General features: G+C 71.5%; 41 protein-coding genes and 2 pseudogenes. 24 read left to right on the forward strand and 19 right to left on the reverse strand.

Features of this window, described 5'->3' with window-relative positions; translation table 11 throughout:
* Positions 1-47 precede the first annotated feature (47 nt).
* Positions 48-467, reverse strand: a complete 420-nt coding sequence (locus tag KBX26_RS30380; RefSeq protein WP_030333582.1) for a hypothetical protein — start codon at positions 465-467, stop codon at positions 48-50.
* A 191-nt stretch (positions 468-658) separates the two neighbouring features.
* Between KBX26_RS30380 and KBX26_RS30385 the strand changes: the two genes are divergently transcribed.
* Together KBX26_RS30385 and KBX26_RS30390 are read left to right on the forward strand one after the other, a co-directional pair.
* A complete protein-coding gene (locus KBX26_RS30385; protein WP_210866979.1) occupies positions 659-2,701 on the forward strand; it encodes a glycerophosphodiester phosphodiesterase family protein in 2,043 nt (680 codons plus the stop codon).
* A gap of 179 nt (positions 2,702-2,880) precedes the next feature.
* Positions 2,881-3,252, forward strand: a complete 372-nt coding sequence (locus KBX26_RS30390) for a hypothetical protein (protein WP_030333580.1) — start codon at positions 2,881-2,883, stop codon at positions 3,250-3,252.
* A 68-nt stretch (positions 3,253-3,320) separates the two neighbouring features.
* On the opposite strand, the gene KBX26_RS30395 is transcribed toward KBX26_RS30390, so the two are convergent.
* The 3 genes from KBX26_RS30395 to KBX26_RS30405 form a co-directional block, all read right to left on the reverse strand.
* Positions 3,321-4,268, reverse strand: a complete 948-nt coding sequence (locus tag KBX26_RS30395) for a sporulation protein (RefSeq protein ID WP_030333579.1) — start codon at positions 4,266-4,268, stop codon at positions 3,321-3,323.
* Positions 4,269-4,478: 210 nt separating this feature from the next.
* Positions 4,479-4,691, reverse strand: a complete 213-nt coding sequence (locus KBX26_RS30400; RefSeq protein ID WP_210858247.1) for a DUF397 domain-containing protein — start codon at positions 4,689-4,691, stop codon at positions 4,479-4,481.
* Positions 4,688-5,557 (reverse strand): helix-turn-helix transcriptional regulator, encoded by an 870-nt coding sequence (locus KBX26_RS30405; protein ID WP_030333575.1) that lies wholly within the window; start codon positions 5,555-5,557, stop codon positions 4,688-4,690. The genes KBX26_RS30400 and KBX26_RS30405 overlap by 4 nt, the downstream gene beginning before the upstream one ends.
* A 336-nt stretch (positions 5,558-5,893) precedes the next feature.
* Between KBX26_RS30405 and KBX26_RS30410 the strand changes: the two genes are divergently transcribed.
* Entirely contained in the window at positions 5,894-6,166 is a 273-nt protein-coding gene (locus KBX26_RS30410; protein ID WP_030333573.1) for a DivIVA domain-containing protein, read from the forward strand.
* 86 nt (positions 6,167-6,252) lie between these two features.
* Positions 6,253-6,474 (forward strand): annotated as a pseudogene (locus KBX26_RS32595) (hypothetical protein); the annotation flags it as partial.
* A 143-nt stretch (positions 6,475-6,617) separates the two neighbouring features.
* Here KBX26_RS32595 and KBX26_RS30415 read toward each other — a convergent pair.
* Both KBX26_RS30415 and KBX26_RS30420 read right to left on the reverse strand, forming a co-directional pair.
* On the reverse strand, positions 6,618-7,394 hold the full coding sequence (locus KBX26_RS30415; protein WP_210866995.1) for a DeoR/GlpR family DNA-binding transcription regulator: 777 nt from the start codon (positions 7,392-7,394) through the stop codon (positions 6,618-6,620).
* A gap of 37 nt (positions 7,395-7,431) precedes the next feature.
* The gene (locus KBX26_RS30420) at positions 7,432-9,423 is read right to left on the reverse strand and encodes a beta-galactosidase (RefSeq protein ID WP_210866980.1); all 1,992 of its coding nucleotides are present in this window, start codon (positions 9,421-9,423) and stop codon (positions 7,432-7,434) included.
* Between the two features lie 283 nt (positions 9,424-9,706).
* On the opposite strand from KBX26_RS30420, the gene KBX26_RS30425 reads away from it, so the two are divergent.
* The 7 genes from KBX26_RS30425 to KBX26_RS30455 all read left to right on the forward strand — a co-directional run bounded on the left by KBX26_RS30425 (position 9,707) and on the right by KBX26_RS30455 (position 17,932).
* Positions 9,707-11,035: an ABC transporter substrate-binding protein gene (locus KBX26_RS30425; protein ID WP_210858245.1), complete on the forward strand. Its 1,329-nt coding sequence runs from the start codon at positions 9,707-9,709 to the stop codon at positions 11,033-11,035.
* Between the two features lie 21 nt (positions 11,036-11,056).
* On the forward strand, positions 11,057-12,013 hold the full coding sequence (locus tag KBX26_RS30430) for a carbohydrate ABC transporter permease (RefSeq protein WP_030333565.1): 957 nt from the start codon (positions 11,057-11,059) through the stop codon (positions 12,011-12,013).
* A complete protein-coding gene (locus tag KBX26_RS30435) occupies positions 12,010-12,924 on the forward strand; it encodes a carbohydrate ABC transporter permease (protein WP_210866981.1) in 915 nt (304 codons plus the stop codon). The genes KBX26_RS30430 and KBX26_RS30435 overlap by 4 nt, the downstream gene beginning before the upstream one ends.
* Positions 12,921-15,056 carry an alpha-galactosidase gene (locus tag KBX26_RS30440; RefSeq protein ID WP_210866982.1) on the forward strand — a complete coding sequence of 712 codons (2,136 nt, stop codon included), beginning with the start codon at positions 12,921-12,923 and terminating at the stop codon, positions 15,054-15,056. The genes KBX26_RS30435 and KBX26_RS30440 overlap by 4 nt, the downstream gene beginning before the upstream one ends.
* Before the next feature lie 107 nt (positions 15,057-15,163).
* Positions 15,164-15,565, forward strand: coding sequence for a YciI family protein (locus tag KBX26_RS30445; protein ID WP_210866983.1), 402 nt, complete (start codon positions 15,164-15,166; stop codon positions 15,563-15,565).
* A gap of 3 nt (positions 15,566-15,568) precedes the next feature.
* Entirely contained in the window at positions 15,569-16,855 is a 1,287-nt protein-coding gene (locus tag KBX26_RS30450; RefSeq protein WP_210866996.1) for an RNA polymerase sigma factor, read from the forward strand.
* Between the two features lie 756 nt (positions 16,856-17,611).
* Complete coding sequence (locus KBX26_RS30455; protein WP_210866984.1) at positions 17,612-17,932, forward strand: multidrug efflux SMR transporter; 321 nt, start codon at positions 17,612-17,614, stop codon at positions 17,930-17,932.
* Between the two features lie 54 nt (positions 17,933-17,986).
* Here KBX26_RS30455 and KBX26_RS30460 read toward each other — a convergent pair whose 3' ends face one another.
* Entirely contained in the window at positions 17,987-19,333 is a 1,347-nt protein-coding gene (locus KBX26_RS30460; protein ID WP_210866985.1) for a cellulase family glycosylhydrolase, read from the reverse strand.
* 373 nt (positions 19,334-19,706) lie between these two features.
* Here KBX26_RS30460 and KBX26_RS30465 point away from each other — a divergent pair, with 373 nt between their 5' ends.
* Genes KBX26_RS30465 through KBX26_RS32850 form a run of 3 tightly spaced genes read left to right on the forward strand, consistent with a single transcriptional unit; the run spans position 19,707 to position 21,666 of the window.
* Positions 19,707-20,669, forward strand: coding sequence for a TIGR03557 family F420-dependent LLM class oxidoreductase (locus KBX26_RS30465; RefSeq protein ID WP_030336047.1), 963 nt, complete (start codon positions 19,707-19,709; stop codon positions 20,667-20,669).
* On the forward strand, positions 20,666-21,541 hold the full coding sequence (locus tag KBX26_RS30470) for an alpha/beta fold hydrolase (protein ID WP_307857947.1): 876 nt from the start codon (positions 20,666-20,668) through the stop codon (positions 21,539-21,541). The genes KBX26_RS30465 and KBX26_RS30470 overlap by 4 nt, the downstream gene beginning before the upstream one ends.
* Positions 21,538-21,666: a hypothetical protein gene (locus KBX26_RS32850; protein ID WP_256443305.1), complete on the forward strand. Its 129-nt coding sequence runs from the start codon at positions 21,538-21,540 to the stop codon at positions 21,664-21,666. Before KBX26_RS30470 ends, KBX26_RS32850 begins: the two co-directional genes overlap by 4 nt.
* Before the next feature lie 11 nt (positions 21,667-21,677).
* Here KBX26_RS32850 and KBX26_RS30475 read toward each other — a convergent pair whose 3' ends face one another.
* The 8 genes from KBX26_RS30475 to soxR all read right to left on the reverse strand — a co-directional run bounded on the left by KBX26_RS30475 (position 21,678) and on the right by soxR (position 28,569).
* Positions 21,678-22,703 (reverse strand): hypothetical protein, encoded by a 1,026-nt coding sequence (locus KBX26_RS30475; RefSeq protein WP_210866986.1) that lies wholly within the window; start codon positions 22,701-22,703, stop codon positions 21,678-21,680.
* A gap of 65 nt (positions 22,704-22,768) precedes the next feature.
* The gene (locus tag KBX26_RS30480) at positions 22,769-23,578 is read right to left on the reverse strand and encodes an endonuclease/exonuclease/phosphatase family protein (RefSeq protein WP_030336054.1); all 810 of its coding nucleotides are present in this window, start codon (positions 23,576-23,578) and stop codon (positions 22,769-22,771) included.
* 11 nt (positions 23,579-23,589) lie between these two features.
* Positions 23,590-25,080, reverse strand: coding sequence for a phosphatase PAP2 family protein (locus tag KBX26_RS30485; RefSeq protein WP_210866987.1), 1,491 nt, complete (start codon positions 25,078-25,080; stop codon positions 23,590-23,592).
* A 70-nt stretch (positions 25,081-25,150) separates the two neighbouring features.
* On the reverse strand, positions 25,151-26,152 hold the full coding sequence (locus KBX26_RS30490) for a YihY/virulence factor BrkB family protein (protein ID WP_030336058.1): 1,002 nt from the start codon (positions 26,150-26,152) through the stop codon (positions 25,151-25,153).
* A complete protein-coding gene (locus KBX26_RS30495) occupies positions 26,145-27,149 on the reverse strand; it encodes a diacylglycerol kinase family protein (protein WP_307857948.1) in 1,005 nt (334 codons plus the stop codon). Before KBX26_RS30495 ends, KBX26_RS30490 begins: the two co-directional genes overlap by 8 nt.
* A 93-nt stretch (positions 27,150-27,242) precedes the next feature.
* Positions 27,243-27,821: a Clp protease N-terminal domain-containing protein gene (locus KBX26_RS32855; RefSeq protein ID WP_210866997.1), complete on the reverse strand. Its 579-nt coding sequence runs from the start codon at positions 27,819-27,821 to the stop codon at positions 27,243-27,245.
* Complete coding sequence (locus tag KBX26_RS30505; RefSeq protein ID WP_030336062.1) at positions 27,821-28,057, reverse strand: HTH domain-containing protein; 237 nt, start codon at positions 28,055-28,057, stop codon at positions 27,821-27,823. Before KBX26_RS30505 ends, KBX26_RS32855 begins: the two co-directional genes overlap by 1 nt.
* Positions 28,058-28,089: 32 nt before the next feature.
* The gene (gene soxR, locus KBX26_RS30510) at positions 28,090-28,569 is read right to left on the reverse strand and encodes a redox-sensitive transcriptional activator SoxR (RefSeq protein WP_210866988.1); all 480 of its coding nucleotides are present in this window, start codon (positions 28,567-28,569) and stop codon (positions 28,090-28,092) included.
* An 84-nt stretch (positions 28,570-28,653) separates the two neighbouring features.
* Between soxR and KBX26_RS30515 the strand changes: the two genes are divergently transcribed.
* The 6 genes from KBX26_RS30515 (at position 28,654) to KBX26_RS30540 (ending at position 36,718) form a co-directional block, all read left to right on the forward strand.
* Positions 28,654-29,541: an NmrA/HSCARG family protein gene (locus tag KBX26_RS30515; protein ID WP_210866989.1), complete on the forward strand. Its 888-nt coding sequence runs from the start codon at positions 28,654-28,656 to the stop codon at positions 29,539-29,541.
* Positions 29,542-29,632: 91 nt separating this feature from the next.
* The gene (locus KBX26_RS30520) at positions 29,633-30,493 is read left to right on the forward strand and encodes a universal stress protein (RefSeq protein ID WP_210866990.1); all 861 of its coding nucleotides are present in this window, start codon (positions 29,633-29,635) and stop codon (positions 30,491-30,493) included.
* Positions 30,494-30,559: 66 nt separating this feature from the next.
* Positions 30,560-32,953 (forward strand): phosphoketolase, encoded by a 2,394-nt coding sequence (locus tag KBX26_RS30525; protein WP_210866998.1) that lies wholly within the window; start codon positions 30,560-30,562, stop codon positions 32,951-32,953.
* An 11-nt stretch (positions 32,954-32,964) separates the two neighbouring features.
* Positions 32,965-33,822 carry a universal stress protein gene (locus KBX26_RS30530; protein ID WP_210866991.1) on the forward strand — a complete coding sequence of 286 codons (858 nt, stop codon included), beginning with the start codon at positions 32,965-32,967 and terminating at the stop codon, positions 33,820-33,822.
* Between the two features lie 140 nt (positions 33,823-33,962).
* The gene (locus tag KBX26_RS30535; RefSeq protein ID WP_247681251.1) at positions 33,963-34,946 is read left to right on the forward strand and encodes a nitroreductase; all 984 of its coding nucleotides are present in this window, start codon (positions 33,963-33,965) and stop codon (positions 34,944-34,946) included.
* Between the two features lie 41 nt (positions 34,947-34,987).
* Complete coding sequence (locus tag KBX26_RS30540; RefSeq protein ID WP_210866993.1) at positions 34,988-36,718, forward strand: GAF domain-containing sensor histidine kinase; 1,731 nt, start codon at positions 34,988-34,990, stop codon at positions 36,716-36,718.
* Between the two features lie 15 nt (positions 36,719-36,733).
* On the opposite strand, the gene KBX26_RS30545 is transcribed toward KBX26_RS30540, so the two are convergent.
* A complete protein-coding gene (locus tag KBX26_RS30545; protein ID WP_030336079.1) occupies positions 36,734-37,372 on the reverse strand; it encodes a response regulator transcription factor in 639 nt (212 codons plus the stop codon).
* Positions 37,373-37,563: 191 nt separating this feature from the next.
* On the opposite strand from KBX26_RS30545, the gene KBX26_RS30550 reads away from it, so the two are divergent.
* Positions 37,564-38,538: a nitroreductase gene (locus tag KBX26_RS30550; protein WP_030336081.1), complete on the forward strand. Its 975-nt coding sequence runs from the start codon at positions 37,564-37,566 to the stop codon at positions 38,536-38,538.
* Positions 38,539-38,553: 15 nt separating this feature from the next.
* Here the strand turns inward: KBX26_RS30550 and KBX26_RS30555 are convergent, their stop codons facing one another.
* The 3 genes from KBX26_RS30555 to KBX26_RS30565 all read right to left on the reverse strand — a co-directional run bounded on the left by KBX26_RS30555 (position 38,554) and on the right by KBX26_RS30565 (position 40,617).
* Positions 38,554-39,546 (reverse strand): NAD-dependent epimerase/dehydratase family protein, encoded by a 993-nt coding sequence (locus tag KBX26_RS30555; protein ID WP_030336082.1) that lies wholly within the window; start codon positions 39,544-39,546, stop codon positions 38,554-38,556.
* Between the two features lie 91 nt (positions 39,547-39,637).
* Positions 39,638-40,102, reverse strand: coding sequence for a hypothetical protein (locus KBX26_RS30560; protein WP_210861050.1), 465 nt, complete (start codon positions 40,100-40,102; stop codon positions 39,638-39,640).
* A complete protein-coding gene (locus tag KBX26_RS30565) occupies positions 40,099-40,617 on the reverse strand; it encodes an RNA polymerase sigma factor (RefSeq protein ID WP_030336086.1) in 519 nt (172 codons plus the stop codon). Before KBX26_RS30565 ends, KBX26_RS30560 begins: the two co-directional genes overlap by 4 nt.
* Positions 40,618-40,936: 319 nt before the next feature.
* Between KBX26_RS30565 and KBX26_RS30570 the strand changes: the two genes are divergently transcribed.
* From KBX26_RS30570 to KBX26_RS30580, 3 genes and pseudogenes are all read left to right on the forward strand, one after another.
* A complete protein-coding gene (locus tag KBX26_RS30570; RefSeq protein ID WP_210866994.1) occupies positions 40,937-41,869 on the forward strand; it encodes an ABC transporter ATP-binding protein in 933 nt (310 codons plus the stop codon).
* A complete protein-coding gene (locus KBX26_RS30575; RefSeq protein ID WP_030336090.1) occupies positions 41,866-42,588 on the forward strand; it encodes an ABC transporter ATP-binding protein in 723 nt (240 codons plus the stop codon). The genes KBX26_RS30570 and KBX26_RS30575 overlap by 4 nt, the downstream gene beginning before the upstream one ends.
* 7 nt (positions 42,589-42,595) lie before the next feature.
* Positions 42,596-43,824: pseudogene (locus tag KBX26_RS30580) on the forward strand (permease); the annotation flags it as partial.

The following is a 43,824-nucleotide window of genomic DNA, read 5'->3' on the forward strand; positions in this document are numbered from 1 at the left end:
CCACGTCAACCTCATGATCACGCCGCCAAGGGGGCGGGTGGGTGGGGTTAGTCGTTGGATTTGTCCCTGATGGACTTTGCCGGGCCCGTTGCGGACGTGGACTGGTCGCTGGTGCCACCGCCGCTCGGCGTGCTGAGGCCGCCGGTGGTGGCGTCGCCGGTCGTCGTCGGGGCGACAGTGCCCGGGTGTCGTTCCGGCTGTCGCGCCACCCGGCGTACGCTCGCCGGCCCGGCGGTGCCACCGGTGGTGGTCACCGCGCCCTGCCCGCCGACCGGGCCACCGTCGCGCAGCACCTGTGGGTCGATCCGTTCCTTCGCGGGGTCGAACGGGTCATCGCGTTGGATCTGACTCTCCACATCGGTGCGGGGCACCGTCACCTCGTCGAGGGCGCCCTTGCCGTACACGCCGCCGGCGATCCGGTCCTCGGCCTCGCGGGCGGCGTCCTGCCGCATGTCGTCCTCACGCACGTCCATCACCTCGCAGAAGCTGTGGAACTGACTGCGTGCCCGAGGGCCGGCCGACCAAACCCGGTGTGACCGGGAGGTCGTCCACGGCGGTTCACCGTCGCGCCGCCCGCTGGCCGCCTGCCCGCAGCCCGAGATGTCCATGCTGTCCCGCGACCGGTGGGAGGTGCCCGCCGGCAGGAGGGGATGACAGCGTGCGCACAGTACGCCGTACCGCCGTCGCGGCCCTGGTGGCCGCGACGGTGACGACCGGGCTCGCGGTGCCCGCCCAGGCGAAGCCGCGACCGGACCGGACATTCGACGTGCAGGCCCACCGGGGCGGCCTCGGGCTGCGGGTGGAGAACACCCTCGCCTCCTTCGGCAACGCCCTCCAACTCGGGGTGAGCACCCTCGAACTGGACGTGCAGATCACGGAGGACGGCCAGGCCGTCGTCACCCACGACCGGAAGATCAGTGGCGCCAAGTGCGTGGACACCAGCCCGGTGACGCCCGGCGACCCGGAGTTTCCGTACGTCGGGAAGTACATCAACACGCTCACCGTGGCCCAGGTACGCTCGCTCGACTGCGGCTCGAAGACGCTGTCGGACAAGCCCGGCCAGCTCGCCGTCCCGGGTGCCCGGATGCCGCTGCTGCGTGAGGTCTTCGCGCTGGTCAACCGGTACCGCGCGAAGGACGTGAAGCTCAACGTCGAAACCAAGGTCGAGGCGGGCGCGCCGACCGAGACCGCCCCCCGCGAGCAGTTCGTCCGGGTCACCGCTGCCGAGGTCCGCGCCGCCGGGCTGCTCAAGCAGGTGACCATCCAGAGCTTCGACTGGGGTGCGCTGATGCGCATGCGTCAGGTCGAGCCGAAGCTGCCGCTGGTCGCCCTGACCAACTACGACTTCCTGCAGACCGGCCAGCCGGGTGCCTCGCCCTGGCTGGGCGGGCTGGACATCGACGACTTCGGTGGCGACCCGATCACGGCGATCCGCAGCTTCGGCGCCAGCGCCTTCTCGCCGGTGCACGGCATGCCGCAGAACGGCACCGTCACCGACCCGGGCTACCAGCCGTACGTCACGAAGGAGATGGTCGACCGGGCGCACCGGTACGGGATCAAGGTGATCCCGTGGACGGTCGACGACGTGCCGACCATGACCAAGCTGATCGACGACGGCGTGGACGGCATCATCACGGACTACCCGGACCGGCTGCGCGGCGTGCTGGCGCAGCGCGGTTACCGGCTGCCGAAGGCGTACGCCGCGCCGTTCGACATCCAGGCGCACCGGGGCGGTCGGGCCACCCGGCCGGAGAACACCCTGCCGGCGTTCTCGAACGCGCTCTCCAACCGGGCCATCTCCACGCTGGAGCTGGACACCAACGTGACCGCCGACGGCAAGCTCGTGGTGCTGCACGATCGCACCGTCAACGGGTCGCACTGCGTCGACACCAAGCCGGTGCGCCCCGGTGACCGGATGTTCCCGTACGTGGGCAAGCCGGTGCACGAGCTGACCCTGGCGCAGCTCAAGACCGTCGACTGCGGCACGAAGACGCTGCCCGAGCTGCCCGCCCAGGTGCCCGCGCCCGGTGCCCGGATCCCGACCCTGGACGAGGTCTTCGCCCTGGTGAAGGCCAGTGGCCGCACCGACATCGGCATGAACATCGAAACGAAGATCAGCCCGGTGGTGAACGACACCGAGCCGTACCGCAGCTTCACCCGCAAGCTCGTCGACGCGATCCAGCGGGCCGGCTTCACCAAGCGGGCCACCATCCAGTCGTTCGACTGGCGCACCATCACCTACGCACGGCAGCTCGACCGGCGGATCGGCACCGTCGCCCTGGTCTGGCAGTACGGCCCGGAGGAGTGCACGACCCTCGCCGACGAGTGCTCGCTGCAGGCGGTCTACGGCAACCCGGCGGTGAAGAGCCCGTGGACCGGTGGGCTGGACTGGTGGAAGTACCAGGACCTCGGCAAGCTGACCCGGGCCGCCGGCGCTGGCACGGTGTCCGCCAACTGGCAGGTGCACGACCCGAAGCAGGGCACCGTCGCGTCCGCCGACTGGTACCTGCGGGAGAACCCGGCATACTTCCACGGACCGGACGTTCGTACGCTGCAGACGCGCGACGACCTCAAGGTGATCCCGTACACCGTCGATGACGCGACGGTGATGCAGCGGGTCATCGACCTCGGCGTCGACGGCATCATCACCGACGACCCGGACCTTCTGGTACGCGTGGCCATTCGCAACGGCCTGCGCTGACCCGCCGAACCACCCGATCGCCGGCCGGATTTTTCCGGCCGGCGATCGGTGTTACCTGCTCCGGGGCCTCGGGTAGTCGGGGGTTGTCCCCGCCACGAAAGCGAACCGTGCCGTGGCCGACACGCGGTAGCGGGGCGAGGGAATGCAGGTACGACTCATCGCATCCTGAGGAGGACCAGATGAGCACGCAGGCTGCTTCCACCCGGCCGATGAACCGGCCCATGAACGACCCGCAGAATCCCGCTGCGATGCGAGAGACGCAGCAGATGCCGGTCATGCACGACGGGCGTCGGAACGACATGCAGGCACCTGGTACGGAGACCAAGCAGGCGTTCAAGACCACCGAGTTCTGGATCTACCTGATCGCGGTGGCCGCCGTACTGGGCGCGTCGCAGGTCGTCGGTCAGAACTCCGCGGGAGTGGACATCTTCCGGGCCGACAATGCCTGGTTCCTGATCACCCTGCTGACGCTGGGCTACCTCGGTAGCCGTGGTCTGGCCAAGGCCGGCAGCAACTGGCGCAGCAGCGAGGAGCGCAAGGCCCGGCACTGACCGGTTCACAGTGCACGGTGGCCTCCGGGAGGATCTCCCGGAGGCCACCGTCGTCGCGTGTCGAACGGCTACTCGTCGCCACCGAAGTCGCCGAAGTCCCCCTCGAACGCGTCCTCGATCATCTCGCCGGCGATCATGCCGCCGGCGACACCGAGCGCCGCACCGGCGACCATGCCGCCCATGCCGTGCCCGCGGCTGTGACCGTGCCCGTGACTCGGGCCGTACTGCGAGCGCAGGCTGCCGTAGCGGGACGTGGTCTCGCGCAGCCAACCGTCGACGACCTGCGCCCAGTCCACCCGGTCGACGTCGGTGTGCGACACCTGGTAGCGGCCGAACGCGTCGTGCCCGGCGCTGAGGAACCCGCCGCGCTTGTCGCACTCCAGGATGACCTCCACACCGCGCTGGCTGGTCACGAAGGTCAGCTCGACCTCGTTGATCGTGCTCGCGTACTGCGGGGAGGCGAAGAACTCGATCTCCTGGTAGAACGGCAGGGTCTGCTGCACGCCCCGGATGTGACCGCGCTCCAGGTCGGCGCTCTTGAACCGGAAACCGAGGCGCTGGAACGCCTCCAGGATCCGCTCGTGCACCGGCAGCGGGTGCACCGCCACGTGGTCCAGGTCGCCCTTGTCGACAGCACGGGCGATGGCCAGCTCGGTGCGCAGACCCATCGTCATGCCGCGCAGGCGCTGCCCGTACACGTCGGTGATCGGGGTCTCCCACGGCACCGGCATCTGGAACGGGAGCGAGAGTTGCTGCTTCGGGGCGAGGACGAACGACCCGCTGACCGCCATGCGGTGGAACTCCATCGTGCCCGCGTACTCGGTGTCGTGTCCTTCGACCTCGACCCGGGTGACCAGGCCGATCACCACCTGCTCGATGGCTGCCTCAGCGTCGCCACCGACGAGGTTCACCTGCCCGTCGAGGGTCAGGCCGGGCCGGGTGTTGGGGTTGGTCAGCACGGTGTCCACGCTGGGACCGCCCACACCGAACGCGCTCAACATCTTCTTGAAGACCATCGGAACTCCTGTGCGACGCCGACCGCTCCACGCTGGAGTCGGACGTTGACTCGACCGGCACCCTATCCAGCACCCCTGTGAGATGGCTGTGAAGCGCCGCGCGACGCTCCGCCGGCGTGGCGTTTCGGGAGCAGGCCGAGCCAATTGACTGGTGGCGAGCCTGTGGAGCTGATGCCGCAAACGATTCAGGCGGTCGACCTCGATCACGCATCAGGGCGCGAAATCGCCGTCCTTCACCCCGTCGACGAACGCCATCCACCCGCCCGCCGGGTAGACGAGGGTCGCCGCCGCGCGATCCTTGCTGTCCCGCACCGCCACTCGACCGGAACCGTCCAGAACCGGCCCCGCCTCGACGCAGCTACCACCGTTGCTGTTGCTCCGGCTGCTGACGTGCCAGGCCACCGCGGGTAAGGCTTCACTCATGGCAGTCCCTCCTTGATCTCCGCGATCAGCTCGGCCGCCTCGCGCCGACCCAACGCGACACCACGAAGCCGATCGTACGCAAGCGCGTAGCGCTTCGACGTGGGAGATTCCATGAAGCGGCGCCCGCCCAGCGTCTCGGCATAGGCGACCTCCGGGTATGGCTTGGGCATCCCGAAGAGTACGAACGAGCCATCGAGACCGGCGTGCAGCCCCACCCGTGATGGCAGCACGCGAATGTCAATGTTCGGTTTTCCAATCAGGTCGCCCAGGTGGTGGAGTTGGCCGCGCATCACGGCAGTGCCACCGACGGGGCGGCGCAGTACGGCTTCATCGATGATCGCCGCCACCCGGACAGCCGGGTCTCGCGTCAGCACACGTTGACGGTCGATCCGGAGCTGTAGCCACTTGCCGACCGAGAATTCTGTCGCGCCTTCCCCTTCCGCGTTGCGGATCACTGCCTCCGCGTAAGCCGGCGTCTGCATGAGGCCCGGCACGAGAAAGGCATCCCACGAGTAGATGCGCTCGGCCCTACTCTCCAGCCACGGGAAATCGATGAATGAGGCATCGACCAGCTCGTCATAGTCGTCGTCCCATCGATCCGTTCGCCACGCATCCTCGGCAAGCTGGATGAAGCGATTCCGCTCGCGCCCGTCGTGCTCGCCGTAGAGGTCGAGCAGCGACACGACGACTCCACGCCGGAACGGCCACTCGGCGCGCTCCCAGCGGGCAATGGACGAAAAGTCGCGCTCCAGGAACTCCGCGGCCTGCTTGAGCGTGATGCCGCGCTGCTCCCTCAGCTGCCGCATCTGCTGACCGAGCCACTGAGCACGCAGCGTCTGCACGAACGATTCACGCCTGGCGGGCATGGTGCACCTCTCCTCGCGGACCCTCAAGACGAATTTTGTTGGTGTCGTTGCACCAATTCCGGCGCCACTGGAAACGTGGCCTTCGGGTGAGGGTGATCGCCGGCCCCCGGGGACGCCCGGTGCAAACACGGCAACCGCGGCTGTGCCAACAGCCGAGAAGGTGACGAGAGACGGCTTCGCGAGTGGCAGGCGCATACCGGCTCTCGTCGGGTCTCAACTAGAGCGTCGGGATGTGCGAATCCCGGCTCCGAACCGACTTGAACGAATAACTACCACGGCCCAGGGCGCCTTCGCGACCCTGACCCGCCCATCGGTCGACGACGCGCGAGGTGATGAATGACCCGAGGGACGCTCTACGACGGCACGCCCCACGGCGGCGCTCGGCTGGCTCGGCTGCACCCGAGCCAGGTCCGCGACCGGCAGTTCACCGTCGTCGGTTTCGGCCGACGAGGCGTGGACCCCGCAGAGGTACGACGGTTCCTGCACCGCGTCGCGCTCGACCTGGCGACGCTGCACCATGATGTGGCTCGACTCAGCGAGGAGAACGCCCGGGTGAAGCGAGCGCTGCGCGACTGGCAGAGCACCTGGTCCGAGCGGCGTCAGCCGTGAGCCCGGGATGGGAGCATCAGTACAGCGGGCTCTTCACGCCGTTGCCGCGGTTCGCTCTCGAGGCGTACACGGAGGAGCCTCGGCATGTGATCCACCTGCCGGTGGCGGTCACCGACCTGGCCGAGGCAGCGGACCTGGCGCGGACCATCGCCCGGTCGCTGGCCTCCACGCCGCAGGTCGACGTCGGCGGCATCACGGTGTCGGCCGAGGACGCGCAGCACGTACGACATTGGGTCTTCTGCGACCGGCTCATGCCCGATCGCCGCCGCTGCGCGCGGCAGGCCGACCACGCTGGAGCCTGCCTGCCCAACGACAGCCAGCGAGGCGCTCGGGCCCCACCCCGCTTTCCGCGATCTTGCGTTTTCTGTGGCGACTTAAAGGGCAATACAGGCATATCGACGTCCGAAAGCGCAAGATCGACGGCGTGGGGCGAGAGCGCGGCGCGAGGGCTTCAGGCCGCGTTGACGATGACCAGCTCGCCGACCTGTTCGCCGATCGTGGTGCGGGCCTCGGCGGGCAGCCCGGCGTCGGTGATCAGCACGTCGGCGGCTTCCAGTGGGGCGATGGTGGCGATGCCGATCGTCTCCCACTTGGTGTGGTCGGCGAGCACCACGAGTCGGCGGGCCGCGCCGATGAGGCACCGGTTGACCCCGGCCTCCAGCAGGTTGGGCGTGGTGAAGCCGGTGCGTGGGCTCAGGCCGTGCACCCCGAGGAACAGCAGGTCGACGTTGAGCGCGCTGATCGCCGCCTCGGCCACCGGCCCGGTCAACGCGTCCGACGGGGTACGGATGCCGCCGGTCAACACGACGGTCTGGTCGGCGCGCGGGTTCTGGTACAGCGCGTCGGCCACCGGGATCGAGTTGGTCACCACGGTCAGCCCGCGTACGTCGGACAGGAGCGTGGCCAGCGCGGCGGTGGTGGTGCCGGCGGAAAGCGCGATGGCCATCCCCGGCTCCACCATTGTCGCGGCCCGCTCGGCGATGGCCCGCTTCTCCGCCTGCTGGCGGATCGACTTCGCGGCGAAGCCGGGTTCCTCGGCGGAGCCCGGCCCGGCCAGGGTCGCCCCGCCGTGCACCTTGTCGACCAGGCCGCGCTCGGCCAACACCTCCAGGTCACGGCGGATCGTCATGTCGGACACACCGAACCGGCTGACCAGCTGACTCACCCGCACCCCGCCACGTTGGCGGATCAGATCGAGGATGGCGGTCTGCCGCTGCTGGGCGAGCATGTGGGGAACCTCCTTCGCACCGTGCCGGTCGTACGGATCACTGCCGATCCTCACGGATGACAGCCACCTCACCGGCCGGCACCGTCAGCTCACCGGCACACGGTGTGCCACTGAGCAGCTCGACGCCGTGCGCCGGCAGGCGTACCTCCGTGTCGGTGTGGTTGATCGCGAAGAGCCAGCTCCGGTCGCCGTCGCGGCGGCGGACCACCTCCACCCCGGGCGGCGCCGACACCGCCGGGCGGACGCCGGCCTCGGTGAGCAGCCGGGCCACCAGGCGGTCCGTGGCCGGCTCGTCCAGCCGGGTGCCGACGTACCAGGCGGCGCCGTCGCCCACCTGGTGCCGGGTCAGCGCCGGCACGCCGGGCAACGGCCCATCGGTGTACGAGGCGAGCACCTCCGCGCCCTCGACGTGCAGCCACTCGGTCCACACGTCGGCGGTGCTGCCGTCGTCGAGTCGGACCCGCTCACCCTCGCGCAGCGGGAAGAACTCCTCGGTCCGGATGCCGAGCAGCTCGCGGAACGCGCCCGGGTAGCCGCCCAGCCGGATGTGGTCGTTGGCGTCCACGATGCCGCTGAAGTAGGTGACCGCGGCGGTGCCGCCGGCCTCGACGTACCGGTGCAGCGCGTCGGCGTCGGCGTCGCTGACCAGGTAGAGGGTCGGCACCAGGACCAGCCGGTAGCCACTGAGGTCGGCCGACGGGTGGACGACGTCGGCGGTCACGCCGGCACGCCAGAGCGAGCCGTACAGGGCGTTCAGCCGGTCGGTGTAGGTGACGTCGACGCTGGGGTGTGAGTCCAACTCGACTCCCCACCACGCCTCCCAGTCGAACAGGATCGCCACGTCCGCGTCCACCCGACTGCCGCGTACCTCCGCGAGGGCCTTGAGGTCCGCGCCGAGCCGGCAGACCTCGCGGAACACCTTCGTGTCCGGCCCGGCGTGCGGCACCAGCGCGGAGTGGAACTTCTCCGCGCCGGCCCGGGAGGCGCGCCACTGGAAGAAGAGCACCCCGTCGGCGCCGCGGGCGACGTGCGCGAGGCTGTTGCGGCGCAGCTGCCCGGGCAGCTTGGCGACGTTGCGCGGCTGCCAGTTGACAGCGCTGGTGGAGTGCTCCATCAACAACCACGGGTCGCCGCCCGCAACACCCCGGGTGTGGTCGGCGGCGAACGCCAGCCCGAGGTGCGCCTGCGGGTCGGCGGCGGTCAGGTAGTGGTCGTTGGAGACGAGGTCCACGTCGGACGCCCAGGAGTGGTAGTCCATGTGCCTGTCGCCCAGGCCGATCATGAAGTTGGTGGTGATCGGCTGCCGGACCAACGCCTGCAGCACCTCGCGCTCGGCGCGGAGTTGGGCGCGCTGCTCGTCGGACGAGAACCGCAGGAAGTCCAACTGCTGGGTGGGGTTGGCGAAGGTCGGCGCGGTGCGCGGTGGGTTGATCTCGGCCCAGTCGCCGTAGCGCTGGCTCCAGAACGCGGTGCCCCAGGCGTCGTTGAGCCGGTCCAGGTCGCCGTAGCGTTCGCGCAGCCAGCCGCGGAACGCCTCGGCGCTGACGTCGCAGTAGCAGTGCACGTTGTGGCAGCCCAGTTCGTTGGAGACGTGCCACATCACCACCGCGGGATGCTCGGCGTACCGGCCGGCGACAGCGCGCACCAGCTCCAGGGAGCGCTCACGGAACACCGGGGAGCTGGGGCAGTACGCCTGTCGTCCACCGGGCCAGAGGATCGCGCCGTCGGCCCGGCGGGGCAGCGTCTCCGGGTGCGCGCGCGCCAACCACGGCGGTGGGCTGGCCGTGGCGGTGGCCAGGTCGACCTGAATGCCGCCGTCGTGCAGCAGGTCCAGCACCCGGTCCAGCCAGCCGAACTCGAAGCGCCCCGCGCTGGGCTCCAGCAGGGCCCAGGAGAAGATGCCGACGGAGACCAGGTTGACCCCGGCCCGGCGCATCAGGTCGATGTCCTCCGACCACGTTTCCTCGGGCCACTGCTCGGGGTTGTAGTCGCCACCGAAATAGATGCTGTCACCCTGCCATCGCCGCATGACAGCTGAGGGTGCACCCGCCGGTCCACGGAAGTCAACAGGTTCCAACATCGAGATTCTTTCCAACGTTTACCAGGTAACGGCCGTGTCACGACTGGGTTATCAGAGGCGAACAGCCCTCTTGACAGCACACGACCGCAGGGTAGCTTGAGGCCCCAATGGCCGTTCGTGTTCGCCAATGTGGATTCTCGGTGGATCTCAATGTGTGATCACGACGCCGGACCTGCCTTCACCACCCTGATGACCCTTGGGCGTAGCACCTCTTCATCCGCAGGAGGCACAGATGTCCCGTCCCCAAACCCAAGCCGAGTACCTGGCTCGGCTCGTACCGCCCTCAGTCGCCGGCATCAACCGGCGGTCGTTGCTGGCCGCGGCGGCCGGCACGGGCGCGCTGCTCGGCACCGGACTGCTCGCCGGCTGCGGCGACGACTCCGGCTCCGGCGGGTCCAGCACTGACGTGTCGCTCGGCTCGAACCAGTCGGATCCGAAGCCGAAAGAGGTCCTCGTCAAGGTCACCGACGGCTTCAAGACCTCGTCCGGGGTGCAGGTCGCGGTGAACACCGTCGACCACAACACGTTCCAGGAAAACATCAACAATTACCTGCAGGGCAAACCGGACGACGTCTTCACCTGGTTCGCCGGCTACCGGATGCGCTTCTTCGCCCAGAAGGGCCTGGCCAGCGACATCAGCGACGTGTGGGGCAAGCTTTCCGGCTTCTCCGACGCCTTCAAGAAGGCATCGACCGGCGACGACGGCAAACAGTACTTCGTACCGGCGACGTATTACCCGTGGGCGGTGTTCTACCGCAAGTCGGTGTGGCAGCAGTACGGCTACCAGGTGCCCACCACGCTGGACCAGTTCACCGCGCTCGGCGCGCAGATGAAGCGGGACGGCCTCATCCCCATCGCCTTCGCCGACAAGGACGGCTGGCCGGCGATGGGCACCTTCGACATCCTCAACCTGCGCATCAACGGTTACCAGTTCCACATCGACCTGATGGCCGGCAAGGAGGCCTGGACCTCCGACAAGGTCAAGAAGGTCTTCGACACCTGGGCCGGCCTGCTCCCCCTGCACCAGCCCGACAGCCTCGGCCGCACCTGGCAGGAGGCCGCGCAGTCGTTGCAGCAGAAGAAGAGCGGCATGTACCTGCTCGGCCTCTTCGTCGGTCAGCAGTTCAGCAACGACGAGCAGGACGACCTCGACTTCTTCACCTTCCCCGAGATCGACCCGGCCATCGGCGCCAAGGCGCTGGACGCCCCGATCGACGGCTACATGATGGCCCGCAAGCCCAAGAACGAGGACAACGCGCGCAAGCTGCTGGAGTACTTCGGTGGCAAGGCCGCCGCGGACATCAACCTCAAGAACGACCCCGCCGTCCTGGTCGCCAACAGTGGCGCGGACGTCGGCGGCTACACGGCGTTGCAGAAGAAGGCCGCCGAACTGGTCGGGTCGGCCACCGAGATCGCCCAGTTCCTCGACCGGGACACCCGGCCGGACTTCGCCTCCACGGTGATGATCCCGGCGATCCAGCAGTTCATCAAGAACCCCAAGGACATCGACGGGCTCACCTCGTCCATCGAGAACCAGAAAAAGTCGATCTTCACTGACTGACGGCGGAAGGGGAAGGACATCGTGTCCGACCTGCCCCTGATCCAAGCGGATCGCGCCGTGCCGCCGCCGGCGACGACCACCTCCACGGGTGGCCGTCGCCGGCGGCTACGGCTCCTGTCCCGCACCGACCGCGTGGTCATCACGCTGATGGTGCTCGTCCCGCTGCTGCTCGTCACCGGGTTCGTCTGGCTGCCGGCGGCGGCCACCGTGCTGCTCTCCGGCACCAACTGGGACGGCATCGGCCCGCTCAACGAGATCGAGTTCGTCGGCGCGCGAAACTACAGCGACGTGGTGAACATCTACCCGCCGTTCGTGCCGGCGATCCAGAACAACCTGCTCTGGCTGGCGACGCTGTTCGTGGTCGCCACCCCGTTCGGCATGTTCCTGGCCGTGCTGTTGGACAAGGAACTGCGCGGCAGCCGCTTCTACCAGACCGCGCTCTACCTGCCGGTGGTGCTCTCACTGGCGCTCATCGGCTTCGTCTGGCAGCTGCTCTACTCCCGGGACCAGGGCCTGATCAACGCCGCCTTCGGTAGCAGCATCGACTGGTACGGCGACTCGAACGTCAACATCTGGGCGGTCATGGTCGCCTCCGGGTGGCGGCACGTCGGGTACATCATGCTGCTCTACCTGGCCGGCCTGAAGGGTGTCGATCCGTCGCTGCGGGAGGCCGCAGCCGTCGACGGCGCCTCGGAGAGCCGGACGTTCTTCCGGGTCGTGTTCCCGGTGCTGCGGCCGATCAACATCATCGTGCTGGTGGTGACCGTGATCGAGTCGCTGCGCGCGTTCGACCTGGTCTGGGTGGTCAACAAGGGCCGCAACGGACTGGAGCTGATCTCCGCGCTGGTCACCCAGAACGTGGTGGGTGAGGCGAGCCGGATCGGTTTCGGCTCGGCCCTGGCGACGATCATGCTGGTCGTCTCGCTGGTCTTCATCACCATCTACCTGGCGACCGTGATGAGGGAGAACCGGGAATGAGCACCGCGACCGTCACCCGGCGTACCGAGGGTGAGCCCGACGCGCCGACGCGCCGCCGCGCGCTGACCCCGATGCGGATGCTGCTGCACGGCTTCCTCATCGTCGTCTCGTTGGCCTGGCTCTTCCCGATCGCCTGGGCGGTGCTGACCTCGCTGCGCTCGTACGACTACACCGCACGCAACGGCTACGTCTCGTTCGGCGGCTGGACCTTCGACAACTACGTCACCGCCTGGCGGACGGCGGAGTTCGGGCAGCACTTCCTCAACTCGGTGTACATCACCGTGCCGGCGGTGCTGCTGACCCTCTTCCTCGCCTCCTGCGTGGCGTTCGTCATCGCCCGGTTCAGTTGGAAGCTCAACCTCGTCCTGCTGGGGGTCTTCACCGCGGCCAACCTGCTGCCCCAGCAGGCGCTGCTCATCCCACTGTTCCGGCTGTTCACCGAGGTGCCGCTGCCGGAGTTCATGAGCGACTCCGAGCTGCTCTACGACAGCTACTGGGGCCTCATCCTGATCAACGTGGCCTTCCAGTGCGGCTTCTGCGTCTTCGTGCTCAGCAACTACATGAAGGCGCTGCCCCGTGACCTGTACGAGGCGGCGATGGTCGACGGGGCGAGCATCTGGCGGCAGTACTGGCAGGTCACCATGCCGCTGTGCCGGCCGGCCCTGGCCGCGCTGGCGACGCTGGAAGTGACCTGGATCTACAACGAGTTCTTCTGGGCCACCGTCCTCATGCGCACCGGCGACAAGTTCCCGGTGACCAGCTCGCTGAACAACCTGCGCGGCGAGTTCTTCACCGACAACAACCTGGTCTCGGCGGGCAGCGTGCTCGTCGCGATCCCCACCCTGGTGATCTTCTTTATGCTCCAGCGGCACTTCGTCCGGGGCCTGACCTTGGGAGCCTCCAAAGGATGACGATCCTGCACCTGCGCCGCGCGCGGACCAGCCTGGTGCTCGACGCGCGCGGCCCGGGACTGCCCCGGGTCGTGCACTGGGGCGGCGACGTCGGCGACCTCGACGACGACGGCCTGCGCCAGCTCACCGACGCGACAGCACCGCCGGTGGTGCCGAGCAGCTTCGACGAACCGACGGTGCTGTCAGTGCTGCCGGAGGCCAGCGCGGGTTGGAGTGGCCGCCCGGGGCTGGCCGGGCACCGCGACGGACGGGACTGGTCCACCTCCTTCCGCCTCGACGGGTTGGACGTGCGCGACCGCGGGCCCGGCGCGGCGCGGGTGACAGTGCGGGCCTCGGACCCGGCCGCCGGGCTGACCGTGACCATCGAGATCACGCTCGACCCGTACGGCCTGCTGACCGTCCGGCACCGGCTGCGCAACGACGGCGACAGCGGGTACGAACTGCGGGAGCTGACACCGGTGCTGCCGGTGCCGGCGGTCGCCACCGAACTGCTCGACCTGACCGGCCGGTGGTGCCGGGAACGGTCCCCGCAGCGGCACCCGTGGCAACACGGCGCCTGGGTTCGCGAGAGCCGGCGTGGTCGTACCGGGCATGACGCCACACTGCTGCTGGTGGCCGGCACCAGCGGCTTCGACTTCGGCCACGGCGAGGTCTGGGCGGTGCACACCGCGTGGAGCGGCGACCACGTCACGTTCGCCGAGCGTCGGCCCACCGGCGAGTCGACGCTCGGTGGCGGTGAGCTGCTGACCGCCGGGGAGATCCGGCTCGGCCCCGGCGAGTCGTACGAGACTCCCCTGCTCTACGCGGTCTGGTCCGACGCCGGGCTGGACGGGCTCAGCGACGTGCTGCACACCCACCTGCGGGCCCGCCCCGGGCACCCGCGCTCCCCCCGCCCGGTGACCCTCAACGTCTGGGAGGCGGTCTACTTCGACCACGACCTGGACCGCCTGCGGGCACTCGCCGACCGGGCCGCGCAGATCGGCGTGGAGCGGTTCGTGCTCGACGACGGCTGGTTCCGCGGCCGGCGCGACGACACCGCCGGGCTCGGCGACTGGTACGTCGACGAGGGTGTCTGGCCGGACGGCCTGCAACCGCTGATCGACCACGTCACCGGCCAGGGTCTCCAGTTCGGCCTCTGGGTCGAGCCCGAGATGGTCAACCCCGACTCGGACCTGTTCCGCGCGCACCCCGACTGGTTGCTCGCCGTGCCGGGGCGGCTGCCGCCGGCCTGGCGTCACCAGCAGGTGCTCGACCTGGGCCGCCCCGAGGCGTACGACTACGTGCGGGAGCGCCTCGACGCGCTGCTCACCGACCACCCCGGCATCCGGTACCTCAAGTGGGACCAGAACCGGGACCTCACCGAGGCCGGGCACCACGGCCGCCCCGGGGTGCACGGGCAGACCCTGGCGGTCTACCGGCTCCTCGACGAGTTGCGCGGTCGCCACCCGGGCGTGGAGATCGAAAGCTGCTCGTCCGGTGGGGCCCGGGTGGACCTGGCCATCCTCGCGCGCACCGACCGGGTCTGGGCCAGCGACTGCAACGACGCCCTGGAGCGGCTCAGCATCCAGCGCTGGACGGGGTTGCTGCTGCCACCGGAGCTGATCGGCACCCACATCGGCCCGGAACGCTCGCACACCACCCGCCGCGTCCACGACCTGGGCTTCCGGGCGGCGACCGCGCTCTTCGGCCACCACGGCATCGAGTGGGACATCGCGTCGATCAGCATCGCCGAGCAGGCCGAGCTGGCCGCCTGGGTGGCACTGCACAAGCGGCTGCGCCCGCTGCTGCACTCCGGCCGGGTGGTCCGGGTCGACCACCAGGACCCGGCCGTCTGGGCGCACGGCGTGGTCGATCACGAGCAGACCCGAGCGGTGTACGCGGTGGCCCGGCTGACCACCTCGGTGGCGCAGGTTCCCGGCGCGGTACGGCTACCCGGCCTCGACCCCGGCCGGCGGTACCGGGTGCGGCAGGTGTCGGACGTACCAGCCCCGGCGACCTTCGACCTGTCCGCGCCCGCGTGGTTGGCGGCGGGTGTGACCCTCAGCGGGGCGGCGCTGACCCGGGTGGGTGTGCAGCTGCCCGCCCTGCACCCGGAGCAGAGCCTGGTGCTGGAGGTCGACGCGGTCGACTGACAGGATTCTCTGGAAAAAGTTGTGGCCGGGGTGTCGAGAACGGCAGAGCCTGCTTCTACCTCAGGGTGAGAGCACCGACGAGGGTGCGCGGGCGTGAGGAGCCAACCATGAAGTACATGCTGCTGATGCAGTTCAGCGCCGCCGGGGCCGACTTCCCGAGCATCGACACCTGGACCCAGGACGAGGTGCGGGCGCACATCGCCTTCATGGGCGAGGTCAACGACAAGCTCACCGCCGCCGGGGAGTGGGTCGACGGCCAGGGCCTCGGTGGCCCGCAGCAGGCCCGGATCGTCCGGGCTGGTGAGGGCGGGACGCCGGTCGTCACCGAGGGGCCGTTCGCCGAGACGAAGGAGTTCCTGGCCGGCTTCTGGATCGTCGACTGCGAGAGCCCGCAGCGGGCCGTGGAGGTGGCCGCGTACATCTCCACCGCACCCGGCCCCGGCGGTCGGCCGCTGAACATGCCGATCGAGGTGCACCCGGTGATGTCCGCTCCGCCAGCGGAGCTGTGAGGGCTGAACACCGAACCCCGCGTCGAGGACCTGCTGCGCGAGTTGGCGCCGCAGGTCCTCGGCGTGCTCAGCCGCCGCTTCGGTGACTTCGCCACCGCCGAGGACGCGGTGCAGGAGGCGCTGCTGGCCGCCGCCACCCAGTGGCCGTCCGAGGGCCTACCGGTGAACCCCCGTGGCTGGCTGATCCAGGTCGGTTACCGCCGGATGATCGAGCTGGTCCGCGGTGAGCAGGCCCGACGCCGCCGGGAGGACCTGGTCGCCCGGCAGGCCCCGGACGACCGGCAGTACGCGCCGGCACCGGACGAGGAGTTGACCGCCGAGCGGGACGACACGTTGGTCCTGCTCTTCCTCTGCTGCCACCCGGCGCTCGCGCCGACGTCGGCGGTGGCGCTGACCCTGCGCGCTGTCGGTGGGTTGAGCACCGCCGAGATCGCCCGCGCGTTCCTGGTGCCCGAGGCGACGATGGCGCAGCGGATCAGCCGGGCCAAGCAGCGCATCCGGGCATCCGGGCTGCCGTTCCGGATGCCCGAGCCGGCGGAACGGGCGGACCGGTTGGTCACCGTCCGGCAGGTGCTCTACCTGATCTTCACCGAGGGGCACACCAGCACCAGCGGCCCGCACCTGCGCCGGATCGACCTCGCGGCGGAGGCGATCCGGCTGACCCGCGCACTGCACACGCTGCTGCCCAACGACAGCGAATCGGCCGGGCTGCTGGCGTTGATGCTGCTCACCGAGGCTCGCGGGCCGGCACGGACCGGCCCCTCGGGTGAGCTGATCTCACTGGCCGATCAGGACCGCAGCCGCTGGGACGCCGCGGCGATCGCCGAGGGCATCACACTGGTCACCCGGGCCCTGCCACGTGGGCCGGTCGGCCCGTACCAGGTGCAGGCCGCCATCGCCGCCGTGCACGACGAGGCGCCGAGCACGGAGCAGACCGACTGGCCGCAGATCCTGGCGCTCTACGAGGTGCTGGAACGCCTCGCCGGCAGCCCCGTGGTGGCGCTCAACCGGGCCGTGGCGACGGCCATGGTGCACGGTCCCGCCGCCGGCCTGGCCGCCCTCGACGCGCTGACCCACGACCCGCAGTTGGCCGGACACCACCGGTTGGCCGCCGCCCGCGCTCACCTGCACGAGATGGCCGGTGACCGGGCCCGGGCGATCGCCGACTACCGGACCGCCGCCGCCCGCACGAGCAGCCGCCCCGAACAGCTCTACCTGACCATGCGGGCGGCCCGACTGGCCGCCGAGTCCGAGGACGGCCCGCCGGCTGCTGTCGAGGCCGAGGTGTAGCCGATCGGCCTCAGCGGGCCGGCCCGCCGAACGCTCGCCGAACGTGCAGGTGTCGCGACGCGGCCGTCTCCCCTGACGGCCGACGCCGCGGGGGTGCGCCGTAAGCGCCCCCACCCGCCACGACTGGCAATCTTGGACACTTTCCGTCAGCGCAGAGCGGAAAGTGTCCAAGATCTACCCGGCCAACTCCCTCTCACGCCGCCACCCCCGGGGAGCGCGGCGAGGTTGCGGCGAGGCGAGGCCGGGGCCGGCGCGGCACAGACCGGAGGCACGAGCACGAGCACGGGCACGGCACGGGCACGAGCGAGAACGAGCACGGGTGCGGAGCGGGTGCGGAGCGGGTGCGGAGCGGGTGCGGAGCGGGTGCGGAGCGGGTGCGGAGCGGGTGCGGAGCGGGTGCGGAGCGGGTGCGGAGCGGGTGCGGAGCGGGTGCGGAGCGGGTGCGGCAGCCTTTGGAGCTGATGCCGTAAACGATTCATCCACCGGGACGGCGTCGGGCGCCCAGCGCATCCGATTCGTTTGCGGCATCAGCTCCAAAGGGGTGCTGTGGCAGATGTGGGGGCCGCGCGGACGTCGCCCCGACGGGGCGGCCGGTTGTCGCGCCGAAGCGCGGCCGGACTTCACGCCGAAGCGCGGCCGGACTTCACGCCGACAGGACGGCCGGGCGTCACGCCGACGGGGCGGCCGGACGTGGACGTCGCCGGCACTAGCCTGGGCAGCGATGGGTTCGTCGACCACGGAGGACCAAGGGGACGCATGGCGTACGTGCTGCTGGGGATCGCGATCCTCGCCGAGGTGCTGGCGACCAGCCTGATCAAGAGCACCGCCGGGTTCACCCGCGTGTGGCCGACGGTGGCCTGCCTCGGCGGTTACGCGCTGGCCTTCGTCCTGCTCGCCCAGGCCGTCAAGGAAATCCCGGTGGGCGTGGCGTACGCCCTCTGGTCGGGTCTGGGCACCGCGGCCATCGTGGCGATCGGGGCGGTGTTCCTGGGTGAGTCGGTGGGGCTCGCCAAGCTCACCGGCATCGCGCTGATCATCGCCGGAGTGGTCATCGTGAACCTGGCCGGGGAGCACTGACCGGACCGGTTCCGGTGGTCGGGACCGACGCGGACCCGACCACCGGTCCGACGATCAGCTCGCCGTGCAGCTCAGCGTCGGCGCGCTGTTGGTGCCGGTCCAACTACCGAGGAAGCCGAAGCTGGCACTGGCCCCGGCGGTCAGCCGCCCGTTGTACTCGGCATTGCGGGCGGTCACGGTGGTGCCGCTGCTGGTGAGGGCCACGTTCCAGGACTGGGTGACGCTCTGGCCGTTCGCGAAGGTCCACCCGGCGGTCCAGCCGGTGATCGCCCTCGCGCCGGCGGTCACCCGTACCTCAGCCTGGAAGCCGCCCTGCCACTGGTTGGTCACCGTGTACGTCGCCGTGCACCCACCGGCCGGCGGCGGCGTCGTGGGCGGCGGCGTCGTCGGGGGCGGGGTGGTCGGCGGAGGGGTGCCGCCGAAGACGCTGGCCTCCCGGGCGGTCTGCCGGATGCCGTTGGCACCGTTGAAGAGGCGCTGACCCCAGTCGGTCAGGCTCGCCGGGTTGAAGTTGGTGGCCAGGTCGAGATACTCCACACCGCCGCCGTTACCGCTCCACGACCAGCCCAACCAGCCGATCCCGTTGGCCTGGCTGTACGCGAGGATGGTGTCCTCGTCCGGGTTCCCATCGGAGTGGTTGAAGCCGAACTCACCGACCACGATGGGCAGTCCCGCGCTGCGGAACCGGCCCAGGTAATCGCTGATCTCCGCGGCGGTGTCGAACACGCCGTACATGTGGATCGAGAAGACCGTGTTGCGGGCCGGGTCGGCGGCGAAGACCGACGCGGCGTTGTCGCGCATGGTGAACGACCAGTCCTGGCCCCAGTTCGGCGCGTCCACCATGATCGTGTGGTTCAGTCCGCCGGCCCGCAGGCGCTTGATCGCATTGGCGTTGTCGGTGGCCCAGGAGGCGTAGTTCTGGTTGCCGTACGGCTCGTTGCCGATGTTGACGATGACGTACTTTTCCTGACCGGAGAGGACATCGGCGAGACTGAGCCAGTAGTCGACGGCGCGGGCCAGGGTGATCGCGCCGCTCTGCTCGCCGTACCCGGTGGTGTCGTGCACCTCCAGCACACAGATCAGCCGGTTGGCCTTGCAGAGTGAGATGACGTTGGCGACGTCGGCGTTGGTGTTGCGGGTCCAGCGGTCGCCGCTGGAGAGCACCACCCGTACGGTGTTCGCGCCGAGCGCCTTGACGTCGGCGAACGAGCTGGTCTGCTGCGGGTACCAGGTGTGCGCGTGGTTGACGCCGCGCATGATGAATTCGGTGCCGTTGGCGTCGTACAACTTGCCGCCAGCGACGGAGAAACCGGCCGCGGCGTGCGCCGGCTGGCCGAACGCCAGCACGGTGACGAGCAACGCGAGCAGTGTCGCGCCGGCGGCGGAGAGTCGAGTCTTCATGGCCTTCCTCAGGGAGGAACCCCCGGTGCCCGACAGGGGTGGGACGTGACAGGGAAGGCGGCTGCAGCCCGGCAGCCGCGCCCGGCTCCCGGCGCAGGCATCAGCGTAGGGCGATGGGATGGTCATCGCAACCGGTTCAGTTGGCGGATCCGATGCCCGGACAGCCGCAACGGCCCACGCGGACGCAGGCCGTCACGGGGCGGTCATCCCCACCACAGGATGTGCGCCACACCCGGCTCTTAACCGGTTAAGAGCGACGGTAGGCAGGTGACTGCGATCCGTCAAGGACGGGTCAGTCGAACCGGACGAGAGGGTTGACCGGCGCGCACCGGGGTATCCCGGGAACGATCCGTCGGTGAGAGGGGATACCAGGATGGTCAGCGTCGGCTACACCCTGATGAGCGAGCAGGCCGGGCCCAAGCAGCTGGTGGACCACGCGGTGCGGGCGGAAGCGGCCGGTTTCGACCAACTGGTGGTCTCCGACCACTACTACCCCTGGCTGGACTCCCAGGGCCACTCCCCGTACGCCTGGTCGGTGCTCGGCGCGGTCGCCCACGCCACCTCCCGCGCGCAGCTGATGTCGTTCGTGACCTGCCCGATCCGTCGCTACCACCCGGCCGTGGTCGCGCAGAAGGCCAGCACGGTCGGGGCGCTCTCGGACGGCCGGTTCACCCTCGGCCTGGGTGCCGGGGAGAACCTGAACGAGCACGTGGTGGGCGGCTGGCCGCACGTCCAGCAGCGGCACGAGATGTTCGAGGAGGCGTTGCAGATCATCCGTCCGTTGCTCAACGGGGAGACGCTGACCTTCTCCGGCAACCACTTCGACGTGCCCGACGCCTACGTCTGGGACCGCCCGGAACGGCCGGTGCCGATGGCCGTCGCCGCGTCCGGTCGACAGTCCGCGACACTGGCCGCCGAGTACGGCAACGGCATCATCTCCACCGAACCCGACCGGCACATCATCGAGATGTACGACGACGCCGGGGGCGCCGGCCAGCCCCGCTACGGCCAGGTGGCCATCTGCTACGGCCCCGACGAGGCCGAGTGCCGCAAGATCGTGCACGACCAGTTCCGCTGGTTCGGGATGGGTTGGAAGGTCAACGCCGACCTGCCCAACCCGGACTCCTTCGCCGCCGCCACCCAGTTCGTGCGCGAGGAGGACGTCGCCGAGGGCATCTCCTGCGGTCCGGACGTGGACGCGCACGTCGAGGCGTTCGCCAAGTTCGTCGACGCCGGCTTCACCCACGTGGCGATCATCCAGGTCGGCGGGGAGACCCAGCCGATGTTCCTGGACTGGGCGCAGGAGCAACTGCTGCCCCGGTTGCGCGAGCTGTGAACCGAGACGTCGTCGACCGGCCGACCGGGTCGCCCCACCGCACCTCCGTCGGCCGGTTCGGGCCGGCCGACTTGCGGCTCGCCATGGCAGCGCCCCGGCCGGCTGGCGGACTGACCAGCGAGTGGCGGCTCGTCGACGGGCTGCGCACCCACACCCGCCGCAGCGCCGACCCGGTGAACGGGGCACCGCCCGTGGTGCTCGTGCACGGCCTGGCGGTCTCGCACCGGTATCTCACCCCGCTGGCCGTCGCGCTCTCCAGCACCCATCAGGTGTACGTGCCGGACCTGCCCGGCTTCGGGCTCTCCGCGCACCCCCGGGGCGCGTACGACGTCCGCCGGCACGCCGAGCATCTCGCCGCCTGGCTGGCCGCGTACCAGTTGCCGCCGGTCTGCCTGCTGGGGCACTCGTTCGGCGCGGAGGTCGCCGCCGCGCTCGCCGCTACCCACCCCGACGCGGTACGCGCGCTGGTGCTGGCCGGTCCGACGAGTGACCCGGCGGCCCGGTCCCGACGGGCCCAGTTCGGTCGTTGGCTGGTGGACATCCCGCGCGAGGCGCCGCTGCAGGCCCCGATCCTGGTGCGGGACGTCTGGAACGCCCGGCCCTGGCGGGTCCTTGCGACGCTGTCGCACTCGGTGCGTAACGCCATCGAGGCCGACCTCGTCCAGGTCGGCGTGCCGACTGTCGTCGTCACCGGCGACCGCGACCCGGTCGTGCCACACCTGTGGCGGAACAAGGCCACCCGACTGGTGCCGGCGGCGACAGTGGTGGTCGTACCCGGTGCCGCGCACAACGTGGTCACGACCGCGCCGACGGCGGTCGCGGACGCGATCCGCCACCTGCTCGCCCCACGACCCACATCCACTGACAGGTGACCATCATGCGTTTCGGCAACACGGAGATCCGCCCGCTCGGCGGTGGCCTCGGCTGCCTCCTGATGATCCTCTTCTCGATCGTCGCATCGGTGGTGCTGACCGTCCTGCTGAACCTGGTGCTCTGAGGCCGCACCCCTCAACGGCGCAGGCCCAGGGCGGTGAGCACCTCCCGGGCGCCCAGCCGGGCCGGGTCGAGCACCGAATGGCGGACCCAGCGGGCCACCGGCGCGACGGTGGCTCGCCACACCGCCCTGAGGCCCCGCACCACCGGCACGACCGTCACCGACCAGACCCACCGGAGGCCGCGCAGCAGCGGGCGCACTGTGTGCCGCCACAGCCAGCGCAACCCTGTCCCGAGTGGGCGCAACACCAGCCGGTAGAGCTGTCGCAGCAGCCAGCCGGCCGTCCGCCACGCGCCGAGCACCGCGGCGACGACCAGCCGACCTGACCCCGCGACGAGCCACCAGAGCCCGCGCAGGAGCCCGACGAACGCGGCACTCAGCGCCCTGTCGAGCGCGCCGACGGCACGCCGCAGCAGCCGTCCGACGGGGGTGAGTGCCGCGCCCAACCAGCTCAGCGGCCGCAGGACCAGGCGCTCGGCGAGCCACGCCAGACCACGCCCCAGCGCGACCAGTGGCGGACGCAACCCTCGACGGGCCAACCAGACCAACGGGAGCCAGATCACCGTGCGGGCCACCCACGCGAGTGCGGACGCCAGCCAGACCAGCGGCAACCACACCAGAGTGCGGGCCACCCACGCCAGCGCACGCCCTACCCACACCAGCGGCAGCCACACCAGGTGCCGGGCACACCAGGCCAGCGGCAGCCACACCACAGTGCGGGCCACCCACGCCAGACCACGGCCCACCCAGACCAGCGGCAGCCACACCAGGTGCCGGGCACACCAGGCCAGCGGGGGCCAGAACAGCCGGTGCAGCAGCCGGCCGGCAGCCGCGATCAGCTCCCAGAGCAGGCGTACGGGCAGCACCACGACCAGCGCCACACCGCGCGCGACGGCCGCGACGAGCGGAAGCGCGACGGCGGCCGGCTGCGCCGTTGCCGAGACCAGCGGGTCGCCGGCCGGATGCGCCATCGTCGGCGCGGCCCGGTGCTCGACCGACGGACCGGGCAGCGGCGGGCGCAGGGGGTGGCGGTCGGTCACGGTGGCACGGTAATCGGCCCGCGCCACACCGTGGGGGCGGGCCGCGCGAGGCGGCGGACGGCCGGTCAGCCGGCGGACAGCTCCACTGTGGCGAGCAGCGGATAGTGGTCGGAGGCGGTGGCCGTCGCATCGTCGCGGACCACCCGACAGTCGTGCAGCCGTTGCGCCACAGCGGTGCTGCCGAGCAGGTAGTCCAGCCGCATCCCGGCGAACTCGGCCCCGCCCAGCCGGGTGGGCACGGTGAGGCCGTCGGCCTCCGGTGCGTCGACGTTGCCCGCCGGCCAGAGGTCGACGAGGCCGGCGGCGAGCAGCCGGGCGATCGCGCGGGTGTCCACCGCACCGCCGGAGCGACGCAGGTGCCGCCGCCGGTAGAGCGTGGGCATGCCGGCCAACCGGGCGGTGTGGTCGACCGTCGGATCGAGCGCGTTGAGGTCACCGGTGACCAGCGCCAGCGGCCCCTCGTTGCGGCGCATCGCCGCGACCAACCAGTCGACCTCCATCCGCCGTCGACCCCCCGAGTACGGGTAGAGGTGGGTGCCGAGCACGGTGAACGGGCCGGCGGACGTGGCCACCACGACGCGGGCGGCGGCGTGGTGGAACGGGCGGCGCACCGACCCGGCGTCGACGACCCGGTACGGCGGCCGGACCAGCACCGCCACCGGCTGCCCGAAGCAGGACCGGGCCAGGTGGGGCGTCATCCCCACCCGGCCCGCCACGGTGGCCAGCAACCCGTCCCGGTCGAAGCCGCGCAGCTCCTGCAGGGCCAGCACGTCCGGTGCCTGCTCGTTGATGACCTGGACCACCTGATCCAGCCGGTCGGGGCCGCCGCGATCCCGACCGCCGGTGCGGATGTTCCAGGTCATCACCCGCAGCACGACGGCGACACCTAGTCGGCTCGGCCGGCCCGCGCCAGCTCGTCGTCGAGAGTGTCCACGTCCTCCGACTCGATGGCCGGCTGGTTGCCTTCCTTCAGGTCCTCGTTGGGGCGGACCACCAGGTAGAGCAACCCGATCCAGAGCGCGGAGAGCAGGATCGCGCCCATGAAGTCGGTCGGGTGGTGCATCCCCCGGTACATCCGGGAGGTGGCCACCCCGACCGGCATGATCACGGCCAGCGCCACGAAGAGCCACCGCCACCACCGGTCGGTACGCGGGAAGACGATGAGGGTGATCGCCAGCCAGATGCAGATCGTGGCCGCGATGTGCCCGGACGGGAACGACGAGGTGGGCATCTGCCCGTCCAGGTTCTCCACCGGCGGACGCGGCCGGTCGACGACGTGCGCCGACGCCAGGAAGAGGGTCAGCTCACCCACCATCGCCAGCGCCACGAAGAGCACCGGGCGCCAGCGCCGCCACACCGCCAGCACCAGCGGGCAGAACACCAGCGAGATCAGCAGGATGGCATGGGTGTCACCGAACTTGCTCCACCACCAGCTGACGTCGGTCAGCACCTCGGTGTGCCGCTCGGCGAACCACTGCGGCACCTCGGTGTCCAGGGTGTCGAAGAAGGTGCCCTTGGCGTGGTAGCTGACGTACGTGCCGAAGGCGTACAACGCCCCGAACACGATCACCCAGCCGACCAGCAGCTCGGCCACCGCGGAGCGGGGATGGGCCAACACGTGTTCCTCGGCGGGAGCGGGGGCGATGTCGTGCCCCGCCTCAGGCTCCAGGCCCTCGGTCAACGGCGGCACCGGCCGGCCGCGCTCGCGCCGCCACAGCCGGAAGGCGTACGCGGTGACGCCCAGCCAGGCGGCCCCGAGCAGCCAGGCGCCCAGCACGTCGGAGACGAAGTGCACGCCCAGCGCGATCCGGGTCAGACCGACCAGCACCACCAGCACACCGACGCCGACGATGGCCGGCTTGCGCCAGCGGGGCGCCATCGCCGGCAGGAACACCAGCAGCAGCGCTCCGTACGCGACGAACGAGCCGAGCGCATGCCCGCTCGGGAAGCTGTTACCGGGCGCGCTGGCGATCGGCACGTCCACCACCGGGCGGAGCCGGCCGACGAGCGTCTTCAGCGACGGGTCGAGGATCAGGCCACCGACCCCCGTGATGATCAGGTAGACGGCGAGTCGGGGTTGCCGCCGGATCAGCAGCCCGACCACGGCGATGGTGACCAGCCAGATGAGGATCGGCCGGCCGCCCAGGTCGGTCACCGCCTGGAGCACGGTGACCAGCGCGTGGTGCGGGGCGACGAGCCCGTTGAACCACTCGGCGAGCGCGTGGTCGGCGTCCTGCAGTGGGCTCCACCGCACCCGGACGAGCAACAACAGCAGCCCGAAGGCCACGCCGGCACCGATGACGGCCACCAGGCCGGCAATGCTCCGTTCGGCGAAATGACCGATCGGACGGCGCGCCACCTCTTTGACCGCGGTCACCCCGCACCTCCCTTGTCGGCTCTGGCGAGGCGCTTTACCCGATCCGCGTCCGTTGTACACGCCGGTGCCGCTAGAGGGCCGACATGTCCCCGGTGTCGTACAGCTCGGCGCGGTCCGGGTCGGGCTCCCACAGGTCCGGTTGGGCGGGCTCCCGCACACCGATGCGCAGCGCCTCCAGTTGGGCGGCGAAGGCCAGCCCACCGAAGAGGGCCATCCCGGTCAGGTTCGCCCAGAGCAGCAGCGCCATCATGCCGGTCAACGCACCGTAGGTCTGCCCGAAATCGTCACTGAACCGCACGTACGCGGCGAGCAGCAGGCTGGCCAGCCACCACAGGGCCGTGGCGATCCCGGCGCCGAAGAACAGCCAGGAGAGGCCGGGCTGGTTGCGGCGTGGCGCCTGCCGGAACAGCACGGCAACGGCGAGGACGGTCAACGCGAGGCTCAGCGGGAAGCGGACCACGTTCCAGATGCCGTTGGCGACCTCACCCCACTCGTAGTGCTCCCGTACCGAGTCGCCAATCGCGCCGCCGCCGACCAGGATCAGGAAGCCGGCGAGCGCGGGCAGACCGGCGGTGACGGCCAGCACGGCGGCGCGGACATATTTCCGCAGCGCCGGGCGGTCCCGTTCGACCCCGTAGATGCGGTTGGCGCCCCGCTCGATCTGGGCCATCGTGGTGGTCAGCGCGAACAGGCCGGTGAGCAGACCGAGGGTGAGTGCCAGCTCCCCGGCATCCTCCACCCTTTCGCCCTCGCCGAGCAGCTCGCCGACCATCTGCGCGCTCTGGCCGGGGGTGACCGCCAGGACGGTGTCGGCGACAACCTGGCCGCCCTCCTGGACACCCAGCTCGCTGATCAGGCCGGTGAGGGCGATCAGGAAGGGCACCACGGCGAGGCACAGCTGCAGCGCGAAGGCCCGGGAGTGGCTGAACCCGTCGCCGTAACGGAAGCGGATGAAGGCGTCCCGCAGCAGGTGCCAGCCGCCCTCGCGACGCAGCGTGTGCCAGGCGTCGTCGGCGGACAGCTCCTCGTCGGCCATCAGCCGGGTCTCCGGCACGATGCGGGTGCTACTCACGACGCGCTTCCTCGATCAGCTGCTCGCCCCGCTCTCCGGCGCCCTGCGCGTCGACGGCCAGGTCGGGGGCGTCCTCGGGCTGGGGGACGCAGAGCCAGAGCGCCTGCGGGCGAACCTCGGCGTGCAGTTGCCGGCCCGGTGTGATGAGGTCGCCGTCCAGCTCCCGGGGCTGTGCCCGGTTGCTGGTGACCACCACACGCCGGCCCCGGAACACCTCCATCTGTGGCACCCGGCCGCTGCGACGGACCACCGCCCAACCGAGCGCGAGCCAGTGCCGCAGGCTGCGCGGGGTGAGCACGGCGACGTCGAGCCAGCCGTCGTCCGGCTCGGCCTCGGTGAGCAGGCGAACCCCGCCCTGCAGGCGGCCGACGTTGGCGATCAGGACCGAGCGGGCCCGGCGGCGCAGCGGCGGGCGGTCGTCGATGCGGATCTGCACCCGCATCGGCCGGTCGCGCAGGTGCCGGGCCGCGCCCATCACGTACGCCGGCCAGCCGATGCGGGCCTTGGTGGTCTCGTTGGTGGCTTCGAGCATCTGGGCGTCGAAGCCCATGCCGGCCATCACTGTGAAGTACTGATCCTCGACCGCGCCGACGTCGAGCAGCCGTCGGCCGCGTTCGACAGCGACCTCCAACCCGGCGGCCAGGTCGGTGGAGAGCCCCAGGTTGGCGGCGAGCAGGTTGCCGGTGCCCTGCGGCAGCACGGCGAGGGCCACGTCGGTGCCGACGAGCGCGCTGACGCAGGACATCACGGTGCCGTCACCGCCGCAAGCGAAGACCAGGTCGACGCCGGCCTTGACGGCCTGCTCGGTCTGGCCGCGGCCCGGGTCGTCGACTGTCGTCTCGTACCACTGCGGCGCTGGCCAGCCGGCGGCGGCCAGGGCGTCGTCGACGGTGCGTCGCAGCTCGTCGAGATCGTCGACCTTCACCGGGTTGACCACCACGGCGGAGCGCAGCCCGCCGTCGCCGCCTGAGGGCCGTCTGTCCTGTCCAGCATCCACGGCGCCAGTGTGCAACACGCGGACGGCTTCAGCGACCCGGCGACCGGCCCGCGTCGGAAGTGCCACAGACAGGTTTCAAGATGGCTCCACCCGTCAGGCCGCCGCCCGCAGCGCGACCTCCACCCGCCGGCGCAGATCGTCGAGGTCGACCCCGGACTCGGTGAGCACCAACGCGCCCAGCCCGCCGCCCTCCCGCAGCACCCCGAGCAGGATGTGCTCGGTGCCGATGTGGCGGTGGCGCAGGCGCAGGGCCTCCCGCAGGGACAGCTCCAGCGCCTTCTTCGAGCGGGGCGAGAACGGGCCGCCGAGGTAGCGCTTTCGCCCCCAGCGGCGGCGCGGCGCCGGCACCGCCTCCCGTAGTGCGTCCGGGCCGAACGACTGCTCGATGCGGGCCACGATCGCGGCCAGGTCGATGCCGATCTCCCGCAGGGCCGCCGCGTCCGCGTCGCCCAGACCGGCGCCGCCGCTCACTGTGTGCCGGCGGATGCGTTCGCGCAGGTCGTCGGCGCGCACCCCGGCGTCGGCGAGCACCCGGCTGGCCAGCCCGTTGTCGTCGGCGAGCATGGCGAGCAGCAGGTGCTCGGTGCCGACCGGCCGTTGACCCTCGGCCCGTGCCTCCTCCAGAGCCCGCCGCACCACGTCGCGCGCCCGGTCGGTGAACCGTTCGAACATCACGCCTCCCAGGATGAGTTGACCGCCGGTCGCCCGGCGTGCTTCTTGTGCACTGCCTGTCGGCTGACCTCGAGCGTGTCGGCGATCTCCTGCCAGGACCAGCCCTGTCGTCGGGCGTTGTCCACCTGGACCACCTCGAGCCGCTCGAGCAGCCGGCGGAGCGCGCGGACGGCGCGGAGCCCGACCCGGGGGTCGGTGCTGCCGGCTGCCGCCGCGAGTTCTGTCGCCTGACTCATGCTGTCAACATACGTTGACAGCACTCGCCGTGTCAACCCTGGTTGACATGATCGGTTCGCGGCGACAGCAACCGGCGCGCTCCGGCGCCCTCACGACCGAGCACGTCACGGGGGTTGGTCAGATGGCAGGCCCGCAGCGACAGGCAGCCACAGCCGATGCAATCGCTGAGGTCGTCGCGGAGCGCCTGCAACTGCGCGATCCGCGCGTCGAGTTCGGTACGCCAGGCCGCCGACAGCCGGGCCCAGTCGTCGGGGGTCGGGGTGCGTTCGCTGGGCAGCTGATCCAGGGCTTCGCGGATCGCCGTCAGCGAGATGCCCACGTTCTGGGAGGCCCGGATGAACGCGACCCGCCGCAGGGTGTCGCGGCCGTACCGGCGCTGGTTGCTCGCCGTCCGCGTGCTGCGGATGAGGCCCTTGCGCTCGTAGAAGTGCAGCGCCGAGATGGCGACACCGCTGCGGTCGGCGACCTGCCCGACGGTGAGTTCGTGAAACGTGGTGCGGGGCCTCGGCATTGATCGACCGTACCGCTTGACCTCAACCGTGGTTGAGGCCAGAGGATCAGCGGCGTCCCCGAACCGCGAACAAGGAGCCCCTCTGTGACCACAGTTCTCGTCATCGGCGCCACCGGGCAGCAGGGCGGCGCCGTCGCCGATCTGCTGCTCCAGCGCGGCCACGAGGTGACCGCCTATGTCCGCTCACCCGAGTCGCCGCCCGCCCGGGCGCTGTCCGCAGCGGGAGCACGGCTCGTCACCGGTGACCTGGGCGACCCGGTGGCGCTCGCCGACGCCGCCCACGGCGTCGACGCGATCTTCGGACTGTCCGTTCCGTTCGGATCCGGTGGGAAGAACGAGGAGATCGCCCAGGGTCGCCTCCTGGTCGACGCGGCGGCGCGGGCCGAGGCGCACCTCGTCTACTCCTCGGTACGCGGCGCCGACCGGATGGTCGAGTCCGACATCGATCACGCCGACAGCAAACAGCACGTCGAGGCGTACCTGCGAAAGCAGCAGGTACGCGCGACCGTCCTCGGACCGGTGTACTTCATGGAGAACGTCCTGAACACCGGGTTCAGCCGCCTCACCGACGGCGTCCTGGCCAACCCGCTCTCCGGGGGCAAGCCGCTGGACCAGGTAACCGTCCGGGACATCGCCGGCCTCGCCGTGCACGCCGTCGAGCACCCCGATCGGTTCGTCGGCGAGCGGATCGACGTCGTCTCCGACCGGGTGACCGGCGAGGAGGCGGCCCGCGTCCTCAGCGACGTTCTCGGCCGTGAGATCCCGTACCGACAGCTGCCGTTGGATCAGGTCCGGCAGTGGGCCGGCAACGAGATCGCCGACATGTTCCAACGCTTCGAGGACAACACCGACTTCGTCGACGTCGACGCGCTGCACGCCGCGTACCCCGACGTCGTCTGGCACCGCTACGCCGACTGGGCGCGCACTGTCGACTGGGACCGGGTCCTCTCCACCCGGGCGAGCGGGCGATAACCCAACGACGCAACGCCACAGTGCTCATCCGACTACCCTCGGTCAGGACAGCTTGGTCGTGCCGGGCGCGACGCCCGGGAGGTGATATCGGATGGCCGCACCCGCCGACGCAGCGGTGCTGGTCGGCCTCGGGTCGGAACTCGACCTTCCGGTCGTCGAACAGGCCGCGCAGGAGGCCTCCGACCACGGCCGGCCACTGCACCTGCTGAACACCTTCGACTGGCGCGCGGCGTTCGACGCGGACACCGTCGCCGCACCCCGCGACCAGGCCGAAAAGCTGATCGCCCGCGCCGCCCAGCTCGCCCACCAGACCGAGCCGGGGCTGACCGTACGCGGGGAGATCGTCGAGAGTGCCATGCTGCCCACCCTCATCCGCCGCTCGGAGGCTGCCTTCCTGCTGGCCGTCGGCGACAGCGGCATGGCGGGCAGCGGTCAGTGCGTTCCGGCCGAGACGACCGCCGTGCAGTTGGCCGCCCGGGCCGGCTGCCCCCTGTTGGTGGTCCGGCGTGAGCCGCCACCGCAGGGCCCGGTGCTGGTGGGGGTGGACGGCTCGCCCAGCTCGCACCTCGCCCTGCAGTGGGCCGTGGAGTGCGCGGCCCGCCGCGACGCCCGACTGCTGGCCCTGCGGGTGGTGGAGTACGACGAGGACACCGACGCTGTCGCCGAGCAGCTCACCGAGGCACTGGCCCGGCACACCGGCCGCGACAACACCGTGCCGACCGAGTGTCGCGTGGTACGCGGCGACCCCGCCGAGGTGCTGATCGACACCTCCCGCCACGCGCAGGTGGCACTGGTCGCCGCCCGCGGCGACGAACCGGGCCGGGCCATGCTCGGTGCGGTGGCCCAGTCCCTGCTGTACCACTCACCGGCCCCGGTTGTCGTCGTCCGCGGCCTGGCCGAGGCGCCACTGACCGGGCCTGGTGCCCGGCCGACGCGGGACCAACGGCCCTGACCCGAGTCGTCCACACCGACCAGGCTGAACACCGGACGCTCCACACCTACCGCGAGAGGCAGCATGATGGACACCGCTCTCGACGTGCACCGCGCCCTCACCGACGACGAGCTGCGTCGGCTGGACGCCTACTGGCGCGCCGCGAACTACCTCACCGTCGGGCAGATCTACCTGCTGGACAACCCGCTGCTGCGGGAGCCGTTGACAGTCGACGACATCAAGCCGCGACTGCTCGGCCACTGGGGCACCAGCCCCGGCCTCAACCTGATCTACGCCCACCTCAACCGGGTGATCGTTGCCCGCGACCTGAACGCCATGCTGGTCACCGGCCCCGGCCACGGCGGCCCGGCCATCGTGGCCAACACCTGGCTGGAGGGCACCTGGTCGGAGCGCTACCACGACGTGGCGCGCGACGAGGCCGGGATGTCCAAGCTGTTCCGCCAGTTCTCCTTCCCCGGCGGCATCCCCAGCCATGTGGCGGCGGACGTGCCGGGCTCGATCCACGAGGGCGGTGAGCTGGGGTACGCGCTGAGCCACGCCTACGGCGCCGCGTTCGACCACCCGGACCTCGTGGTGGCCTGCGTCATTGGCGACGGTGAGGCGGAGACCGGGCCACTGGCCGGCAGTTGGCTCTCCAACGTGTTCCTCAACCCGGCGCGCGACGGCGCGGTGCTGCCCATCCTGCACCTCAACGGCTACAAGATCGCCAACCCGACCGTACTGTCCCGGATCCCCGAGGCCGACCTGCTCGACCTGATGCGCGGCTCGGGCTACCAGCCGTACGTGGTGGCCGGCGACGACCCGGCGCAGGTGCATGGCACGCTCGCCGCGACGCTGGACCGGGCACTGGACGAGATCGCCGAGATCCAGCGGCGGGCCCGCTCCGGCGGCGTCGTCGAACGCCCCCGCTGGCCGATGATCATCCTGCGGACGCCGAAGGGCTGGACCGGTCCCGCCGAGGTCGACGGCATCCAGGTGGAGGGCACCTACCGTGCCCACCAGGTGCCGCTGTCGGGCGTACGCGACAACCCGGCGCACCTGGCCGAGCTGGAGCAGTGGCTGCGCAGCTACCGGCCGGAGGAGCTGTTCGACGCCACCGGCGCGCCGGTGGACGAGCTGCGGACGTTGCCGCCGCGCGGCGACCGGCGGATGAGCGCCAACCCGGTCACCAACGGCGGCGTGGTGCTGCGTGACCTGGCCCTGCCGGACTTCCGCGACTACGGCGTGGAGGTCCCCGAGCCGGGCACGCCGATGGCCGGCGCGACCGGGGTGCTCGGCCCGTGGATCCGGGACGTGATCAGCGCCAACCCGGAGACGTTCCGGCTGTTCGGCCCGGACGAGGTCGCCTCCAATCGGCTGGGCGCAGCGTTCGAGGTGACCGACCGGGCGTGGGTGGCCGCGACGGTGCCCGGCGACGAGCACCTCTCCCCCGACGGGCGGGTCATGGAGGTGCTCTCCGAGCACCTGTGCCAGGGCTGGCTGGAGGGTTACCTGCTGACCGGCCGGCACGGCGTGTTCACCAGCTACGAGGCGTTCATCCACATCGTCGACTCGATGCTCAACCAGCACGCCAAGTGGCTGAAGGTGACCCGCGCCATCCCCTGGCGTCAGCCGATCGCCTCGCTGAACTACCTGCTGTCCAGCCACGTCTGGCGGCAGGACCACAACGGCTTCTCCCACCAGGATCCGGGCTTCATCGACCACGTCGTCAACAAGAAGGCCGAGGTGGTGCGGGTCTACCTCCCGCCGGACGCGAACACGCTGCTCGCCACGATGGACCACTGCCTGCGCAGCCGGCACTACATCAACGTGGTGGTGGCCGGTAAGCAGGCCGCGCCGAACTGGCTGACGATGACGGAGGCGATCCAGCACACGCGGCGTGGCCTGGGCATCTGGGAGTGGGCCAGCAACGACGGCGGCACCGAACCGGACGTGGTGCTCGCCTGCTGCGGAGACGTGCCCACCCTGGAGACGCTGGCCGCCGTCGAGCTGCTGCGCCAGCACCTCCCGGAGTTGAAGGTGCGCCTGGTCAATGTGGTCGACCTGATGCGGCTCCAGCCGGACACCGAGCATCCGCACGGTCTGACCGACAGAGAGTTCGACACCATCTTCACCGAGGACCGGCCCATCATCTTCGCGTATCACGGCTACCCGTGGCTGATCCACCGCCTCACCTACCGCCGGACCAACCACGAGAACCTGCACGTGCGCGGTTACAAGGAGGAGGGCACCACCACCACCCCGTTCGACATGGTGATGCTCAACGACCTGGACCGCTTCCACCTGGTCATCGACGTCATCGACCGGGTGCCCGGGCTGGCCGCCAGCGCCGCGCACCTGCGTCAACGGATGGTCGACGCCCGGCAGGCGGCCCGCGACTACACCCGCCGGTACGGCGAGGACGACCCCGAGGTCGCCGAGTGGCGCTGGATCCGCGAAACCGACCCGACCACCCCCTGAAGGAGGACGACGTGCGCGACGCGGAGATCCTGGTTGGCTACGACGGCTCCACCGACGCCTCGCTGGCCCTGAACTGGGCCGTGCAGGAGGCGCGGCACAGCGGCCAGCCGGTGCGGCTGGCGTACGTCTTCGAATGGCTGACGGTGGCCAGTTGGGTCGGCCCGGGGGTGGCGCCCGGCGTGTGGCCCGACGACACCGCCCGCCGGCAGGTCGACGAGCTGGTCCGCAAGGCCGCGGCGGACGCCGCCGCGGCCAACCCCGGGCTGAAGATCACCGGTGAGGTGTACGACGGGCCGCCCACCCTGGTGCTCCAGGAACGCTCGGCTGAGGCCGGGCTGCTGGTGCTCGGCAGCCGGGGCCACGGCGGATTCGGCGGCCTGCTGGTCGGGTCGACGGCGGTGTCCGTCGCCGCGCACGCCCACTGCCCGGTCGTGGTGGTCCGCGACGGGGTCGGCAGCGCCGCCACCGACACGTCGAGTCGCCCGGTGGCGGTCGGCGTGGACGGCTCGGAACCCTCGCTGGTGGCGCTCGGCTTCGCGGCCGAGCGGGCGGTGCAGCGGCAGGTGCCGTTGCGCGTCCTGCACGCCTGGACGCCGGGCCCCGGCGGAGCGGCCGGGGTGCCCGACGAGCGGGCCGCCGTGGAGCAGGCGCTGGAGCCGTGGCGACGGACCTACCCCGAGCTGCCGATGACCGTCGACCTGGTGTCGACCAGCCCGGCGGCGATGCTGATCGAGGCGAGTCGGGACGCGCTGCTGGTGGTGGTCGGCAGCCGGGGTCGGGGCGGGCTGGCCGGCATGCTGCTCGGCTCGGTCAGCCAGCAGCTCATCCAACACGCCCACTGCCCCGTCGCGGTGGTCCGCGAACGCTGAGCACCGCGGGCGTAACGACCCGGCGGGGACGGGACCTGTGGCCCTGCGGGGACACCACCGAGTGTCGCAGGATGAGGCGGCAACCCCGGCGCGGCGGCGCGCCGTGCGGCACGATGAGCAGAGACGGAAAGGTCGTGACCATGAGTCAGGAAAGCCAGCTGACCACCGCGCTGGCGGAGGCCGCCGCCACCGCCGGCCACGCCCCCTCGGTGCACAACACCCAGCCGTGGCGCTGGCGGGTGCTGCCCGACGCGTTGGAGCTGCGTTCCGTCGCCGACCGGCAGCTCGCCGCCAGCGACCCCGACGGGCGACTGCTCGCCATCAGCTGCGGCACCGCCCTGCACCACGCCCGACTGGCGCTGGCCGCCGAGGGGTGGCGCGCCGTGGTGGAACGGCTGCCCGACCCGGCCGACACCGAGCTGCTGGCCCGGCTGACCGACCTCAGCCACACCACGGCCGACCCGGACGCCATGCGCATGGTGCAGTGCATGCAGGTGCGGCACACCGATCGCCGGCCGGTCAGCGACGAGCCGGTGCCGCCCACGGCGATCCAGGAGATCACCCGGGCGGTCAGCGCGGAAGGCTGCCGGTTGCAGATCCTCGACCGCGACCAGGTGCTGGAGCTGGCCGCCACCGCCGGGCACGCCGACACTGTCGAGGCCGAGGACACGGAGATGCGTACCGAGCTGGCGTACTGGACCAGCCGGGCCGGCTCGGGCACCGGTCTGCCGGCGGAGGTGCTGCCCGAGCAGCCCGCGCAGACCACCGTCCCGGGGCGTGACTTCGGTCGGCCCGGCAGCCTGCCGGTGGGTCCCGGGCACGACCAGATGGCGGTGTACGCGATGCTGCACGGCGACGAGGACGAACGGGACAGCTGGCTGCGGGCCGGCGAGGCGCTCTCCGCCGGTTGGTTGACCGCCACCCGGCTCGGCGTGTCGGTGGTGCCGCTCAGCGCGGTGGTGGAGGTGCCGGGCACCCGGCAGACCCTGCGTCAGCTGCTCTCCGGCATCGGCTTCCCGTACCTGGTGCTGCGGTTGGGCATCGCCGATCCGACCCAGTCCGGCCCGCCGCACACGCCACGGTTGACCACCGCCCAGGTGGTCGACACCTCGGCCGTGCGCTGACGGCCCCTGACGACGGGCGACGCCAGCGCTACCATCCCCCGATGACCAGCAGCGCCCCGTCGCCCCGGCAGGAACCATCCACGACACCGTCGCTCGGGCTGAGCCCGCTGTCCCGGGTCCGTCTCGACGAGCTGCTGCAGGAGATGCTGGTCCGCGTCGGTGAGGTGGTCACCAGCCGGGAGCGGCTGCGGGCCCTGCTGGACGCGGTGGTCGGCATCGGCACCAACCTGGATCTGCGTACCACCCTGCAACGCATCGTGCAGGCGGCCTGCGAGCTGGTCGGCGCCCGGTACGGCGCGCTCGGCGTGGTCGGCCCGGACCGGCTGCTGCACGACTTCATCGTCCACGGCATCACCCCCGAGCAGCATGAGCGGATCGGTGACCTGCCGCACGGGCGGGGCGTGCTCGGTCTGCTCATCGACGACCCCCGCCCGCTGCGGATGCCCGACATCACCCAGCACCCCCGCTCCTACGGCTTCCCGGCCAACCACCCGCCCATGCACAGCTTCCTGGGGGTGCCGGTCCTCATCCGCGACCAGGTCTTCGGCAACCTCTACCTGGCGGAGAAGCAGGGCGGCGCGCAGTTCACCGAGGACGACGAGGAGATCGTCGTCGCGCTCGCCGCCGCCGCCGGCGTGGCCATCGAGAACGCCCGCCTGTACGCCGTGGCGCACCGGCGGCAACGCTGGCTCGCCGCCACCGCCGAGATCACCACGGTGCTGCTCGGCGAGGTACGCCGTACCGACGCGTTGGCGCTGGTCGCCCGCCGGGCCCGCGAGGTCGCCGAGGCCGAGCTGGCGTTGGTGCTGCTCTACGACAGCGACACCGAGCACTTCTCGGTGGAGGTTGTCGACGGCGCCGACGCGCAGGCCCATCCGCTGGTCGGCGCGGTGCTGCCCGCCGCCGACACCAGTTTCGGCGCGGCCGTCGCCGAGGGCCGGCACGACCAGGTCGACGATCTGGCGCACGCCGCGCCGTGGCCGGCGCTGCTGCACACCGGCCCGGCGATGATCTCACCGCTCGCCACCGCCGAAACCCTGCACGGCGTGCTGATCGTGGCGCACCGGCCGGAGCGCGGCGGGGGTGCCAGCGAGGAGGACGTGGCGCTGCTGGGCAGCTTCGCGGGGCAGGCGGCGCTGGCCATGGAACGAGCCCGGGGCCAGGAGGAGCGGGAACTGCTGGTGGTCCTGGAGGACCGGGAGCGCATCGCCCGTGACCTGCACGACGTCGTGATCCAACGGCTCTTCGCCACCGGCCTGCAACTGCAGAGCGCCGCACCGATGGGCCGCCCGGAGGTGGCCAAGCGGATCAACGCCGCCGTCGACGATCTCGACGCCACCATCCGGGACATCCGCCGGACCATCTTCGAGCTGCGTACGCCGATGACCTCGGAGCTGCGCACCGAGATCCGGGCGGCGATCGAGGCGGCCGCCGAGTCGCTGGGTTTCAAGCCGCATCTGGAGCTGGCCGGGCCAGTGGACAGCGCCGTGCCCGACGCCATCCGTCCGGACCTGACCGCGGTGCTGCGCGAGGCGCTGTCCAACGTCGTCCGCCACGCCCAGTGCACCCGCGTCGACGTGGCCGTACGCGTCGACGCCGGTCACGTCACCGTGACGGTCAGCGACAACGGGGTGGGCTGTGACCCGGCCGCCGCCCGGGGTGGTCTGGTCAACCTGCGCGAACGTGCCAGCCGTCTCGCCGGCACCTTCACGATCCTCGGCGTCGAACCGCACGGCACCGAGCTGCGCTGGACCGTGCCGCTGCGCGACTGACCTCCGCGACCCCGGTCAGGGTGTCTTGCCGAGGAGGCGGGTGGCCAGAACGGCGGCCTGGGTGCGGCGCTCCAGACCCAACTTGGCCAGCACGCTGGAGACGTAGTTCTTCACGGTCTTCTCCGCGAGGAACATCCGACCGGCGATCTCCCGGTTGGTCAGCCCCTCCGCCACGTACTCCAGGATCCGCCGCTCCTGCTCGGTGAGCGACTTCAGCTCGCGCGGCTGCTCAACGCCGTTGCGGATGCGTTCCAACACCCGGGTGGTGATCGCCGGGTCGAGCAGCGACTGCCCGGCCGCGACCCGGCGGACCGCGTCGACCAGGTCGGTGCCCCGGATCTGTTTGAGCACATACCCGGCGGCACCAGCCATGATCGCCGCGAACAGCGCCTCGTCGTCCTCGTACGAGGTGAGGATCAGGCCCTTGATGGACGAGTCGACGGCCCGGACGTCCCGGCACACGTCGATGCCGTTGCCGTCGGGCAGTCGCGCGTCGAGGATCGCCACGTCGGGTCGCAACGCCGGGATGCGACGGGCCGCCTCCTGCGCCGAGCCGGACTCGCCCACCACCTCGATGTCACCGCTGCTCTGCAGCAGGTCGGCCAGGCCACGACGGACGACCTCATGGTCGTCGAGGAGGAACACACGGATCATCAGTCGTTTCTACCCGCTGCCCGGGGCCCGGCGCACGGGCCGAAGGTCCCGACCAGTGGGCCGCGAGCGGGCGCTCGGTCCCGACCGGTCGGGACGTCCGGCCCTGCTCGGCGACCGCCGAAGAGTGGACCGTGAAGGTACGGCCACCCGGCACCACCCGCCGCCGGCCGCACCGGGAGAGGAGCACCGCCATGGAGATCGGCTACACCGCGACCCAGCTGCGGACCGCCGCCGTGGACGCGGTCCGGGCACCGTCGTTGCACAACACCCAACCGTGGCGGCTACGGCTGCGCGACGGCGGCATCGAGGTGCTGGCCGACCCGGGCCGCCGGCTGCCGGCGACCGACCCGAGCGGGTGGGGCGTCCGGGTCGCCTGCGGCGCGGCGCTGTTCAACCTGCGGATCGCCCTGGCCGTCGCCGGCACCCCGGCCCGGGTGCGGCTGCGCCCCGACCCGGCCCAACCGGACCTGCTGGCCCGGCTGGTGCCGGACGTCCCGCGCCGGCCCACCCCCGCCGAGCAGAGCCTGTACGCGGCCATCCCCCGCCGGTTCAGCAACCGACTGCCGTTCTGGCCCGACCCGGTGCCCGCCGACGCCCGGTGGCGCCTCGGCGAGGCGGCCCGCGCCGAACAGTGCTGGTTGGAACTACTGATCGGGGTGAGCGCGGTCTCCGCGTTCGGCGAGATCGCGCGCGGCGCGCACCGGGTGCTGGAACGCGACCCCGCGTACCGGGCCGAGCGTGAACGGTGGCTGCGTCGCGAGTTCGCCCCGGACGGCGTACCCAGCTCGGCCGGTGGCCCGCAGGGCGAGCCGCAGGATGTCCTGCCGGCCCGCGGCTACGGTGGGCGCGACCGTGCCCCCGGCCGGGACTTCGAACCGGAACCTCTGGTGGGGGTGCTGGGCTCGGCGGGCAACACCGCGGTGGACCAGGTGATCGCCGGGCAGGCCCTGCAACGGCTGCTGCTCACCGCCACGGACGCCGGGCTCAGCGTGTCGATGCTCTCCCAGCCGATCGAGGTGCCGTCGGCGCGGGAGCAACTGCGGCTGTCGCTGGGCCGCTTCGGCACCCCCCAGATGGTGCTGCGGATCGGGTACGGCCAACCGGGCCGACCGACCCCCCGACGTGAGGTCGACGAGGTGCTGGAGCTGCCGGTGGTGCCCGCCTGACCCGCCGGGGCACGCTCAGCCGGCGAGGACGGCGGCCTCCCGGGCCGGGTCCAGCCCGACCGGGCCGCGCTGCGGTCGCCCGGCGCGCGGCGGAACCGCGCCGACCTCACGCAGCCAACGCCAGGTGTCCTCGACGGTCTCGGTCACCGGCCGGCAGGTCAGCCCGGCGGCCAGCGCGCGGGTCACGTCCTGCTCCAGCAACCCCCGGTACGGGTGGCCGCGCGGCATCCAGATCGGCAGGTCGCTCCACGGCTGCACGCCGGCGGCGAGGATGGTCGTCGGTTCGGTCCAGCGCAGCCGGGCGGCGGCACCGGTGGCGGCCACGCACGCGTCGAGCAGCTCCCCCATCGTGGTCTGCGTCGGCCGGCCGACCGCGTTGACAGTGCCGCCCACCCCTCGGGCCCCCGCGTCCAGCATCCACCCCGCCAGGTCGCGAACGTCGACGTACTGCACCGGCAGGTCGGCCGGCCCGGGGGCGAGCACGTCCCCGCCACGCTCGATGCGCCGCAGCCACCAGGGCAGCCGGCCGATGTCCTCCCCCGGGCCCAGGATCAGACCGGCCCGGGCGATCAGCGCACGCGTGCCGAACACCCCCCGCACGGCACCCTCGGCGCCGGCCTTGAGCTGCGGGTAGTCGCCGTCGACGGCGTCCGGGTCGGCGTCCACCACCGGGGAGTCCTCATGCAACCCGGTGGCAGCGTGGTCGGTGTAGACGGACCCGCTGGACACGTACACGTAGTGGCCGACCGAGGCGAGCAGGGCGCGGGCGGCGGCGCCGGCAGCCCGCGGGGCACCGTCCCAGGTGTCCACCGCCACGTCCCACTCGCCGCCGGCCAGGGCCGCCAGGCCGTCGGGCGCGGTGCGGTCACCCCGCAACCGGTGTACGCCGGGCGGCACCACGCCGTGCAACCCCCGGTTGAACACCGTCACCGACCAGCCGCGGCGCACCGCCTCGGTGACAGTCGCCCCGCCCACAAAGCCCGTACCGCCCAGCACCAGCAATCTCATGCGCTCCACAGTGCCGACCCGGGGCGGCGCGGCACACCCCTGTTCACCAGCAGCGGATCTGCCCGTGGCAGAACCAGCGGGGCGCGGTCACTCACCCGCCCTCGCCGGGCGCGGCCAGCGCGGTGCGGCGGCGTAGCAGCGCCGCCCTCGCCCGGCGGGCCGCCCGCAGGTGCGCGCCCGCCAGGACGCCGAGCACCAGCACCATCCCCAGCAGCACCGGCTCGAACTCGTGCCGCACCACGCTGATGACCAGCGCACCGACGCTGAAGGCCAGCCAGGCGCCGACGCCGAGCCAACCGGCGACCACCCGGTCCCGGGCGAACAGGGGGGTCCGTCGGGTCACGGCCCAGCCGCCGAACGCCGCCCAACACAGGCCGATCGCCACCAGCGCGGCGAAGGCCACGCTGGTGCGTGTCGGTAGCTCGGGCTCGGTCGCCCAGAGCAGACCGATCAGGCCGCTCCCGGTGAGACCGGTGAAGCCCACGGCCAGGTATCCGACCCGCCTGCGCAACGACAACGGCGCGTCCAGTCGCGCCAGTACCTCTTCCGGAGTCATGCTTCGTACCCCTTCCGCACCAGCTCACGGCGTAACAACGTGCGGGCCCGGTTGAGCCGCGACTTGACGGTGCCGACGGGGACGGCGCAGATCTGCGCGCAGGCGTCCAGCGGCAGATCCTCCAGGTAGAACAGCAGAAGCACCTCCCGTTCCCGGGCGGGTAGCTCCGCCAGCGCGCCGGCGAGGGTCTCCCGGTTGACGACCCCCTCGGCCTCGTCGTCGCCCGGCAGGTCGTCGATCGGTTCGGGTTCCGGGCGGGCGTACGCGTCCCGCAGCCGGTTCATCACCGCCCGGCGGGCGATGGTGAAGAGCCACGGCGTGAACCGGTCCGGCTGCCGCAGCCTCGGCAGCCCCCTGAGGACCGCCAACCAGATCTCCTGCACCACATCGTCGTCGGACCCACCGAGCATCCGCCCGACGTACCGTTCGACCGCCGGATGCCAGCCCTGCACCAGTTGGGCGAACGCCTCCCGTTCGCCCAACTGGCAGCGGACCACCAGCAACTCATCGCTCATCGGTCCTCCTTCGCCTGTTCAGTCGGTGCGGGCGTCCGGCAGGTTCACGACGCGCGCCACAGCGGGGACCGGCGTCGGCGGGTGGCGGGGTGCGGCAGTGGTCGCAGAGCTGGTCCAGGATGCAGGAAAGCCACGCAGAGGCATGGTCAACGGAGCCGCCGATTGCGAAACTGCTTCAATCTGCGTCAGCACGGGCAATCGAGGCCCTTGACGCAATTGGTGACCACGCGTGCCGCCCAGGTGACATCACGTGCCGGACCGGTGGGCCTGACCGCTACCCGAGGCCGGTTCGACGTCGGCACAACCCGGATGGAGGGGAATGTCAGGCACGCCGCTGTCAGTGCCGCAGCCGTCCGCGCGGGCCCCCGAGTTCGGCGGGAACGCGCTCATCGTCTGCGAGAACCTGGTGCGGATCTACCAGACCGGTTCGATCGAGGTGCAGGCACTGCAGGGTCTGGACCTGGCCGTGGAGAGCGGTGAGCTGGTCGCCGTGGTCGGTGCCTCCGGGTCGGGCAAGTCGACGCTGCTCTCCATCCTCGCCGGCATCGACGCGCCCACCGCCGGGCGGGTCCGGGTCGACCGGTGGAACCTGCTGGCGATGTCCCGCGCGGACCGGGTGGACTACCGGCGGCGCACCGTCGGGTTCGTACGGCAGCAGACGGCGAGCAACCTGATCCCCTACCTGACCGCACGCGAGATGGTGGACCTACCGATGACGGCGGCCCGCACCGCGAAGGAGGAACGTCGGGAGCGCGCGGCCGAACTGCTGGACAGCCTCGGTGTCGCCGACTGCGCCGATCGCCGCCCGGGCCAACTCTCCGGAGGGCAGCAGATGCGGGTCGCGATCGCGGTGGCGCTGGCCAACCAGCCGCGCGTCCTGCTCGCCGACGAGCCGACCGGCGAGCTGGACGCGGCCACGTCCGCGGAGGTCTTCGGCGTGCTGCGCGACGTCAACCGGCGCTACGGCGTCACCGTCGTCGTGGTGACCCACGACCCGGCGGTCAGCGGCCAGGTCGAACGAACGGTCGCGATCCGGGACGGGCGCACCAGCAGCGAGGTGCTGCGCCGCACCACCACCGACGCGGCGGGCGACACCCACATGATCGCCGAGGAGTACGCGGTGATGGACCGGGCCGGGCGGGTCCAGGTGCCCCGCGACTTCCGCCAGGCGCTGGCGCTGACCCGACGGGTCCGGCTGGCCCTGGAACCCGACCACATCACGATCCGCCCCGATTCGGAGACCCGCGCATGAGTGCCGAGCCGCTGCTGCGCGTGCGCGACGTACACCGGAGCTTCCGCACCGGGCCGACCGTCGTGCACGCCCTGCGCGGCGTGTCGTTCGACGTGGCGGCCGGTGCCATGGTGGCGCTCGTCGGCCGGTCCGGTTCGGGCAAGACCACACTGCTCAACGTCATCGGGGGCCTGGACCGCCCGGACGCCGGCACCGTGCACGTCAACGGCACCGACGTCGCCGCGCTCGACGAGGACGGCCTGTCCCGGCTGCGACGCGAGACGGTGTCGTACGTCTTCCAGAGCTTCGGGTTGATCCCGGTGCTGTCGGCGGCGGAGAACGTCGCCGCCCCGCTGCGGCTGGCCCGCGTCGCCCCGGCCGAGCGCGAGCGGCGGGTCGGGTTGCTGCTGGAGCTGGTCGGCCTGGCCGACCACGCCCGGCAGCGGCCGGCCGAGCTGTCCGGCGGCCAACAGCAGCGGGTGGCGATCGCCCGCGCGCTGGCCGCCTCGCCCCGGCTGCTGCTCGCCGACGAGCCCACCGGGCAACTGGACGCCGAGACGGGCCTGTCGGTGATGGCCCTGCTGCGCGGGATCGTGGAATCCGAAGGCGTCACCGTCCTGGTGTCGACGCACGACGCGGTGATGATGGCCCTGGCCGACCGGGTGATCCGCATCCACGACGGGCACCTCGACGAACAGGCGGCCGGCCAGCCGTACGAGCCCGTGCCGGACGCCAGGTGACGCGTCGATGCTGAGGCTGGTCAGCCGGCGCGCCCGCGCGCAGTGGCCGTTGCTGGCGGCCCTCCTCGGGGTCGTCACCATCGGCGCGACACTGCTGGGCACCTGCACCCTGCTGGTCACCCGCACCGCCGAGCGGGCGCTGGAGATCGCCATGGCCGACGCCGCCCCCGCCGCCGTCGACGTGACCGTCTACACCGGCACCGTCGAGGGCCCGGACGCGCGCTCCGTCGCCGCCGACACCCGCGCCGTGGTGACCTCCGCGCTCGCACCGTTCCCCGCGACGACCACCGCGCGGGCGTCGACGGTGCTACGGGCGCTGCCGCCCGCGCTCGCCCCGGGCACCACAGTGCCGGCCCAGGCGTACCTGTCGGGGCTGGACGACCTGCCGGCCCGAGCCGAGCTGATCACCGGACGCTGGCCGCGGCACCCGGGCGACGCGGTGCTGCTGGAGTCCACCGCCCAACTGCTCGGCCTCACCCCCGGTCGCCAGGTGCGCCTCGGCGCCGAACTGGCCCACGCCCCCGTCCCGGCCGTCGATGTGACAGTCGTGGGCGTGGTTCGCCCGCTGCCGGGGCGCGGCTGGGACCGCGACCCGTTGGCCGCGGCCGGCTCGGCCATCGGCTACCGCGACGGTCGCTTCATGCAGCCGGTCAACGCCTACGGCCCGTTCCTCGTCGACCTCGCCGACCTGGTCAGCACCGGCGCCACAGTGGATCGGATGGAGGTCACCGCCCACCCGGACCTGTCCAACCCCAACCGTCGCGACCTGGAGACCGTGGCCGGGGCCATCCGCAGCGCCGACCGCCGGCTGGCCGGCACCCTCGGTGACCGCGTCCAGCTCGCCCGGGTCTCCTCCGACCTGTCGTCGACAGTGCGGGCAGCCGACGACCAGCAGCACGTCACCGCCGCCGTCGTGCTCGCCATCGCCGTCCTCGGCGGTGTCCTGGCCGCGACGGCACTCGTCCTCGCCGGCCGGCTGACCGCCGACCTGCGCGCCGACGAGACCGCCCTGCGGTCCGCCCTGGGCACCAGCCGCCGCCAACTCGCCGCCACCGCGACACTTGAGGCCGGGCTCGTCGCCGCCGTCGCCGCCGCGCTCGCGACACCGGCCTCGTCGGTGGTGCACGCCGGCCTGACCCACCTGCCGCCGCTGGACCGCGCCGGCCTGACCGTCGGGCCGGGCGTCACCGGCGCCCAGGTCCTCGCGGTCGTCGGCGGCGCGCCGGGGCGTCGCCC

It is taken from the genome of Micromonospora sp. C97, from assembly GCF_018070385.1.
Classification (GTDB): Bacteria; Actinomycetota; Actinomycetes; order Mycobacteriales; family Micromonosporaceae; genus Micromonospora; species Micromonospora parva.

What these genes read in the sequence shown, in the direction of transcription:
- KBX26_RS30410 (WP_030333573.1), top strand. Translation starts at nt 5,894, where the DNA reads ATGACCCGAGGGACGCTCTACGACGGCACGCCCCACGGCGGCGCTCGG.
- KBX26_RS30455 (WP_210866984.1), top strand. Translation starts at nt 17,612, where the DNA reads ATGGCGTACGTGCTGCTGGGGATCGCGATCCTCGCCGAGGTGCTGGCG.
- KBX26_RS30520 (WP_210866990.1), top strand. Translation starts at nt 29,633, where the DNA reads ATGGCCGCACCCGCCGACGCAGCGGTGCTGGTCGGCCTCGGGTCGGAA.
- KBX26_RS30570 (WP_210866994.1), top strand. Translation starts at nt 40,937, where the DNA reads ATGTCAGGCACGCCGCTGTCAGTGCCGCAGCCGTCCGCGCGGGCCCCC.
- KBX26_RS30400 (WP_210858247.1), bottom strand. Translation starts at nt 4,691, where the DNA reads ATGAGTGAAGCCTTACCCGCGGTGGCCTGGCACGTCAGCAGCCGGAGC.
- KBX26_RS30395 (WP_030333579.1), bottom strand. Translation starts at nt 4,268, where the DNA reads ATGGTCTTCAAGAAGATGTTGAGCGCGTTCGGTGTGGGCGGTCCCAGC.
- KBX26_RS30465 (WP_030336047.1), top strand. Translation starts at nt 19,707, where the DNA reads ATGGTCAGCGTCGGCTACACCCTGATGAGCGAGCAGGCCGGGCCCAAG.
- KBX26_RS30415 (WP_210866995.1), bottom strand. Translation starts at nt 7,394, where the DNA reads ATGCTCGCCCAGCAGCGGCAGACCGCCATCCTCGATCTGATCCGCCAA.
- KBX26_RS30435 (WP_210866981.1), top strand. Translation starts at nt 12,010, where the DNA reads ATGAGCACCGCGACCGTCACCCGGCGTACCGAGGGTGAGCCCGACGCG.
- KBX26_RS30440 (WP_210866982.1), top strand. Translation starts at nt 12,921, where the DNA reads ATGACGATCCTGCACCTGCGCCGCGCGCGGACCAGCCTGGTGCTCGAC.
- KBX26_RS30545 (WP_030336079.1), bottom strand. Translation starts at nt 37,372, where the DNA reads ATGATCCGTGTGTTCCTCCTCGACGACCATGAGGTCGTCCGTCGTGGC.
- soxR (WP_210866988.1), bottom strand. Translation starts at nt 28,569, where the DNA reads ATGCCGAGGCCCCGCACCACGTTTCACGAACTCACCGTCGGGCAGGTC.
- KBX26_RS30535 (WP_247681251.1), top strand. Translation starts at nt 33,963, where the DNA reads ATGAGTCAGGAAAGCCAGCTGACCACCGCGCTGGCGGAGGCCGCCGCC.
- KBX26_RS30575 (WP_030336090.1), top strand. Translation starts at nt 41,866, where the DNA reads ATGAGTGCCGAGCCGCTGCTGCGCGTGCGCGACGTACACCGGAGCTTC.
- KBX26_RS30560 (WP_210861050.1), bottom strand. Translation starts at nt 40,102, where the DNA reads ATGACTCCGGAAGAGGTACTGGCGCGACTGGACGCGCCGTTGTCGTTG.
- KBX26_RS30390 (WP_030333580.1), top strand. Translation starts at nt 2,881, where the DNA reads ATGAGCACGCAGGCTGCTTCCACCCGGCCGATGAACCGGCCCATGAAC.
- KBX26_RS30555 (WP_030336082.1), bottom strand. Translation starts at nt 39,546, where the DNA reads ATGAGATTGCTGGTGCTGGGCGGTACGGGCTTTGTGGGCGGGGCGACT.
- KBX26_RS30460 (WP_210866985.1), bottom strand. Translation starts at nt 19,333, where the DNA reads ATGAAGACTCGACTCTCCGCCGCCGGCGCGACACTGCTCGCGTTGCTC.
- KBX26_RS30540 (WP_210866993.1), top strand. Translation starts at nt 34,988, where the DNA reads ATGACCAGCAGCGCCCCGTCGCCCCGGCAGGAACCATCCACGACACCG.
- KBX26_RS32855 (WP_210866997.1), bottom strand. Translation starts at nt 27,821, where the DNA reads ATGTTCGAACGGTTCACCGACCGGGCGCGCGACGTGGTGCGGCGGGCT.
- KBX26_RS30505 (WP_030336062.1), bottom strand. Translation starts at nt 28,057, where the DNA reads ATGAGTCAGGCGACAGAACTCGCGGCGGCAGCCGGCAGCACCGACCCC.
- KBX26_RS30565 (WP_030336086.1), bottom strand. Translation starts at nt 40,617, where the DNA reads ATGAGCGATGAGTTGCTGGTGGTCCGCTGCCAGTTGGGCGAACGGGAG.
- KBX26_RS30420 (WP_210866980.1), bottom strand. Translation starts at nt 9,423, where the DNA reads ATGCGGCGATGGCAGGGTGACAGCATCTATTTCGGTGGCGACTACAAC.
- KBX26_RS30550 (WP_030336081.1), top strand. Translation starts at nt 37,564, where the DNA reads ATGGAGATCGGCTACACCGCGACCCAGCTGCGGACCGCCGCCGTGGAC.
- KBX26_RS30425 (WP_210858245.1), top strand. Translation starts at nt 9,707, where the DNA reads ATGTCCCGTCCCCAAACCCAAGCCGAGTACCTGGCTCGGCTCGTACCG.
- KBX26_RS30445 (WP_210866983.1), top strand. Translation starts at nt 15,164, where the DNA reads ATGAAGTACATGCTGCTGATGCAGTTCAGCGCCGCCGGGGCCGACTTC.
- KBX26_RS30525 (WP_210866998.1), top strand. Translation starts at nt 30,560, where the DNA reads ATGGACACCGCTCTCGACGTGCACCGCGCCCTCACCGACGACGAGCTG.
- KBX26_RS30405 (WP_030333575.1), bottom strand. Translation starts at nt 5,557, where the DNA reads ATGCCCGCCAGGCGTGAATCGTTCGTGCAGACGCTGCGTGCTCAGTGG.